The following is a 57671-nucleotide window of genomic DNA, read 5'->3' as shown; positions in this document are numbered from 1 at the left end:
GTTGTCGACCGGCCGGGACGCGGCGGCGCCGGTGGGCCGGGAGGCGGGCGCGGCGGTGGGGGCGGCAGCGGCGGATGCCGTCGTGACGCCGGTGGACGCCGCCGCGGCGATGGCCGCGGCGGCGGTCAGGACGGTGCGGCGCGAGGCGGGTCTGGTCATGGTCATGGACCCCCAGTGGGATGCGGATGCGCAAACAGGTGCACGACAGTGGGCCAACTATGGCCGGTCACGGCCGACTTCTGCCAGCATTCCGGACCGCGTCGCGCGACCAATATTGGTGTCGACCACTGGCGTGACCTGCGGGAGCACGTACGGCAGGGGTGGTCCTAGGGTGGGAGGGGTGGAACACCTCGATCAGCTCGCCGCCTCCCTGCGCGCCCTGCCGCCCTCCTGCGGCCCGGTGCGCCTGATCGCGGTCGACGGGCACGCGGGCTCGGGCAAGAGCACCTTCGCCGCCCGGCTGGCGGCGGCGCTCGGCGGCGCGCCCGTACTGCACCTGGACGATCTGGCCACCCACGAGGAGCTCTTCGCCTGGACGGGGCGGCTGCGCGAGCAGGTGACGGGGCCGCTCTCCCGGGGCGAGAGCGCGCGGTACGCGGCGTACGACTGGACGCTGCGCCGCTTCGGGCCCGCGCGGCCGCTGGGTCCCGCGCCCGTGGTGCTGGTCGAGGGGGTCGGGGCCGGGCGCGCCGCCGTACGTCCGGATCTCGCACAGCTGTTCTGGATGGATCTGGGCGCGCGGGAGTCGTGGGCGCGGGGGCGGCGCAGGGACGGGCCGGCGCAGGCGGAGTTCTGGGACGGCTGGACGGCGGCGGAGACACGCCATTTCGCCGCGGACCCTTCACGACCGTACGCGGATCTGCTGGTACGGCAGCGCCAGGAGGGCTACAAGTGGCGTCCAGGGCCTTCTGTGACAGCACGGCCGGACCATTTCGTCACGCTCCGCCATCGCCTGCCCCCACCCTCGGAAACGGCCTGAAAACCGCCCCCGCAAGTGCCTCAACTCCGCTTGACCCAGGGGGCGTACAGGTCTTACGTTCTCAATGTGCGGCTTTTCGAAGCCGTCGCAGACGCGAAGCCCCCGGTTGTTCCCCCGTGACCGGGGGCTTCGTTCTGCTCCCACCGCCCCTCCGGGGGCGCCGGGTGACGCGGTTCGATTACCCTCGGTAACCACCGCCCCCCCGGCCTGCGCCACCCTTAGGCCCGGGCCCCCCGCACAGGTACGATGCCCTTCGGTGCGGTCAAATCCCGTTCGCGACAAAGCGGTTCTTGAGACCTGCCGCCGGGCTCAGGCCCGGCGGCACATCACGGGGGGCACGGTTCGTGGGGGACGTGACGGAATTCGGCACACGGGGCGTGAACGCCCCGGCCGACCTCGCCTGGCTGCGTGGTGTCGACGCGTACACGGTGGGCGCGTACCCGCAGGCCGAAGAGGAGTTCAGGGCCGCCGTACGGATGGATCCCGGCATGGCCGACGGCTGGCTCGGGCTCCATGCGCTGCGCATCGACACCACCACCGCCCTGCTGCGCATGTACCGCCACCGCGAGCGCTTCGGCGAGCAGCGCGCCCGCCACCGGCGGACCCTCAACTCGTGGTACTGGCTGGGCTGGTGGGTCCAGCCCGTCCTGGAGAAACCGCGCGACCTGCTGCTCGCGCACGCCTCCCACTGGCTAGACGGCCGCCATGTGCCCGAGCTCGACCGGGCGCTGGCCGGGCTGCCGCCGGTGGACGCCGATCCGCAGGTGCGCTTCCTGCACGCCTGCCGGGCGTACCTGGTCAAGGACTGGGAGCAGCTCGTACGCCACACCGATCCGCTCGTCGACGATCCGCTGCTCGGCATCGAGACGGGGCTCTTCGGCGGCATGGCGCGGGTGCGCCTGGAGATGTACGGGCAGGCAGAGCCCATGCTGTCGGCCGCGCTGATGCGCTGCCGCAGCGAGCAGCCGCAGCGCAAGGAGCTGCGCTACTGGCTGGCCCGCGCGCACGAGGGCACCGGGCGCAGCGCGGCCGCGCTGCCGCTCTACCGGGCCGTGCACCGGGTGGATCCGGCCTTCATGGACACCTCGGCGCGGCTCGCGGCGATCGCCGAGGGGGACGGGTACGAGGACTCCGTCGGCTTCGCCTCCGTGTCGCTGACCGGGATCGGCCAGGACGCGGCGGGCGACTCGGAGAGCCTGCTCGGGCCGGAGGTCCTGGAGGGGCGCGATCCGCGGCCCGGTGACGGGGGCCAGCCGCCGCCCGGCGGCGCGGTGCCGGGCGGCGGGGACAGCGGCGTACGGGAGAAGGCGGGTGTGGTGCCGAGGCCGGCGCCCAAGGTCTTTCCGGCCGGCCCCCCGGATGCCGCGCTGCTCGCCGAGGCTCTGACCGAGCTGGAGCGCATGGTCGGCCTCGAACCGGTGAAGCGTCAGGTCAAAGCGTTGTCAGCGCAGCTGAACATGGCCAGACTGCGGGCCGGGCAGGGGCTTCCCGCCCAGCCGCCGAAGCGCCACTTCGTCTTCTCCGGCCCCTCCGGCACCGGCAAGACCACGGTCGCGCGGATCCTGGGGCGGGTCTTCTACGCGCTCGGGCTGCTCGGCGGCGACCATCTGGTGGAGGCTCAACGTGCCGACCTGGTGGGCGAGTTCCTCGGCCAGACCGCCGTCAAGGCGAACGAGCTGATCGACTCCGCGATCGGCGGGGTGCTCTTCGTCGACGAGGCGTACTCCCTCTCCAACTCCGGTTACAGCAAGGGCGACGCGTACGGCGACGAAGCCCTCCAGGTGCTGCTGAAGCGCGCCGAGGACAACCGTGACCACCTCGTCGTGATCCTGGCGGGCTACCCGGAGGGCATGGACCGCCTGCTCGCCGTCAATCCCGGGCTCTCCTCCCGCTTCACGACCCGGGTGGACTTCCCCAGCTACCGGCCGCCGGAGCTGGCGTCCATCGGTGAGGTGCTGGCCGCCGAGAACGGCGACGCGTGGGACGAGGAGGCGCTGGAGGAGCTGCGCAGCATCAGCGGGCACGTCGTCGACCAGGGGTGGATCGACGAGCTGGGCAACGGCCGCTTCCTGCGCACGCTGTACGAGAAGAGCTGTGCGTACCGCGACCTCCGGCTGTCCGGTTACGCCGCCGCCCCCACCCGCGACGACCTGGCGACGCTGCGGCTGCCGGACCTGATGCAGGCGTACGGCGAGGTCCTGTCGGGGCGCGGCCCGGCGGACCGGGGGCGGCAGGAACCGCCCGCGCCCTGAAACGCGCGCGGACGGTCCGCCCCTCACCCCACCAGGGCCGCAGGTTCGTCCGCCGCCGCCGTGCCCCGGGCCAGCTGGGAGACCACCACCCGGTGGGCCGGGTCGCGCACCTCGCCGACCAGCATCTCCAGTACGTCCTCCAGCGCGACCAGCCCGAGCACCCGCCCCGCCCCGTCCGCGACCTGCGCCAGATGCGTCGCGGCGCGGCGCATCACGGTCAGGGCGTCGTCCAGGGGGAGTTCGGCGCCGAGCGTCGCCATCGGGCGCCAGACCTGCTGCGGCACGGCCCGCTCCCGCTCCTCCAGGTCGAGTACGTCCTTGACGTGCACGTACCCCATGAAGGCCCCGCCGTCGGCGCACACCGGGAAACGCGAGTAGCCGGTCCGCACCGTCAGCTCCTCGATCTCGCGCGACGTGACCGAGGGGTCGACGGTGACCAGGGACGCCCGGTCGAGCAGGACGTCGGTGACCCGGAGGCTGCCCAGTTCCAGCGCGTCCTCCAGGCGCTCCTGCTCCCCCGGCTCCAGCAGCCCCGCCTGGCCCGAGTCCTCGACGAGCCGGTTGAGCTGCTCGCTGGTGAACACCGCCTCGACCTCGTCCCTGGCCTCGACCCCGAACAGCCGCAGCACCAGCCGCGCGCACGCGCCGAGCCCCGCGGTCACCGGACGGCACAGCCGTGCGAAACCGACCAGGCCGGGGCTCAGCCACAGCGCGGTCTTCTCGGGCGCCGCCATGGCGAGGTTCTTGGGGACCATCTCGCCGACGACCAGGTGCAGGAAGACCACCACGGCGAGCGCGATCACGTATCCCAGCGGATGGATCATCCCTTCGGGCAGGTGGACGGCGTGGAAGACCGGCTCCAGCAGGTGCGCGAGGGTCGGCTCCGCGACCGCGCCGAGCGTCAGCGAGCAGACGGTGATCCCGAACTGCGCCGCCGCCATCATCTGCGGCAGGTTCTCCAGCCCGTGCATCACCCGCCGGGCGCGCGCCGAGCCGCCGGCCGCGAGCGGTTCGATCTGGCTGCGGCGTACGGAGACGAGCGCGAACTCGGCGCCGACGAAGAAGCCGTTCGCCAACACCAGGAGCAGGGCGAACAGCAGTTGGACAGCGGTCATCGCACGGCCTCCGGGACCTGCTCGGCAGCGGCAGAGGCAGCAGCAGCCGTACGGACGAAGCGCACCCGCTCGGCGCGGTAGCGGCCCACCCGGCGCACGGAGAGCCGCCAGCCGGGCAGTTCGGCGCGGTCGCCGGGCGCCGGAATGCGCCCCAGCAGGTCCGCGACCAGACCGGCCACGGTCTCGTACGGTCCCTCGGGCACTTCGAGTCCTATGCGCCGCAGGGTGAGCACCCGGCAGCTGCCGTCCGCCTCCCAGGCCGGGCAGCCGTCCTCGGCGGGCGCCGCGGCCAGTTCCGGCCGCTCGGTGCCCTCGTCGTCGTGTTCGTCCCGGACCTCTCCGACGAGCTCCTCGACGATGTCCTCCAGGGTGACGACCCCGGCCGTACCGCCGTACTCGTCGACGACGACGGCGATCGGCTGCCCGCTGCGCAGCCGTTCCAGGAGCTGCTGCACGGGGAGGGTCTCCGGGACCATCAGCGGCGGTACGGCGACCTTGGCCACCGGGGTCCGCCGCCTTTCGTGCACGGGCACGGCGAGCGCGTCCTTCAGGTGGACCATGCCCACCACCTCGTCGATGCGCTCCCGGTAGACGGGGAAGCGCGAGAGGCCGGTGGCACGGGTGAGGTTGAGTACGTCCGCGGCGGTCGCGGAGGACTGAAGGGCGCTGACCTTCACGCGCGGCGTCATGACGTGCTGCGCGGTGAGTCCGCCGAGCGAGAGGGTCCGTACGAACAGATCGGCGGTGCCCTGTTCGAGGGCGCCGGCCCGCGCCGAGTGGCGGGCGAGCGAGACGAGCTCGCCCGGGGTGCGGGCGGACGCGAGCTCGTCGGTGGGCTCGACGCCCAGCGCGCGCACGAGGCGGTTGGCGACCGCGTTCAGGAGGGCGATCACGGGCCGGAAGACGGTCGAGAACAGGTGCTGCGGTCCGGCGACGAACCGGGCGACCTGCAACGGCCTGGAGACCGCCCAGTTCTTCGGGACGAGCTCGCCGATCACCATCTGCACGGCGGAGGCGAGCAGCATGCCGACCACGACGGCGACGCCGGGGACGACCCCTTCGGGCAGGCCGGCCGCGGTGAAGGGGCCGGACAGGAGCTGGGCCAGCGCGGGCTGGGCCAGCATGCCGACCACCAGGGAGGTGAGGGTGATGCCGAGCTGGGTGCCCGAGAGCTGGAAGGACAGCTCGCGCAGCGCCGCGACGACGGTACGGGCGCGCCGGTCGCCTTCGGCGGCGGCCCGTTCGGCGTCCTGTTTCTCGACGGTGACCAGGCCGAATTCGGCGGCCACGAAGAAGCCGTTGGCGAGGATCAGGAAGAATGCTGCGGCGAGCAGCAGGAGGGGGATGGTCATGCCGTCGCCTCGGAGGAAGGGGCGACGCGGATACTGCCGGACGATCCGTCCATTGCTGGAGGGAGTCACTCCTCGGGTCGCAGGTGCCCCGCGGGCCGGTGGAGGCCCTGACGTGCGGAGCGGGGCGCACTCGGCGCCGCCTTCCACAGAGTAAACGGGACCGGGCCGGGGCGGGCAGGGGCTCAGCCGGTGTGCGGGCCCGTGCCGCGGGATTCCACCAGGGCGCGCAGCGCGCGGGCGTCGCGGATGGCCTGCTGCTTGGCGACACCGGGCTGGATGCCGAGGGCGGGCAGGCTGGTGCCGTCGCTGAGGTCGAGGAAGACCCAGGCGTCACCGGGGCGCAGGTTGACCCGCAGGATCTCGGCCCACTCCAGCCGGCGCCTGGTGGTCAGGTTGATCACCGTGACACCGGCCTCGTCGGCGACGATCTTGGGGCGGCTCAGCAGCAGCAGGACGCCGAAGAGCAGCAGTGCGGTGAAGATGAAGGCGGCCCGCTCCCCGCCGCCGAGCGTGTCGAGGAGCAGGGCGACAGCGGTGATGACGGCGAACATCGCCGCCCCGACGGTCAGGAGGACGGCCCGGGTGCGGGTCGGCCGGAAGGTGACCGGCAGGGCGGGGAGCTCGGGCTGTGACACGGCGGTCGTGTTCCTTCGGAAGGCGCGGAGGGGCGCGGAGTGCGGGAGCGGGTCAGAGACGGCAGGCGTGGATGGCCGTGGTGAGGATGGCGCGGGCGCCGAGCTCGTACAGGTCGTCCATGACGCGCTGGGACTCCTTGGCCGGGACCATCGAACGGACCGCGACCCAGCCCTCGTTGTGCAGCGGCGAGATGGTCGGCGACTCCAGGCCCGGGGTGAGGGCGACGGCCGCTTCGAGGTGCTCGGCGCGGCAGTCGTAGTCCATCATCACGTAGCTGCGGGCGACCAGGACGCCCTGGAGGCGGCGCAGGAACTGCGACACCTTCGGGTCGACGGCCTCGTCGGCGGAGACGCCGGTACGGCGGATGACGACCGCTTCGGACTTCATGATCGGCTCGCCGATCACTTCGAGGCCCGCGTTGCGCAGGCTGGTGCCGGTCTCGACGACGTCGGCGATGACCTGCGCGACGCCCAGCTCGATGGCCGTCTCCACGGCGCCGTCCAGGTGCACGACGGCGGCGTCGATGCCCTCCTCGGCGAGGTGCTGGGCGACGATGCCCTCGTAGGAGGTGGCCACCGTCATGCCGCCGAAGTCCTTGACGCTCGTCGCGGTGCCGGGCTTGGTGGCGTAACGGAAGGTGGAGCGGGCGAAGCCGAGCTGGAGGATCTCCTCGGCTTCGGCGCCGGAGTCCAGGAGCAGGTCGCGCCCGGTGATGCCGATGTCGAGGCGGCCCGAGCTCACGTAGATCGCGATGTCGCGGGGGCGCAGGTAGAAGAACTCGACCTCGTTCCCGGGGTCGACGAGGCGGAGCTCTTTCGACTCCTTGCGCTGCTGGTAACCGGCCTCATGGAGCATCTCCGACGCAGGTCCGGAGAGGGAGCCCTTGTTGGGGATGGCGATGCGCAGCATGAGGTCTGGTTCCTTCTGTGCGGTGGGAGTCGTACGTGGGTACGGAAGTGAGGGGGCGGAGCTCAGAGGTGGGCGTAGACGTCGTCGAGCGAGATCCCGCGGGCGACCATCATCACCTGGACGTGGTACAGCAGCTGCGAGATCTCCTCGGCGGCGGCTTCCTTGCCCTCGTACTCGGCGGCCATCCAGACCTCGGCGGCCTCCTCGACGACCTTCTTGCCGATGGCATGCACGCCCTTGCCCACCAGCTCGGCGGTGCGGGAGGTGGAGGGGTCGCCGGTGGCGGCCTTGAGCTGGAGCTCGGTGAAGAGCTCTTCGAAGCTCTTGGGGGGTTTGTTCGCCATGATGGTCCTAAGAGTACGGGGTGGCCTGCGGACACTCAGCGCCAGGGTTCGGCGACCGTGCGCAGTGTGGTCGCGGTGGCGACGGCGGCGGTGACCGCCTCGTGGCCCTTGTCCTCGGTGGAGCCTTCGATTCCGGCCCGGTCCAGCGCCTGCTCCTCGGTGTCGCAGGTCAGTACGCCGAAGCCGACGGGGACACCGGTGTCGACGGAGACCTGGGTCAGGCCGTTGGTGACGCCCTGGCACACGTACTCGAAGTGCGGTGTTCCGCCACGGATGACGACGCCCAGCGCGACGATCGCGTCGTAACCGCGGCCGGCGAGGACCTTCGCGACGACGGGGAGCTCGAAGCTGCCGGGGACCCGCAGGAGGGTCGGCTCGTCGATGCCCAGCTCGTGGAGGGCGCGCAGGGCGCCGTCCACGAGGCCGTCCATGACCTTCTCGTGCCACTGGGCCGCGATCACCGCCACCCGGAGGTCGCCGCAGTTCTTGACACTCAGTTCGGGTGCGCCCTTGCCGCTCACTCGTCTCTCCTTCTTGACTGACGTGGTTACTGGTTGCCGCAGGTGGAGGCGGAGGCGCCGTCCAGCCACGGGAGGTCGTGTCCCATCCGGTCCCGCTTGGTCCGCAGGTAGCGGAGGTTGTGCTCGCCCGCCTTGACGGGCATCGGCTCGCGTTCGAGGACGGTCAGGCCGTGCCGTACGAGCGCGTCGGTCTTCTCGGGGTTGTTCGTCATCAGCCTCAGGCTGTGCACGCCGAGGTCTTCGAGGATCTGCGCGCCGGCCGCGTAGTCGCGGGCATCGGCGGGCAGGCCCAGTTCCAGGTTGGCGTCGAGGGTGTCGCGGCCGAGCTCCTGGAGTTCGTACGCGCGCAGCTTGGACAGCAGCCCGATGCCGCGTCCCTCGTGGCCGCGCAGGTAGACGACGACGCCGCGGCCGGCGTCCGTGATGCGCTGCATGGACGCTTCCAGCTGGGGGCCGCAGTCGCAGCGCTGCGAGTGGAAGATGTCGCCGGTCAGGCACTCGGAGTGGATCCGCACCAGGACGTCGTCGCCGTCGCCGATCTCGCCGTGGACGAGCGCGACGTGCTCGACGCCGTCGACGGTCGAGCGGTAGCCGTACGCCGTGAACTCCCCGAAGGACGTGGGGAGCTGGACGGTGGCCTCGCGGCGGACCTTGGGGTCCGAGGTGCGGCGGTAGGCGATCAGGTCCTCGATGGAGATGATCGTCAGTCCGTGCTTGCGGGCGAACGGGACCAGCTCGGGCAGCCGCAGCATCACACCGTCCTCGCCGGCGATCTCGACGATCGCGCCGGCCGGACGCAGGCCCGCGAGCCGGGCGAGATCCACGGCGGCCTCGGTGTGGCCGTTGCGGGCGAGTACGCCGCCGGGCTTGGCGCGCAGCGGGAAGATGTGGCCGGGGCGGACGAAGTCGCCGGCGGTGGAGCGGCCGCTCGCCAGGAGGCGCAGGGTCGCGGCACGGTCGGCGGCCGAGATTCCGGTGGTGACGCCGTGCGCGGCGGAGGCGTCGACGGAGACGGTGAAGGCCGTGCTCATCGACTCGGTGTTGTTCTCGACCATCTGCGGGAGTTCGAGGCGCTCCAGCTCGTCGCCCTCCATGGGCGCGCAGATCAGGCCGCGGCACTCGCTCATCATGAAGGCGACGATCTCGGGGGTCGCCATCTCGGCGGCGATGACGAGGTCGCCCTCGTTCTCGCGGTTCTCGTCGTCGACGACGACCACGGGGCGGCCGGCCGCGATGTCGCGGACGGCCTGCTCGACGGGGTCGAGGGCCAGGTCCCCGGCGTTGCCGGTGCCGTACCAAGTGGACAGGGCGGTGGCGGGTGACGGGTGGGCGCTCATGCTGCTGCTCCTTCCATGGCGGGCCGCACGCTCGTGCGCGAGCGCTGCCACCAGTCGTAGGCACCCCAGAGGACGAGGGCGAGGTAGACGACGTACACGAGGCCGGAGAAGGCCAGCCCGCTGCTGAAGGCGAGCGGTACGCCCACCAGGTCGACCAGCAGCCAGGCGAACCAGAACTCGACCAGGCCGCGGGCCTGGGCGACCATCGCGACGAGCGTGCCGACGAAGATGTACGCGTCGGCCCAGGGGCTCCAGGACAGCGACGGGTACAGGGTGAAGAGGCCGCCGACGGCCAGCGTGCCGACGACCGCGCCGCCGAGCAGCAGCGCGCGCTCGCGCCAGGTGGCGAAGCGGACGGCGATCGAGCCGTCCTGGGCCTGCTGCCTGCCGCGCTGCCACTGGCGCCAGCCCCACAGGGCGACGCCGATGACGAGCAGCTGCTTGCCGACGCCGCCGCTGAGGTGCGCGGAGGAGTACGCGGCGACGAGGACGACGCCGGAGAGGAACTGGGCGGGCCAGGTCCATATGGAGCGGCGCCAGCCGAGCGCGAGGGCGATCAGGCCGATGGTGTTGCCGATCATGTCGGACCACATGATGTGCTGGTCGAAGGCGGTGAAGGCCTCGCTGTTGAGCCAGGACACGGCGCTCACTTCACGGTCTCCTTCTGGCCGGGCCGGCCCGCGCCGAGCAGCCGCTCGACGTACTTGGCGAGTACGTCGACCTCCAGGTTGACCTGGTCCCCGGCCTGCTTGATGCCGAGGGTGGTGAGGGCGAGGGTGGTGGGGATGAGGCTGATGGTGAAGTAGTCGTCCCCGGCCTCGACGACGGTGAGGCTGACGCCGTCGACGGTGATGGAGCCCTTCTCGACGACGTACCGTGCGAGGTCCGCGGGGAGCGAGACCCTGACGATCTCCCAGTGCTCGGAGGGCTCGCGGCCGGTGATCGTGCCGGTGCCGTCCACGTGCCCCTGGACGAGGTGGCCGCCGAGGCGGCCGCCGAGCGCCATGGGGCGCTCCAGGTTGACGCGGGAGCCGACGGCGAGGGCGCCGAGGCTGGAGCGGGTCAGCGTCTCGGCCATCACGTCGGCGGTGAACTCACCGTCCCCGCAGTCCACGACGGTGAGGCAGACCCCGTTGACGGCGATGGAGTCGCCGTGCTTGGCGTCCTCGGTGACGAGCGGCCCGCGCAGGCGGAAACGGGAGGCGTCACCGAGGTTCTCGACGGCAGTGACCTCACCCAGCTCTTCGACGATTCCGGTGAACACTCAGTGCTCCTTCGATGCGGGGACGGCGGGGACGGCGGGAGTGGCGGGTACGGCGGTGATGCGCAGATCGGGGCCGATGCGGGCGGTCTCGGTCACGTCGAGTCGCAGCGCTTCGGCGATGGTGGTGATCCCGGCGTCGGCGAGGGCCGCGGGGCCCGCGCCGAGCAGGACGGGGGCGAGGTAGCCGGTGACCGTGTCGACCGCGCCGGCCGCGACGAAGGCGCCGGCGAGCGTCGGACCGCCTTCGAGGAGTACGGAGCGCACGCCGCGGGCGTGCAGGGCGGCGAGCAGCGCGTGGATGTCGAGGCCGGTGGCGGCGCGCGGCAGCCGTACGACCTCCGCTTCCGTTCCGGCCAGATGCGCGGCGTCGGCGTCCCGGGCGACCGCGATCAGTGTGGGCGCGGCGTCGTCGAGGACGCGGGCGCCGGGCCTGACGGCGGTGGCGTCGGTGTCGACGACCACGCGCAGGGGCTGGGTGACGCCCTCGGCGCCCGCCGCGCCGCGTACGGCGAGGTGCGGGTCGTCGGCGCGCACCGTGCCGGAGCCGACGATCACGGCGTCCGCCTCGGCGCGCAGCCGGTGGACGTCGGCGCGGGACTCGGGCGAGCTGATCCAGCGGCTGGTGGAGTCGGCTGCCGCGATACGGCCGTCGAGCGTCGCGGCGTACTTCCACCGGACGTGGGGGCGGCCGAGGCGTACGGAGGTCAGCCAGGCGGCGTTGCCCGCCTCCGCCTCGTCCGCGAGCAGGCCCCGCTCGACCTGGACGCCGGCCGCGCGCAGGGTGTCGGCGCCGCCGGTGGCCTGCGGGTTCGGGTCGGCGACGGCGTACACGACACGGGTGACCCCGGCGGCGATCAGGGCCTGGGCGCAGGGGCCGGTGCGACCGGTGTGGTTGCAGGGTTCGAGGGTGACGTACGCCGTACCGCCGCGCGCCCGCTCCCCCGCTTCCCGCAGGGCGTGCACCTCGGCGTGCGGGCCGCCGGCGCGCCGGTGGAATCCGGCGCCCGCCGGCTGTCCGCCGGCGTCGAGGACGACGCACCCGACGACCGGGTTGGGGCTGGTGGAACCGAGTCCGCGGGCGGCCAGCGCGACGGCCCGGCGCATGGCGTTCGCGTCGGTCGTGGCTGCTTCGGCTGCGGTGGCCACCGGGTCTCCTGCCTCTTCGGGCACGGACTCCGGGGCTGTCGATGACGACAGGGAGCGGGAACGCCGATGGGTGCGCACAGGACGCCGTAGCCGGAAAAGAGGGGTCGCCCCGGGAAGGACGAGCCGAGCACCGCCGACAGCGGCGTACCCATGGCCTGTGACGGCCCGCCGCGCACTGCCTCCCATCCGGACTTTCACCGTCGGTACAGGAATTTCACCTGTTCAACCGGTCACTGGAGGTGACCGGGTCGCGGACTGTAACCGCCGGTTCGGAATTACACCGACCCCGGAGTGCGCTGCTGCTGGTACACGGTCAGTGTGCCATGCCCGGCCTGACGCCATGCACACGATCTCTTGTGGCCCGGCTCACAGGAGATTGGTCCGTACCTATTGACGGTCTGGTCTAGTCCTCTTAACGTCTGCGCCACAAGACGATCACCCATCGTTCGTTGCGCCAGGCCGACCCTCCCCAGGAGGAACCGATCGTGCTGTCCCCCACCCGAGCGAGAACCTCCCTGCTCGCCGCCGGCGCCGCCGTCGCCGGGCTCCTGCTCAGTTCGCTCACCGCAGGCGTCTCGCACGCCGCCGACAACGAGTCCTGCCGTCCGGACGGGCTGTACAGGACCCCGGGCGTCGACGTCCCGTACTGCTCGGTCTACGACACCGAGGGCCGCGAGAAGATGGGCGCCGACCACCAGCGCCGCGTCATCGGCTACTTCACCGGCTGGCGTACGGGCAAGAACGGCGAACCCGCCTACCTCGCCTCCGACATCCCCTGGGACAAGGTCACCCACCTCAACTACGCCTTCGCGCACATCGGGAGCGACCACAGGATCTCGGTCGGCTCCGACAGCGAGAAGAACGCCGCGACCGGGATGACCTGGCCGGGCGTGGCCGGTGCGGAGATGGACCCGGCGTACGGCTACAAGGGTCACTTCAACCTGCTGAACAAATTCAAGAAGAAGCACCCCGACGTCAAGACGCTCGTCTCGGTGGGCGGTTGGGCCGAGACCGGTGGCTACTTCGCCGACAGCGGCGACCGGGTGAACTCCGGCGGCTTCTACTCGATGGCGACCCACGCGGACGGGTCGGTCAACCAGGCGGGCATCGACACGTTCGCCGACTCGACGGTCGCGTTCATCAAGAAATACGGCTTCAACGGCGTCGACATCGACTACGAGTACCCGACGACGATGAAGGACGCGGGCAATCCGCTGGACTTCTCGTTCTCGAACGCGCGCCGCGCCGGGCTGGTCAAGGGCTACGCCGCGCTGATGAAGTCGCTGCGCGAGAAGCTCGACCGGGCGGGCGCCGCCGACGGCAAGCACTACCTGCTGACCGTGGCCGCGCCTTCGTCGGGCTACCTGCTGCGCGGGATGGAGACGTTCCAGGTCCAGAAGTACCTGGATTACGTCAACATCATGTCGTACGACCTGCACGGCGCCTGGAACGAGTACGTCGGTCCCAACGCCTCGCTCTTCGACGACGGCAAGGACGCCGAACTGGCGGCCGCGGGCGTGTACTCCACCGCGCAGTACGGCGGCGTCGGCTATCTGAACACCGACTGGGCGTACCACTACTTCCGCGGCTCGATGCCGGCCGGCCGCATCAACATCGGTCTGCCCTACTACACCCGCGGGCACAAGAACGTCCAGGGCGGTACGGACGGGCTGTGGGGCAGGGCGCCCGCCACGAACTGTCCGGCCGGCGCGGGGCTGACCAAGTGCGGCGACGGCGCGGTCGGCATCGACAACCTGTGGCACGACAAGGACACGGCGGGCAAGGAGTCCCCGGCCGGTTCCAACCCGATGTGGCACGCGAAGAACCTGGAGAAGGGCGTCGTCGGGGACTACGTCACCCGGTACGGCTTCCCCGCCGACACCAAGCTGACGGGCACGTACGTCCGCAAGTACGACTCGACGCTCGTCGCGCCCTGGCTGTGGAACGCGCAGAAGAAGGTCTTCCTGTCGACGGAGGACGAGCAGTCGGTCAGGGCGAAGGCCGACTACGTGGTCGACAAGGGCATCGGCGGCACGATGGTCTGGGAGCTCGCGGGCGACTACGACTGGAACGCGACCAAGGGCCAGTACGAGATCGGTGACTCGCTGACGACGGCGATGTACGAGAAGTTCAAGTCGGCCTCGCCGTACGGCGCGAAGCGGTCCACGATCGACCTGCCGGCGAAGGCGCTCGACATCGGCGTGGACTTCGGGCAGTTCCCGCTCGGGGACTCGAACTATCCCATCAGCCCCAAGCTGAAGATCACGAACAACTCGAGGACGGCGCTGCCCGGCGGTACGGAGTTCCAGTTCGACTACGCGACCTCCGCGCCGGCCAACGCCAAGGACCAGTCCGGCTTCAACACGAAGATCGTGCGCAGCGACCACACCGCCGCCAACAACATCGGCGGCCTCAAGGGCGACTACAACCGCGTCTCGCTGAAGCTGCCGGCCTGGCAGACGCTGGCGCCGGGCGCCTCGGTCGAGCTGGACTTCGTCTACTACCTGCCGACGTCGACCCCGTCGAACTGGACGGTGACCTTCGGCGGCCGGTCCTACGCCCTGGCAGGGGACCTGGCACGCGGTACGACGGTGGTGGACCCGGGGACGGATCCCGGGCCGGGGCCGGGCCCCAGCCCGACGCCCAGCCCGGGCGGGCCGTGCGCCGCGCCCACGTGGAGCGCTTCGTCGGAGTACGGCAGCGGTACGACCGTGTCCCACAAGTCGCACCAGTGGAAGTCCAAGTGGTGGACCAAGGGCGAAGAGCCGGGTACCACCGGTGAGTGGGGAGTCTGGCAGGACCTCGGCGCCTGCTGAACCTGCTGAGCTCCGGCTGAACGCCCGGCGGCGGAGACCGGCCCTTCCCGCCGCCGGGTCCCCTCCCGGCCTCCGTGTTCGCGCCCCGGTCAGCCCCGGGGCGCGAACACGTCGTCCTGGACCGCGTCCCTCGCCGCGAGCAGCGCGCCCCGGAGCACCGCGCCGTCGCCCAGTTCCCCGGACCGCACTTCCGTGCGCAGCGGCGACATCGCGGCCAGCCGGCCGGCCACGCGCTCGGCGAGGGCCGCGCCCCCGGCGTGGCCGGTCTCGCCGCCCAGGAGGACACAGCCCGGGTCGAGGACCGCGGAGACGGCGGCCGCCCCGACGGCCAGGTGCCCGGCGAGGGCGTCGAGGAACGCCTCGCCGCGAGGGCCCGCGGCCAGGGCCGCCCGTACGCCGGCCGCGGCGGAAGCGGCCCCGGCCGTCCCGAGGCCGTGCCGCGCGGCGAGCGCGCCGATCGCGGCGCCGCCGGCCAGGGAGTGGAACCCGCCGCCGCAGTCCGTCGCCGACGGCAGGCCCACGGTGCCGGGCACCGGCAGGAAACCGACCTCGCCCGCGCCGCCGGAGACCCCGCGGCGGATCCTGCCGTCGAGCATGAGCGCCGCGCCCACGCCGCGGCCCAGCCAGAGCAGCACGAAGGTGTCGCGGTCGCGGGCCGCGCCGAGCCGGTGTTCCGCGACGGCGGCGAGGTTGGTCTCGTTCTCCACCAGCACCGTGGCGGGCAGGCGCTCCTGGAGGGCGGTCACCAGTCGGCGGTGCCAGGCGGGAAGGCCCGTGGTGGCGCGGAGTTCGCCGGTGGCCGGGTCGATCAGGCCCGGCGCGCCGATCCCGACGCTGTGCAGCCGCCGCACCCCCGCCTCGCGGGCGGTGCGTTCCAGCAGCGCCACCGCCTGTTCGACGGCGGGTTCCGTGCCGGTGACGTCGGCGTCGATCGGCAGGGTCGCCTCGGCGAGAGTGGCGCCGAGCAGGTCGGCGACGACGACGGAGAGGCCCTCGGTGCGCACGTCGAGCGCGGCCAGGTGCGCGCGGTCCGCGATGATCCCGTACAGCCTGGCATTGGGGCCCCGGCGCTGGGCACCCGCCTCCCCCACCACGGTGATCAGGCCCGCGCCCTGGAGCCGTTCGACCAGGTCGGCGACGGAGGGGCGGGAGAGCCCGGTCAGCGTTTTGAGCTGTGCCGCCGTCAACGGGCCCTCGTCCTGGAGCAGCTTGAGGGCGAACCGGTCGTTGATGGCCCGGGCGGTACTCGGTGATGCGGGCATGCCGGGGATCCTCTCAGATCTATTTATCAGGCAGGCTCCCTGATAGTTTACTTCGGCACGTTGGACGCGAGGGACGCACCGGGGAGGGCACCACGGATGCCGGACGACATGGTCTTCAGTCAGGAGCGGTTGAAGCGGGCGCGGTACGCCGTGGCCGCCGTCTTCTGTGTGCACGGCGCGGTCACCGGCAGTTTCGCCACCCGCATCCCCTGGATCGTGGACCACACCGGCGTCAGCGCGGGACAGCTGGGCCTCGCGCTGGCCTTCCCGGCGATCGGCGCCTCGGTGGCGATGCCGCTGGCCGGCGCGATCAGCCACCGGTTCGGAGCGCGCGGCGCGCTGCGTGGCCTGCTCGTGCTGTGGACGCTCTCGCTGACGCTGCCCGCGCTGGCACCGAACCTGCTCGCGCTGTGCGCCGCGCTCTTCGCGTACGGCGCGACGGCGGGCATGTCGGACGTGGCGATGAACGCCCTCGGGGTCGAGATCGAGAACCGGCTCGACAAGTCGATCATGTCGGGGCTGCACGGCATGTGGAGCGCGGGCGCGCTGATCGGCTCGGCCGCGGGAACGCTCGCCGCGCACCTCGGCAGTGACGCGAGGCTGCACCACGCGCTCGCCGCCGCCGTGCTGACCGCCCTCGGCCTCGTCGCCTGCCAGGGGGTGCTCGACCTGCGCAGCGCACCGGACGAGGAGGCTCCGCCGCGCTTCGCGCTGCCGCCGAGGTCGGCGCTGGTGATCGGCGCGGTCGGATTCTGCGCGGTCTTCGCCGAGGGCGCGAGCCTGGACTGGTCGGCGGTCTACCTGCGGGACGTGCTGGACACCTCACCGGGCCTGGCGGCCGCGTCGACGACCGCGTTCGCGCTGACGATGGCGGTGGCGCGGCTGGCCGGGGACCGGGTGGTCGACCGCTTCGGCCCGGTACGTACGGTCCGGGTGGGCGGCGTCGCGGCGACGGCCGGTGGCGCACTGGTCGTCGCGGCGCCCCACCCGGCGCTCGCGATGGCCGGGTTCGGGCTGTTGGGCCTGGGCGTCGCGGTGGTCGTACCGCTGGCCTTCGCCGCGGCGGGACGCAGCGGGCCGAATCCGAGTCAGGCCATCGCGGGCGTCGCGACCATCACGTACACGTCGGGGCTGATCGCCCCGTCGGCGATCGGCGCGGTCGCCGACGCGACGTCGCTGGTGGTCTCCTTCGGGGTGGTCACAGTGCTGGCGTTCGGCCTGGTGGTGGGGGCGGGGGTACTGCGCGGCGCGGGCCGCGTCCCGGCGGGCACCCGAAGCGATGCCGCCGCCCCGGCCACCACCGTCACGAAGGACTAGGCGGTACGTGTCGCACGGGGCCCCTTTTACCCTACCGGGGCCCCTTCCCTCACTGGGCCCCCTCACCGGGGCTCCTCGCTCACTGGTCACCGGAGTTCCTCTCCGGACGCCGGGCCTCGGGCCCCGGACCTCAAACGCCGGTCGGGCTGGAGGGGTGCCGCTCCGTAGGGCGAGTGCAGGTTGTTTTCGGCCTTAGCATGGCTTGGTCCATTTCTGACCGAATCTGTCTGTACAGGAGCCACGATGAAGCTCGGGGTGCGCTGGACCCTGCACGGCGACGGGCGGACCCCCGCTCCCGGAGCCGTCGTACGCCCCGACGAGCGCCTGTCGTGGCCCCGTACGGCCGGGCTCGGCGCCCAGCACGTGGTGGCCATGTTCGGGGCGTCGTTCGTCGCTCCGGTCCTCATGGGCCTGGACCCCAACCTGGCCATCATGATGTCCGGTGTCGCGACGGTCGTCTTCCTGCTGGCCACCCGCGGCAGGGTGCCCAGCTACCTCGGCTGCTCGCTCTCCTTCGTCGGGGTGGCCGCCGCCATCCGCGCCTCCGGCGGCGACAGCGCCACCGTCACCGGCGCGGTCCTGGTCGTCGGCCTGGCGCTCTTCCTCGCCGGCCTCGCCGTGCAGAGGTTCGGCGCCCGCATCATCCACGCGGCGATGCCTCCGGTCGTCACCGGCGCCGTCGTCATGCTGATCGGCTTCAACCTGGCCCCGGTCACGGCGTCGACGTACTGGCCGCAGGACCAGTGGACGGCCCTGCTGGTGATGGTCTTCACCGGACTGGCCGTGGTCTGCCTGCGCGGCTTCTTCTCCCGCGTCGCGATCTTCCTCGGCCTGCTCTTCGGGTACGGGATCTCCTGGCTCTTCGACCGGCTCTTCGGCAAGATCCACTCGCCCGCGGGCGGCACCGAGGCGGTGGACCACTGGCGGCTCGACCTCTCCGCGGTCGGCCAGGCCGACTGGATCGGCCTCCCCTCCTTCCACGCGCCGAGCTTCGAGTGGTCGGCGATCCTCGTCGCGCTGCCCGTCGTCATCGCGCTGATCGCCGAGAACGCCGGGCACGTCAAGGCCGTCGGCGAGATGACCGGCGACTCCCTCGACGACAAGCTCGGCACCGCCATCGCGGCCGACGGCGCCGCGTCCATGCTGTCCACCGCCGTGGGCGGGCCGCCCAACACGACGTACTCCGAGAACATCGGGGTCATGGCGGCCACCCGCGTCTACTCGACCGCCGCCTACTGGGCCGCCGCCGGTTTCGCGCTGCTCTTCGGCCTCTGCCCCAAGTTCGGCGCGGTCGTGGCGGCCATCCCCGGCGGTGTCCTCGGCGGCATCACCGTCATCCTGTACGGCATGATCGGCCTGCTCGGGGCGCAGATCTGGACCAATGCCCGGGTGGACCTGCGCAATCCGCTGAACCTGGTGCCGGCCGCGGCGGGCATCATCATCGGCGTCGGCGGTGTCAGCCTGAAGATCACCGACAACTTCGAACTGAGCGGCATCGCGCTCGGCACGATCGTCGTCATCACCGGCTACCACGTCCTGCGCGCCCTGGCCCCCGCCCACCTGAAGGAGCAGGAACCGCTGCTGGACGCGGGCACGTCGACGTACGACACGGAGACCGGAAGAACCGGTCCGTCCGGCCACTGAGGACGGGGCCGAGAGCCGGGGGCCGGGGTCCGTTCCAGGCCGTACGCCGTTTCGTCGACAGCCGCAGGGCGGGGAAGCCGGGCGGCGGGCCCTCAGGAGGTCCTCCTCCTCGAAAGCCGCGCTCGGGGGAAATCACGGCACCCAGCGACTGCGCACCGGGCCAGTGGTCCTGTCGGTCGCCCCGTGCCAGCCGACAGGCGCAGTCCGGGGCGACGATCGTCCCCGCCCCCCTGTACTCCCCCGCACGGCCGATCCTCCGGCACCCGCGGGCGGTCCGTTCCCCCGTTCTGGGGAAGACCCGGCCGACGGCGCCCGGCGAAAAGCCCAGGGCTGGGACGCTGCCCGTATGGCGAAGATCGAGCACTTCCCAGCTCAGGCGGACCGCACCCGTACCTCGGTCGACACGGTCGTGGCGCGGATGCGTTCCTTCCGCTGCGAGTGGCCGCCGTCGGACGGTCTCGCGGTCTTCAACCGGGTCTATCTGGCGGTCACCGAGGAGATCGACCGGCGCATCGACACCGGCCTGTTCCCCGACGCCCGCACCGCCGCCACCCTCGACGTCGTCTTCGCCGAGCGCTACCTGACGGCCGTCGACGCCTCGGCGGCGGGACGGCGTGCGCCCGCCTGCTGGCGGCCGCTGCTGCAGTACCGGCGCCACCCGGGCGTACGGCCGCTGCAGTTCGCGCTCGCGGGGATCAACGCGCACATCGGACACGATCTGGCGCTGGCCGTGGTCGACACCTGCCATGCGCTCGGCTGCCGGCCGGCCGACCTGGAGGGGGACTTCGACCGGGTGGGCGACACGCTCGCGGCGCTGGAGGAGCGTATCCGCGAGGAGCTGATGCCGGGCCCCGACCTGCTGGAAATCACCGATCCCCTGACGCACCTGCTCGGCTCGTGGAGCCTGGAACGGGCCCGCGACGCCGCCTGGTCGGGCGCCCGGCTGCTGTGGGGCCTGCGGGGACTGCCGGACCTGGCGGAGGACTTCAGGGAACGGCTGGACGCGGGGGTGGGGCTGGTCGGGCGGATGCTGCTGACGCCGCTGCCCGACTGCGACTGACTCCCCGTCCTCTGCCCCCGGCCCCCACTTCCCCATGAGACGCGTCACCGGGGGCTGCCCGGTTGATGACCGTCCGGTTGGTGGCCGCCGGTTGATGACCGCCCGGGGCCGACCGGATCACGGCCGGCCCCGGGGGCACGTTCTCGGTCACCGGACCCGGCGGCCCGGCCCGGTCCCCCGGCTCAGTCCTCCGGCAGCTCGACCGGGGCGATCTCGTCGTAGACGTCGCCGGGCCCCGGGTTCGCCGGGTCGGTCGTACCACCGAAGTGGTGCATGACGCCCCACACCGCGTTCAGCGCGGTCTGCACGGCGCCCTCGGCCCACCCGGCCGTCCAGGAGATGTCGTCGCCCGCGAGGAAGATGCCGCGCTTGTCCTCGGGGAGGCGGTCCTGCATGAAGTGGGTGAACAGACGGCGCTGGTAGCGGTAGTGGCCCGGCAGGTTCGCCTTGAAGGCGCCCATGAAGTACGGCTCGTTCTCCCACGACACCGTCACCGGGTTGCCGATGATGTGACGGCGGATGTCGACCTTCGGGTAGATCTCGCCGAGGGACTTCAGCATGACCTCCATCCGCTCGTGGGCGGTCAGCGGCAGCCACTTGAGGCTGTCGTCGCACCAGGTGTACGAGAGGCAGATGGTGGCCGGCTTGTCCGGCCCGTCGTCCAGCAGGTACGTACCGCGCGTCATCCGGTCGGTGAGCGTCATCGACATGACGTCACGGCCGGTCTCCTCGTCCTTGTCCAGCCAGAACGGCCGGTCGACGGGCACGAACAGCTTGGACGACTCCATGTAGTGGGTGCGCTCCATCGCCGTCCAGTGGTCGATGGGGAACAGCGAGTCGTCACAGGTGATCTTGGAGAGCAGCATCCAGGACTGCGCGGTGAAGATCGCCGCCTGGTACGTCCGGATGTCCCCGGAGGCGTCGGTGACGGTGATCCGGTTGCCGGCCGTACGGTGCAGGCGCGTCACGGCGGGCTTCGGCTCGCCCTCGTGGAGCGACTTCAGCGACGTACCGAGCGGCCAGTGCACGAGCTTGGCCGGCTCGCGCTCCCACAGCCGGACGGGGAGCTGCTGGCTGCCGCCGACGATGCCGCGGTGGTGGTCGTCCGCCTCGGTGTAGACGACGCGCAGGATCTCCAGGATGGAGTTCGGGAAGTCGGTGTCCCAGCCCCCCGTACCGAAACCGACCTGGCCGAAGATCTCGCGGTGGCGGAAGGACTTGAACGCCTCGGAGTCGCAGAGGAAGCCGTAGAAGGTCTGGTTGTCGAGCTTCTCGACGAGCTCGGCCCAGATCTCACGGATGCGCGGTACGTCGCGCTCCCGCATGGCCTGGTTCATGTCGGAGAAGTCGGCGCCCTCTTCGAGGCAGGCGTTCCAGGCGTTCATGACGTCGCGGTAGACCTGCGGCAGGTCGTCGACGGTCACGGCGTAGTGCGACTCGCCCTTGAGGTCGACGACGGTCGACGGGGTCTCGGGCGCCAGCGGGTTCGGGAACGCCTTGGTCTCCAGTCCCACCAGGTCGATGTAGTGCTGGAGCGCCGTGGAGGACGGCGGGAAGCGCATCGCGCCCATCTCGGCGGTCAGCGACTCGTCGCAGCCCTCGAAGCCGACGGTGCGCAGCCGGCCGCCGATCTGGTCGGCCTCGTAGACGACGGGCTTGAGGCCCATCTTCATCAGCTCGTACGCGGCGATGACGCCGGACAGGCCGCCGCCGATGACCGCGACCTCGGTGCCGTGCTCGGTCGCCGGTATCTGGCCGAGGCCCGCCGGGTGCGCGAGGAAGTCGTCGTACGCGTAGGGGAAGTCCGGACCGAACATGGTGATCGGCGGCTGCGCGTCGGTGTGCTGGACGGCGTTGGGCACCGTGGACGTCATGGGGTACGGACTCCTTGCGAAAAGCGGGAAAGAAGGCGGCGGGGCGGAGCGGGAGCGTCAGGCCAGGGACGCGTACAGACCGGGCCGGCGGTCGCGCAGGTACGGGTTGTTCTCGCGCGAGGCCCGCAGGAAGTCGGGGTCGGCGTCGCCGAACACCAGCTCCTCGCCGCGGCCGGCGCGGGCGCGGGAGGCGCCGTCGGGGCCGGCCAGGCAGCTGAGCCCGACGAACTCGAACTCGCCCTCGGGACCGGTCCGGTTCACGTAGGCCACGTACATCTGGTTCTCGAAGGCCCGCACGGGGACGACGGACTCCGCGACGAACTGGAACGGGTGCATCTGGGCGGTCGGCACCAGCAGCAGGTCGGTGCCCGCGAGCGCGTGGGCCCGGACGTTCTCCGGGAATTCCACGTCGTAACAGATCATGAGGCCGATGCGCAGGCCGCCGAGCTCCGCCTGGACGACCGTGTCGTCGCCGGGGGTGAACCACTCCTGCTCGAAGCAGCCGAAGAGGTGGGTCTTGCGGTAGTTCGCGAGGCGGGCGCCGTCGGGGCCGATCAGCTGGGCGGAGTTGTAGACGTGCTCGCCGTCGCGCTCCGGGTAGCCGTAGTGGACGGCGAGGCCGTGGCGCACGGCGATGTCGGCGACGGCGTCGGCCGACTCCCCGTCGGCGGGCTCGGCCAGCCGGTGCACGTCCGCGCCGATGGCGTAGCCGGTCAGGAACATCTCCGGGCAGACCAGCAGTCCGGCGCCGGCCGCTGCCGCACGGCCCGCGGCCTCGTCGAGGACCTTGAGGTTCGCTTCGACGGAGCCGGGACGGCCGGAGCTCTGGAGCAGTGCGGTGCGGAGCGGCGGCATGGCAGACCTCGGGCAGATGGGGGACGCGCGGGAGACGTTAAGACGGTACGGGCCGCGCTCGTCCCCGGACAAGGCGCGACCGTTGCGGACCGACCGTCGATCCGTTGCGCAATCACGGCGCACGGCGGCGATTCGTTGCGTGCCTGCCGGTGGGACTGGGGTCGTACGGTCCGTCCACCCCGGGGCGGACCGTACGGGCCGGGCTCCCGCCGCCCGGCGGACGGCGGCGCGTGCTCCGGCACGATGTGCGCGGGGCGGGCCGGCGGAAGAGTGCGGGACGTCCGGACAACAGCCGGACCACCCGGCCGAGGAGCTGTCATGAACCGTTCGATCCGCCGCCTGCGAAGATCGCCGCGTTCGGCGCCGCACCGCTGGTCACCGCCGGGGCCGCCGGCACCGCTCTCGCCTCCGGGGACGAGGTCGCGCGTGGCGAGGAGCGCGAGGCGGCGGCGCCGGCGGGCGCGGCGAAGCCCCACCGGCCGGCCGGGGACGACATCACGTTCACCTTCCACGCGCGTTCGGCGGCGGAGGACACCATGGGGCCGGAGAAGGCGTACGGCACCTTCCGCTTCGAGCACGTCTTCCCGGACGGCGCCTCGGGCCGGGCCCGGGGAAAGGTCGACTGTCTCGTGACGGGCGGCAAGGCCGCCGCGGTCACCGGCGTCATCACCGGCACCGACCGGCCGGACAAGGGCGAGCGGGTCGGGATCCCGGTCCACGACCGGGGGAGGACCGACCGTCCGGGCCACAGCTGGATCGGCCGTGACGCGGAGAAGCAGGAACCGCCCATGTGCGTGAGTTCCGCCCCGTTCGAGAAGACACGGGCGGGTTCGGGCGGCTTCAAGCCGCTGCCCTGGCAGCCGCGGTACGAGCAGGCCCCCGCGAAGGGCTAGGCGGGAGAGCCCGAAGAGAAGCGCCTGAGCAGCGGGGACAGCACGAGCACCGACTTGGTGCGCTCCACGAACGGCTCCCCCGCGATCCGCTCCAGCACCCGCTCGAAGTGGCGCATGTCGGAGGCGAAGATCTGGACGACGGCGTCCGCGTCGCCGGTGACGGTCGACGCGGACACCACCTCCGGGTAGCGCGACAGGCCACGACGGATGTCCTCGGGGGACGTGTTGTGGCGGCAGTACATCTCGATGAAGCCTTCGGTCTCCCAGCCGAGGGCGGCCGGGTCCACCCGTACGGTGAACCCGGTGATCGCTCCCTCGGCGCGCAGCCGGTCCACCCGCCGTTTGACGGCGGGAGCGGAGAGACCGACCTCGGAGCCGATGTCCGCGTAACTGCGGCGGGCATCCTCGGCGAGGGCGTGCACGATGCGTTCGTCGAGATCGTTCAGTCGCACTACGGGTGGATCACTTCTCTGCGGTGGCCAGACTGGAGCGGCGAAGGCCGTAGAAGAAGTAGAACACGAGCCCGGCGACCATCCAGCCACCGAAGTAGGCCCAGGTCTTGCCGGGCAGGCTGTACATCATGTACGCGCAGAAGGCGAAGCCCAGGATCGGCGTCACCGGGAACAGTGCCACCCGGAAGGTGCGCGGCATCTCCGGCCGCTTGTACCGCAGGATGACCACGGCGACATTCACCAGTGCGAAGGCGAAGAGGGTGCCGATGCTGGTGGCGTTGGCCAGTTCGCCGAGCGGGATGAACGCCGCGAGGACGCCGCAGAAGAGCGACACGATGACCACGTTCGCCTTCGGCGTGCCGGTGCGCGCGTCGACCTTGGCGAAGACCTTGGGGACCAGGCCGTCGCGCGACATCGCGAAGAGGATGCGGGTCTGGCCGTACAGCACGGCGAAGACGACGCTCGCGATGGCCACGACCGCGCCGGCGGCGAGGACCACGCCCCAGAAGCTGTGACCCGTGACGTCCTTCATGATCTGCGCGAGCGCCGCCTCGGTGCCCTCGAAGTCCTGCCACGGCATGGCGCCGACGGCGACCAGGGCGACCAGGCAGTAGAGGACGGTGACGATCAGCAGCGACAGCATGATCGCGCGCGGCAGGTCCTTCTTGGGGTTCTTGGCCTCCTCACCGGCGGTGGAGGCGGCGTCGAAGCCGATGTACGAGAAGAAGAGGGTGGCCGCGGCGGCGCTGATCCCGGTCACGCCGAGCGGGGCCAGGGGGGCGTAGTTGCCCGCCTTGATGCCCATGAAGCCGATCACGCAGAAGAGCACCAGCGTGGCGATCTTGATGAGAACCATGATCGTGTTGACGCGGGCGCTCTCCTTGGCGCCGCCCATCAGGAAGACCATGGCGAGCAGGATGACGACGAGCGCCGGCAGGTTGATGAAGCCGCCCTCGCCGAGCGGGGCGGACACGCTCTCGGGGATGGTGACGCCGATCGTGCCGTCGAGCAGCTCGTTGAGGTACTCGCCCCAGCCGACGGCGACGGCCGCGACGGAGACGCCGTACTCGAGCACCAGGCACCAGCCGCAGATCCACGCGACGACTTCGCCCATGGTCGCGTACGAGTAGGAGTACGAGGAACCGGACACCGGTATGGAGCCGGCCAGCTCCGCGTAGGAGAGCGCCGAGAAGAGGGCGGTGAGTCCGGCGATGACGAACGAGATCGCGACGGCGGGTCCGGCCAGGGGGGTGGCCTCGCCGAGGACGACGAAGATTCCGGTGCCGAGCGTGGCACCGATGCTGATCATCGTCAGCTGCCACATGGTGAGCGAGCGGCGGAGCGAGCCGCCTTCACCCTGGCCGCCCTCGGCGACGAGCTGCTCGACGGGCTTGCGCCGCATCAGCCGGCTGCCAAGCTGCGGACGCTTGGATTCCGGTTGGGGAGTGACGGGTGGCGCTGCGTCCAACACTGGGGTGGCTCCTTATCGCTGCCGATCGGGAAGGCGGCGACCGCGGCGGTCCGCTCGGGGCGTGAGAACAGCCCGGAGCTCGGGAACCGCCGAGCAGGCGGTCCCCGCCACTCCACGTACAGCGCGAAGCCTACGAGGAGTGTGTTCCCGTCCGTAATGCAGCAACCTTGCGTATCGGCGGACGATCATTGCGCACAACCGCGACAGATGGCTCTTTGTTGCGCCTCACCTTTCGATTTCCGTTTTGTCCGGTACGGCGCACGCTCCGTACCCACCTCTTGCACACCCCCTTCCGCACCCCCGCACACGACGACCGGAGGCGAACGATGACGACAACGGACCGGACAGACCATGCGGACCGGACAGGCCCCGTGGACCGGGCAGACGCGGCGGAGTGGCTGGATCCCACCCCCTTCCTGCGTGGCGTCGCCTGGCGCGACGGCCTGCGCGCCGTGCGCGCCGACCCCGCCGACCTGGGCCGGCTGCCGTGGGACACCGTGGAGCGCTCCGCCGTCCCCGTCGGCGTACGGCTGGAGTTCACGGCGCACGGCGCCACCGCCGTGGACATCCGCTACCGCGCGGCCCTGCCCGGTCCCGGCAGCGCCCTGCGCGACCTCGCGCACACCTTCGCGCTGTGGCACGGCGACGCTCTCGTGGCGGAGGTCACCGAGGCTCCGGCGCGGGAGGCGGTCGTACGGATCGGGCTGCCGGACCGCCCGGGCCGGTTCACGGTCCACCCGCCGGAGAGCCAGTGCCCGGAGATCCTCGGCCTGCGTCCGGCCGGGGGCTCCATAGCCCCTGCGCCGCCCCAGCCCCGCTGGCTGGTGCACGGCGACTCCATCACCGAGGGCTGGTGGTCCACCCGCCCCGCCCACGCCTGGCCCGCCGCGGCCGGCCGTACGCTCGGCCTGGACACCGTGAACCTCGGCCACGCCGGCGCGGGCCGCGGCGAACTCGCCGTCGCCCAGCAGCTCGCGGGCCTGCCCGCCGATCTTCTGACCCTCGCCTTCGGCACCAACTGCTGGTCCCGCACCCCCTTCTCGGCGCCCCTGCTGCACGAGACGGTGCGGGCCTTCGTCGGCCTCGTACGCCAGGGGCACCCGGACACCCCGCTCCTGGTCCTCTCCCCCGTCCTGCGCCCCGAGGCGGAACGGACCCCCAACGCCCTGGGCGCCACCCTCGCCGACCTGCGCACCGCCCTGGAGGAGGCCGTCCTGACCGACGTCGCCGCGGGCGACGACCGGCTGGCCCTGCTTCCCGGCCTCGGCGTCCTCGGCCCCGGACACCTCGCGGACGGCCTGCACCCGAACGACGCGGGCCACGCCCTCATGGCCGACGCGGTCGCCTCCGCCCTGCGCGAGGCGCGCTTCGTCGGGCCGTCGGACCGCAGGACCCTCTGAGGCGCCGCACCGCGTTCGCCCACGGCGTGAGAATCAGGGAGGTCAGAGGGTCATGGGATCGCGAAGACCGGGTAAGTGAGCCCGTGATGACTGAGGAGCCGCCCATGGTTGTCCTGGATTCACCGCAGGAGAACAGCGCGACAGCCCGGGAGGCCGCCGCCGATTACCTGACCCAGCACTGCCCCTGGGCCGACCTCGACGCCGTGCTGCTCGTGGTCAGCGAACTGGTGACCAACGCCGTCCGGCACACCTCCGGCTGGTGGCGCCTCACCCTCTTCGCGGGCCCGGAGGAGCTGGTGGTCGAGATGGACGACTCCAGCGACCAGCCTCCCGTGGCCCGCGAACCGGACTTCTCCGGCGGCGGCGGGTTCGGCTGGCACATGGTGCACCGGCTCGCGGGGCGGGTGGAGGTCAGGCCGCTCCCCGAAGGCAAGCGAGTACGGGCGGTCTGGCCACGCCCGGCGCAGGCGTACTAGGCGTACGGCCCCAGGAGGGCGGCGCATGCCCCGAGAGGGCGGCGCACCCGGCGGACCGCCCGGAAAACCCGGGCCGGCCCGGCCGGGATTGCCGTCGTGACGGCCTTCGGCGAGGGTGTGGGCGCGCTGGGGCGTCACCTGCGGACCCCGGCTTGCCCCCACCCTCCTCCGAGCCCTTCATGCAGCCGGTCACGCATTCCCTGCATACCGTCCGACCTGGGGTTTTTCTTCATCCGGGCCTAAAATTTCCCGATGGGGAAAGGGGACCGGATGGACCGGAACATACGTACGGTGGACGACGTCCTGAGGCTTCTGGACGGCCTGTTCGCGCCGGAGACGGACCGCTGGACGGCCGACGGGGCTTCCTGGTGGGACGGTTTCTACGCGGACCGCTCGAAGCCGGTGCCGTTCTTCGTGGCGAAGCCGGACGAGAACCTGGTCTCGTACGTCGACCGCGGCCTGGTCGCCGGGGGCCGCGCCCTCGACCTGGGCTGCGGCCCGGGCCGCAACGCGCTCCACCTCGCCTCGCTGGGCTTCGAGGTGGACGCGGTCGACCTCTCCCCGACAGCCGTCGCCTGGGCCGAGGACCGCGCCCGCGAGGCGGGGGCCGACGTACGGTTCCACTGCGGCGACGCCTTCGCCCTCACCGGCACCGGCACCGAGCTGGGCGGTCCGTACGACCTGATCTACGATTCCGGCTGCTTCCACCACCTGCCGCCGCACCGCCGCGTCAGCTACCTCGCCCTTCTCGACCGGGCCCTCGCGCCCGGCGGGCATTTCGCCCTGACCGGCTTCGCGGCCGGCGCGATGGGGTCCGAACTCCCCGACTGCGACTTCTACCGCCAGTCCGGCCTCCAAGGCGGCCTCGCCTACACGCCGGAGTCCCTGCGCTGGATCTTCTCCGACCTGACGGAGATCGAACTGCGCCGCATGCGCGACGAGCCGCCCGAGTCCCCGTCCTTCGGCGAACCCTTCCTCTGGACGGCTCTGTTCCGCCGGGACGCCCGGCCACTCGATCCGCCGCGGTCGTAGGTTCCGGCCGCCGGCCGCGGGCGCCGGGCCGGGGGCCGGGCGTGGGGGTCGAATCGGCGGGTGGACCTGCCCTCCCGTGAGATCGACGCCCCTCTCCGCGAACGCGTCGAGGCCCTGCGGGGCCTCGACGCGTTCGCGGTTTCCCTCGGCCGCCCCGGCTCGCTTCAGACGTCGGGAACCGCGGACGAGCACACGGCCGGCACGTTCTTCACCGACCGGCGGGCCGGTTCTCCGGCGGCTGGAGGGTGCCGCGCACGACGGCGGTGCGCGGCCGGTGGACAGCCCCGCCCGGTCCGGCCTGCCGCTCCGGGGCACCGCGCCGCGGCCGGTTTCCGCGCCCCGACGACACGGAACCCGAGCCGCCGTTGCATGACCATGCGGATTTATGCATACTCTTCCTATGTCTAAGGTCCTCACCTCCCTTCCCGCCGGCGAGCGCGTCGGCATCGCCTTCTCGGGCGGCCTCGATACCTCGGTCGCGGTCGCGTGGATGCGCGACAAGGGCGCCGTCCCGTGCACCTACACCGCCGACATCGGCCAGTACGACGAGCCCGACATCGCCTCGGTGCCCGGTCGCGCGAAGACCTACGGCGCCGAGATCGCCCGCCTGGTCGACTGCCGCGCGGCTCTGGTCGAGGAGGGCCTGGCCGCGCTCACCTGCGGGGCGTTCCACATCCGCTCGGGCGGGCGCGCCTACTTCAACACCACGCCGCTCGGCCGCGCCGTCACGGGCACCCTCCTGGTCCGGGCGATGCTCGAGGACGACGTACAGATCTGGGGCGACGGCTCGACCTTCAAGGGCAACGACATCGAGCGGTTCTACCGGTACGGACTGCTCGCCAACCCCCACCTGCGGATCTACAAGCCCTGGCTGGACGCGGACTTCGTGACCGAGCTCGGCGGCCGCAAGGAAATGTCGGAGTGGCTGCTCGCCCACGACCTGCCCTACCGGGACAGCACGGAGAAGGCGTACTCCACCGACGCCAACATCTGGGGCGCCACCCACGAGGCCAAGACCCTGGAGCACCTGGACACCGGCGTGGAGACCGTGGAGCCCATCATGGGCGTGCGGTTCTGGGACCCGTCGGTCGAGATCCCCACCGAGGACGTGACCATCGGCTTCGACCAGGGCCGCCCGGTGTCCGTCAACGGCAAGGAGTTCACCTCGCCGGTCGACCTGGTGATGGAGGCGAACGCCATCGGCGGCCGTCACGGCATGGGCATGTCCGACCAGATCGAGAACCGGATCATCGAGGCCAAGAGCCGCGGCATCTACGAGGCGCCCGGCATGGCCCTGCTGCACGCGGCGTACGAGCGCCTGGTCAACGCGATCCACAACGAGGACACCCTCGCCCAGTACTACAACGAGGGGCGGCGTCTCGGCCGGCTGATGTACGAGGGCCGCTGGCTGGACCCGCAGGCGCTGATGGTGCGCGAGTCGCTGCAGCGCTGGGTCGGCACGGCCGTCACCGGCGAGGTGACGCTGCGGCTGCGGCGCGGTGAGGACTACTCGATCCTCGACACCACGGGCCCGGCGTTCAGCTACCACCCGGACAAACTGTCCATGGAGCGCACCGAGGACTCGGCGTTCGGCCCGGTGGACCGGATCGGCCAGCTCACCATGCGCAACCTCGACATCGCCGACTCGCGCGCCAAGCTGGAGCAGTACGCCGGGCTCGGCCTGATCGGCACCGCCAATCCCGCCATCGGCGCCGCCCAGGCGGCCGCGACCGGACTGATCGGCACCATGCCGGAGGGCGGCGCCGAGGCCATCGCCTCCCGTGGCGAGGTCTCCGGTGACGACGAGATGCTGGACCGCGCCGCGATGGAGTTCGGTACGGACTGACCAGCCCCCGTCGAACGGAAGACCCGGCGTCCCCGGAGGGACGCACCACCGGAAAGGCCGGCCCGGCGCCGACGGCGCCGGGCCGGCCTTTCCCGTTGTCCGGGGGGCCGGCCGGGGACTCGCTTCCCCCCGTTCGCCGGGCGGTCGCGGTTGCCGGCCGCCCTCCAGGTCTGCCCCACGGCCGCGACGGGTTCCTTCCCGGCGCGGCCCTTGTCGGCGGGCCGGACGGCCGGCGCCCGCATGGAGGACGCGCGGACGGGCGAGGCCGAGTGGGGCGAGTGCGCGGTGAACACGGCCCCGGCCGCCCCGGTCCGGACGCGGACCCGGCCGGGGCCGGGGGCCGGGAGACGTCGGTGCTCGCCTCGTAGGAAGCCTCGGCGGCGCCGAAGCGGTTCGATGTGCTGCACGGCCCGGTTCAGCCCCTCCAGCACCGCGGCCGGTCCCCGCGGAAGCGGGAACCGGCCGGGAGCGGGTACGGGCGCGGAGCGTCAGCTCCAGCTGGCGTGCAGCGGCTTGCCCTCGGCGTAACCGGCGGCGCTCTGCACACCGACGATCGCCTTCTCGGCGAACTCCTCCAGCGAGGCGGCACCGGCGTACGTGCACGAGGAGCGGACACCCGCGATGATCGAGTCGATCAGGTCCTCGACGCCCGGACGGGTCGGGTCGAGGAACATGCGCGAGGTGGAGATGCCCTCCTCGAACAGCGCCTTGCGGGCGCGGTCGTACGCCGACTCCTCGCTCGTACGGTTGCGCACGGCGCGGGCGGAGGCCATGCCGAAGGACTCCTTGTACGCCCGGCCGTCGGCCGAGTGCTGGAGGTCGCCGGGCGACTCGTACGTACCGGCGAACCAGGAGCCGACCATGACGTTGGACGCGCCTGCGGCGAGCGCCATCGCGACGTCGCGCGGGTGGCGGATGCCGCCGTCGGCCCAGACGTGCTTGCCGAACTTCTTCGCCTCGGCGGCGCACTCCATGACGGCGGAGAACTGCGGCCGGCCCACGCCGGTCATCATGCGGGTGGTGCACATGGCGCCGGGGCCCACACCGACCTTGATGATGTCCGCGCCGGCCTCGACGAGGTCGCGCACGCCCTCGGCGGCGACGATGTTGCCCGCGACGATCGGGACCTGCGGGTCGAGCCCGCGCACGGCCTTGACCGCGGCGATCATCGACTCCTGGTGGCCGTGCGCGGTGTCCACGACGAGCGTGTCCACGCCGGCGTCGAGGAGCTGCTTGGCCTTGCCCGCGACGTCGCCGTTGATGCCGACGGCGGCCGCGATGCGCAGCTTGCCGGCCGCGTCCGTGGCGGGCGTGTAGAGGGTCGCGCGCAGAGCGCCCTTGCGGGTCAGGACACCGACGAGACGGCCGTCCCCGTCCACGGCGGGCGCGTACTTGCGGTTGGCGTGGTCGAGCCGGTTGAAGGCCTCGCGCGGGTCGATTCCGGCGTCCAGCAGGACCAGGTCGCGGGACATGACCTCGGACAGCTGCGTGAAGCGGTCGACGCCGGTCAGGTCGTGGTCGGTGACGACACCGACGGGGCGGCGCTCCGCGTCCACCACGACGCCCGCGCCGTGCGCCCGCTTGGGGAGCAGCGACAGCGCGTCGGCGACGGTCTGCGAGGGGGCCAGGACGATCGGGGTGTCGAGCACCAGGTGGCGCGTCTTCACCCAGGAGACGACCTCGGTGACGACCTCGATCGGAATGTCCTGCGGGATGACGACGAGCCCGCCGCGGCGGGCCACGGTCTCGGCCATCCGGCGGCCGGCGATCGCGGTCATGTTGGCCACGACCAGCGGGATGGTGGTGCCGGTGCCGTCGGGCGACGTGAGGTCCACGCCCTGGCGGGAGCCGACGGCCGAACGGCTCGGCACCATGAATACGTCGTCGTACGTGAGGTCGTACGGCGGCTTCAGATCGTTGAGGAAACGCACGTGCTGAACATCCCAGTCGTTCGGAGTTGGCCCCCGGGCATTTCAGCCGGGGAAAAACGCACGTACTTCAGTGTCCCACGAGCACACCTGCACACCCTCCGGGCTGAACATCCAGGCCGCGGAGGGCGCACTTGTCGGATCCTCCGAACGGAACCGTCCCCGGCTCGGCCGGCTCAGCCGTCAGGGTCCGCCCGGTCCAGCGCGGGCCGCGGCGCCGTGCCCGTCTCGTTCAGCAGGTAGTCCGCCGCGGCGGTGTCCGTGACGAGGCTGGTGACCAGGCCCGAGCGCAGTACGGCGTCGATGGCGGCCGCCTTGCGCAGCCCGCCCGCGATGGCCACCACCTCGGGGACCCGCCGCAGCCGGTCGGCCTCGACGGTGATGCACCGCTCGCCCAGGTCGCGCCCGACCCGGCGGCCCTCGGCGTCGAAGAGGTGCGCGGACATCTCGGCCGCGACGCCCAGCGAGGCGTAGTGGGCGCGCTCCTCGTCGGAGAGCATGTCGTGGACGGTGGAGATGCCCGGCTCCCAGGAGCCGATGGAGACGGCCGCGACGGTCACCTTGTCGAAGTACTCGAAGGCGCGGGCGATGCCGGTCTGGCTGCGCAGCGCCGCCGCGGTCGCCGGGTCGGGCAGCAGCATCGGCGCGTAGATGGGGTGGGCCTCTCCGCCGGACACCTGGGCGGCGCGGCGCACGGCTTCGACGGAGCCGCGCTCCGCCGTGCCGGCGTCGTACACACCGGTCAGCTGGACGACCGTGCACGGCGGCAGCTGGTGCAGGGCCGCCGCCATGTGGATGGTGGACCGGCCCCAGGCCAGGCCGAGCACGTCGCCCTCGGTCACCAGTTCGCCGAGCAGGTCGGCCGCGACCTCGCCCAGGTTCTCCGGGTCGGTGGGCGCGCTCCCCGCGAAACCAGGAGATCCCGGGAGGGCGTCCTCGGTGGCGTCCGCCGGGGACTCGACGACGACCGCGTGCCGCAGGCCGTAGCGGGCCCGCAGCGCGTCGGAGCGCTCCGCGTCCAGCTCGGCGGGCACCCTGATCTCGATCCGTACGAGATCGCGTTCGAGGGCGGTCTCCAGGACCCTGGCCACCTTGAAGCGGCTGACGCCGAACTCCTCGGCGATCTGGATCTTGGACTTGCCCTCCAGGTAGAAGCGGCGGGCCATGGCCGCCGCCTGGACCAGCTCTGCGGGTCCCATCCGCAGGGCTGACCGGCCCGCCGACATTGCAGACACCGCGTTCTCCTCACTGCTGTTCACACACGGGGCTCGCTGTTCATCCTGTCAGATGACCGAGACCTTGATCAGCCCCGAAGGGCGGCGTTCACCGAGCTGTGGCTCAGTGGTTGCATGCCCAGGCCGCGGTGGCCGTGGCTTCGGTCGCCTGACTGCGCAGCATGCGCACCGCGGCGGCCGGGTCGTCCGTCCCGTACACGGCGGAACCGGCGACGAAGACGTCCGCCCCCGCCTCGGCGCACCGCTCGATCGTCGACGCCGATACGCCGCCGTCGACCTGGAGCCACATCTCCAGGCCGTGCTTGGAGATCAGCTCACGGGTACGGCGGATCTTCGGCAGCATGATGTCGAGGAACGCCTGGCCGCCGAAGCCCGGTTCCACGGTCATGATCAGCAGCATGTCGAGTTCGGGGAGCAGGTCCTCGTACGGCTCGATGGGCGTGGCCGGCTTCAGCGCCATCGAGGCACGGGCGCCCTTGGCGCGGATCTCGCGCGCCGTCCGTACGGGCGCGGCGGCGGCCTCGGCGTGGAAGGTGACCGATCCGGCGCCCGCCTCGACGTACTGCGGGGCCCAGCGGTCGGCGTCCTCGATCATCAGGTGGCAGTCGAGCGGGATGTCCGTCGCCCGGCTGAGGGCTTCCACGACCGGGACGCCCAGCGTCAGGTTGGGCACGAAGTGGTTGTCCATCACGTCGACATGGAGCCAGTCCGCGCCCTCGACGGCCCTGGCCTCCTCGGCGAGCCGGGAGAAGTCTGCGGACAGGATGCTGGGATTGATCTGCGCGGCCATGCCCCAAGCCTGCCATGTCCCGGGGCGGTTCCCCTCCCCGGTACGGACCAAAGCTTCCGGGATCTCGGCTCCCGGTGGCGGTGGCACGCTCCGGGGAGCGGCCTGCCGGCCGTCCGGGACGGGCAGAACCGCCCAAGTCCCGCACAGCGCGGTGGAGTCCACCGGCCGGCCCCGCCGCCGCCGGACGGCTACGCGGTCCGGCGCAGCAGTGCCAGGTACATCGCGTCCGTACCGTGCATGTGCGGCCACAGCTGTACGTCGGGCCCGTCGCCCAGCGCCGGTACGCCCGGCATCAGCGGCCTGGCGTCGATCCACTCGACCGCGGCCGGCTGGTGTCCGCCGCGTCCCTTGATCACGTCGTCGACGACGACCCGGGTCTCGGCGAGGTGCGGCGAGCAGGTCGCGTACCCCACGACGCCGCCCACGCGCACCGCGTTCAACGCCTCGCGCAGCAGCCCGCGCTGGAGCGGGGCGAAGCCCTCCAGGTCCTCGGCACGGCGCCGCCAGCGCGCTTCCGGGCGGCGCCGCAGCGCGCCGAGCCCGGAGCACGGGACGTCCACCAGGACGCGGTCGAAGGTGCCCGGGAGCCACGGCGGGTTCAGACCGTCGGCGGCGACGACCTGGTACGGGCCGGGATTGCCCTCCAGGGCCCGCTCGACGAGGCGGGCACGGTGCGGCTGCTTCTCGGCGGCCAGCAGCGCCGCCCCGCGCCGGGCGGCGAGACCGGCCAGCATGGCGGCCTTGCCGCCGGGCCCGGCGCAGCCGTCGAGCCAGCGCTGGTCGCGCCCCTCGACGGGCGCGTCGGCGAGCGCGAGGGCGACCAGCTGGCTGCCCTCGTCCTGGACTCCGGCGCGGCCCTCGTGGACGGCCGCGATGGCGCCCGGCTCGCCGCCCTCGGCCAGCCGCACGGCGTACGGCGACCAGCGGCCCGGCAGCCCGGACTCCTCGCCCAGTACGTCCAGCAGCTCGTCGGCGGTGGAGCGCCCCGGGCGGGCGACGAGCGTCACCTCGGGCCGTTCGTTGTCGGCTTCGAGGAGATCCTCGATGCCGGCCCGGCCGCCGCCCAGGGCGTCCCAGAGCGCGGAGACGATCCAGCGCGGGTGGGAGTGGACGACGGACAGGTGCGCCTCGGCGTCGTCGTCGTACGGCGGGGCGACCTGCTCCACCCAGGCGTCGAGGTCCTGCTGGGAGATCTTCCGCAGGACCGCGTTGACGAACTTCGCGCGTCCCTCGCCGAGCACCACGCGCGCCAGCTCCACGCTCGCGGAGACCGCGGCGTGCGTCGGGATGCGGGTGCCGAGCAACTGGTGCGCGCCGAGCGCCAGCACGTCGAGGACCGGCGGGTCCACCTCGCGCAGCGGCCGGTCGATGCACGCCGCGATGACGGCGTCGTACGTGCCCTGGCGGCGCAGCGTCCCGTACACCAGCTCGGTCGCGAGCGCCGCGTCGCGCTCGTCGAAGTTGCCCTTGGCGCGGGCCTTCTTGAGCAGCGGCGGCAGGACGAGGTTCGCGTACGCGTCGCGCTCGTCGACGGCGCGCAGCGCCTCGAAGGCGAGGAAGCGGACCGGGTCCTTCTGGGGGCGCCGGTGCGGCTTGGCCGGACGCTTGGCCGGTCGCTTGGCCGGTCGCTTGGCGGGACTGCTGCTTGGCTGGTCACTCACGAAAAAGGTGCTCCGCTGGAGAGGGGGACGATCCCTCTCAGCGTACGTCGGACGCGCCCAGGTGTTCGCCCGGGGCGATCCGCACGCCGCGCGCCCAGTCGGCCGCGAGCATCGGCTTCTTGCCCTGCGGCTGCACCCAGAGGAGCTCGACGGGGTGCGATCCGGTCCCGGCCCAGACGTTCTTCTTCGTCACGGACAGCTCGCCGGGGGCCAGGTCCAGGTCCGCGCGGTCCGGCAGCGGCTTCACGGAGACCAGCTTGAGCCGCTCGCCGCGCAGCAGCGTCCAGGCACCGGGTGCGGGCGTGCAGCCGCGCACGACGCGGTCGACGCGCAGCGCGGGCGCCGTCCAGTCGACCTGTGCGTCCTCGACGGTGATCTTGGGTGCGAGCGTGACGCCCTCGGCGGGCTGCGGCACGGCGTGGAGCGTGCCGTCCTCGATGCCGTCCATGGTGGCGACCAGCAGTCCCGAACCGGCGAAGGCGAGCCGGGTGAGCAGGTCGCCGCTGGTGTCGGTGGGCCGTACCTGCTCGGTGAGCACGCCGTACACCGGCCCGGAGTCGAGGCCCTCCTCGATCAGGAACGTCGAGGCGCCCGTGACCTCGTCGCCCGCGAGGATCGCGTGCTGCACGGGGGCGGCGCCGCGCCAGGCCGGCAGCAGCGAGAAGTGCAGGTTCACCCAGCCGCGGGCGGGGATGCCGAGGGCGGCCCCGGGCAGCAGCGCGCCGTACGCGACGACGGGGCAGCAGTCCGGCGCGATCTCGCGCAGCCGCGCGAGGAAGTCCTCGTCGCGCGGCTTGACCGGCTTGAGCACCTCGATCCCGGCCTCCTCCGCGCGCGCGGCGACGGGACTGGCGACGAGCTTGCGGCCGCGTCCGGCAGGGGCGTCGGGCCGGGTGACGACGGCGGCGACCTCGTGCCGGCCGGAGGCGATCAGGGCGTCCAGGGCGGGTACGGCGACCTCGGGGGTGCCTGCGAAGACGAGCTTCATCGGTGGCGCGGGCCTCTCGGGCAGGAAGGCGGAACAGGGTGCGGCGTCAAGAGGCGCACCAGTCTATGGGCCCTGGCGCCAGGGGGCGTACGCACCTCCGCGCGCCCCGGGCACATACGCATACGCCCCCAGGAGCGTGACCCCGGCGCCGGGTGACGCGTTGGTCAAGAGAGATTGACCCAAAGGGCTCGCACCTGCGGTCCCTGCCCACCCTTCCGACCCTTCTGCCTTCTCCTTCTTCTCCCCTTCTTTCACGCCGGTTCGAGAGGCTTGTTCATGGCCGACCACGCAACCCACGACGCCCAAGCACGGGCCAGCCTGCATCTGTTGGTACGGGACATCGAGCGGGTGCGGCGGCAGGTGGACGCGTTGCGCACCCTCACCGCCCAGCTCGGCAACGTCTACCGCCCACGCCGCTCCGGCCCTTCCACGGGCTTCGTCGTCTACGGCAGGGCCCCGGCACCGACCGTCCGCCTCGCGCAGGAACTGCGGGACAGCGTCGAGACACTGGTGACCGCCGCCGTGGACTTCGACCGTTCGCTCGGCTTCTCCTGGGACGCGGTCGGCTCGGCGCTCGGAGTGACCAAGCAGGCGGTGCACCGCCGTTACGGCGCGCGGCGGGCCGCGACGCAGACCGCCGCGCCCACCGAGGGCGAGCTCGCCGTCGAGACGGCGAGCGCGACCGCTACGCGCACCCTCGCCGCGCCACCGTCCCTGCCGTCCGTACCGGCCGCCCGCTCCATGCCGCCCCAGCCCACGGCAGCCGGCCACGCGCTGGGCGAGGAGATCCGCCCGAGCGCCCTCCCCGGCCCCCGCAACGGCTGACCCCTCCCCTTCCCGGCGGGGCGCAAGCGCCCCCGCCCCCGGACGCCCCGCGGGCGTGTCCTCAATCGCCGGACGGGCTTGATTCTCCGGTCCGAGCCGGAGACTTCGGCCCGTCCGGCGATTGAGGACCGGGGTCCGGGGCGGATTCCAAGCCGGGGAACAGCCACGCCTGCCCTGTCACCCGATGTCCAGCGGATCGATCCTGATCCGCACCGGATCGCCACCCCCCCGGGCCAGCCGCGCCGCCTGCGCCGCCTTCAGCGCCGCGGCAAGCGGCGCCCCACTGCCCGGCGGCACCCTGAGCAGCGCCCGCTCCCACGCCTCGCCCACCGGCGGATCACCGGGCCTGCGGGGCCGTCCGGGCTCCTGGACGGGCAGCGGCACAGGCCCCAGCACCTCGGCATCGCGCGGCAGTTCGGCAGCCGCCAGAAACGCGGCGATCGCCTCGGGGCGGCCACTCACCGCGGCCATCCGCGACACCGGCGGGAAGCCCAGTTCGGCCCGCTCCGCGAGCTCGCGCTGCGCGTGCCCCACCGGGTCCCACCGCACCAGCGCCTGCACGGGCCGCAGTGTCGGCTCGGCGACGACGACCACCGTGCCGCCCTCGCCCTGCCCCCTGACCAGCGCCGCGGCACTGGTCCAGCGCCGCAGGGCCTCCTCCCCGGCGCGCAGGTCCGGCCGCCCGAGCATCGCCCAGCCGTCGAGCAGCAGCGCCGCGGCGTAACCGCCCTCGGCGACCGGCTCGGCCCCCGGCGTACTGACGACGAGGGCGGGTGCCCCCGGCACGGTCTCCAGCACGTGATCGCGCCCGGACGTACGCACCGGCACCGCCGGAAACGCCCGTCCCAGCTCCTCCGCCGTACGCCGCGCCCCGACGACCTGGGCCCGCAGCCGCATGCTCCCGCACTCGCCGCACCGCCGCCCGGCCGCGTCCCGGCCGCACCACCCGCAGTGCAGCTCCTGCTGGTCGGCCGCTTCGAGCGGCCCGGCGCAGTGCCCGCACCTGGCGGGCGTACGGCACCGCTCGCAGGTCAGGCTCGGTACGTATCCGCGCCGGGGCACCTGCACCAGCACCGGGCCGGTCCTGAGCCCGTCCCGCACGGTCTGCCACGCCAGACTGGGCAGCCGCGCGGCCCGCGCCGCCCCGTCCCGCGCCAGTTCCCCGTCGCCGACGGTACGGACCAGCGGCGCCGCGGCCCGCACCTGCTCGCGCCCGGCGCGCAGCGGCGCCGCCCACTTGCTCTCCACCAGCTGAGCCGCCTCCACCGTGCAGCCGACGGATCCCAGCAGAAACGCGCACTTGCTGTGCTGTGCCCGCAGCTCCAGCACTTCCCGCACGTGCGGAAACGGCGCGTGGTCGTCGCTGTGACTCGAATCCCCGTCGTCCCACACGGCGACGAGCCCCAGGTCCGTCACGGGGGCGAACATCGCGGCCCGCGTCCCGATCACGGCCCGCACCGACCCCCGCCGCGCGGCCAGCCACTGCCGGTACCGCTTCTGGGGCCCGGCATCGGCGGTCAGCAGCGTGTGGTGCCCCTTCCCCACCAGCGCGGTGAGCGCCGCGTCCAGCCGGGCCACGCTCCGCCCGTCCGGCAGCACGACCAGCGCGCCCCGCCCGGAGGCGAGCGTCGCGGCCACCGCACGGGCCAGCTCGTCCGGCCAGTGCGGTCCCGGCAGCGCGTTCCACACGGCCCGCGGCGCCCCGCCGCCCGCCAACTCCCGCAAGAACGCCGGCCCGTGGGCATACCGCTCCCAGGTCTCCGCCGCGGGCGCACCGGGCGGCGGCAACGGCTCGGGCGACGGCTTGGCCTCGGCCGGCCCGTTACGGGGCGGGACGGCCAGCTGCAGTACGTCGGCGAGGCTCCCCGCGTAACGGTCGGCGATCGCCCGCGACAGCGCGAGCAGCTCGGGACTGAGCACCGGCTCCGGGGACACCACGTAGGCGAGCGCCGCCAGCGGCCCGGCGTAGTCCGACTCTGCCCGCCGTTCGACGAGATACCCGTCGATCATCCCCCCGCCCTCACGACGGCCGTCCCGGACGTTGTGCGCCCCGGCCCCGAACCGCACCCGGACCCGGACCCCCGGCTGCGCGACGGCGTCCAGCTCCTCGGTCACGGCATAGTCGAAGAACTGGTCGAGGTGCAGCACCCCCTTGTTGACCAGGACCCGGGCGACGGGCAGCTCCTTCGCCAGCGGCGCCCCCCGCCACGTCCGCGGCTTGGCCTTCGGGACCTTCGCCTTCCGCACGCTCTCCCGAATGAGCGCAAGCTGCTCCGGCGCCCCGCCCCCGGGCTCTTCGGACCCCGCATCGTTCCTGCTCACAGCCAAATTCCTACCAGACCCCACTGACAGTGCGGCACGGCAGCACGGCACGCGCGAAGGCCCCGGACCGATGCGGTCCGGGGCCGTCGCGGCCGAGCGGTGCCGGCTGCCTACAGGCCGGCGGCCTTGCGCAGGGCGTCGACGCGGTCGGTGCGCTCCCACGTGAAGTCGGGAAGCTCGCGGCCGAAGTGGCCGTACGCCGCGGTCTGGGCGTAGATCGGACGCAGCAGGTCGAGGTCACGGATGATCGCGGCCGGACGGAGGTCGAAGACCTCGCCGATGGCGTTCTCGATCTTCTCGGTCTCGACCGTGGCGGTGCCGAAGGTCTCGACGAAGAGACCGACCGGCTCGGCCTTGCCGATCGCGTACGCGACCTGGACCTCGCAGCGCGCGGCGAGACCCGCGGCCACCACGTTCTTGGCGACCCAGCGCATCGCGTACGCGGCCGAGCGGTCGACCTTGGACGGGTCCTTGCCGGAGAAGGCACCGCCGCCGTGGCGGGCCATGCCGCCGTACGTGTCGATGATGATCTTGCGACCGGTGAGGCCGGCGTCACCCATCGGGCCGCCGATCTCGAAGCGCCCGGTCGGGTTGACCAGCAGCCGGTAGCCCTCGGTGTCCAGCTTGATGCCGTCCTCGACGAGGCCGTTCAGTACGTGCTCGACGACGAACTCACGGATGTCGGGAGCGAGCAGCGAGTCCAGGTCGATGTCGGACGCGTGCTGCGAGGAGACGACGACCGTGTCGAGGCGGACGGCCTTGTCGCCGTCGTACTCGATGGTGACCTGGGTCTTGCCGTCGGGACGCAGGTACGGGATCGTCCCGTTCTTGCGGACCTCGGACAGACGGCGGGACAGACGGTGCGCGAGATGGATCGGGAGCGGCATGAGCTCCGGGGTCTCGTCGCACGCGTATCCGAACATCAGGCCCTGGTCGCCCGCGCCCTGCTGGTCGAGCTCGTCCCCCTCGTCACCTGCGGCGGACCCCTCCACCCGGGCCTCGTACGCCGTGTCGACACCTTGCGCGATGTCCGGGGACTGCGCGCCGATGGACACCGAAACGCCGCACGAGGCGCCGTCGAAGCCCTTCTTCGAGGAGTCGTAGCCGATCTCGAGGATCTTGTTGCGTACGAGCGTGGGGATGTCTGCGTAGGCCTTGGTGGTCACCTCGCCGGCGACGTGCACCAGGCCGGTGGTGATCAAGGTCTCCACGGCGACCCGGGAGGCCGGGTCCTCCCGCAGGAGCGCGTCGAGGATCGTGTCGCTGATCTGGTCAGCGATCTTGTCGGGGTGGCCCTCGGTCACGGACTCCGAGGTGAACAGGCGGCGGGACACATCGCTCCCTGGGGTTGCAGCGGCTGCTGGCTGAGCATTGATGGAACGGTCCGGGAGCTGCGCCCGGCGTCGGTCCGCGACCAGTTTATCGGTCGCTTCCGGTCGGCGGACCACGTATCTCGCTTCGTGGGAGCCCTGTGACCAGCGGCACTACGCCGCGCGGTACGGTCGCCACCCTCCATCACAGGGCAAAATACCGGACACGCAAGGACACTTGCGGCCATTTGGGATGCCTGGCGGAACAGGCCAAGAATTAGCCGAGTCGACTTGTCACCAAGTCCCAGACGGTGTCGGCGAGGGCTTCCTTGGGGCCGTACGGCACCGGGGTCTCGCCGCCGTCGATGTCGAGCACCACGGCTTCGTTCTCCTCGGAGCCGAACGTCTTGCGCTCCCCCACCTCATTGACGACCAGCAGGTCACAGCCCTTGCGGCGCAGCTTCTCCCGGCCGTTGGCGAGGACGTCGTCGGTCTCGGCGGCGAAACCGACGACCAGCTGTCCCGGCTTTCCGCGCTCCGCCGCGATCTCCGCGAGGACGTCGGGATTGCGGACCAGCTCGACGGCGGCGGGCTCCTGGCCGTCCTTCTTCTTGATCTTTCCCGTGGCGTACGCCGCCGGACGGAAGTCGGCCACGGCGGCCGCCATCACCACCACGTCGGCGTCCGCCGCCGCCTTCAGCACGGCCTCGCGCAGCTGCACCGCCGTCCCGACGCGGACGACATCGGCGCCCGCCGGATCCGGCAGGCCGGTGTTGGCCTCGACGAGCGTGACCCGCGCGCCGCGCGCGACGGCGGTACGGGCCAGGGCGTACCCCTGCTTCCCGGAGGAACGGTTCCCCAGGTAGCGGACCGGGTCGAGCGGCTCGCGCGTACCGCCCGCGCTGATCACGACGTGGCGACCGGCGAGGTCGGGCGCGGTCGCGCCGCGCGCCAGCACCCGGCGGCAGACCTCGAAGATCTCGTCCGGGTCGGGCAGCCGGCCCTTGCCCGTGTCGACGCCGGTCAGCCGGCCCACCGCGGGCTCGATGACGACCGCGCCGCGCCGGCGCAGCGTCGCGACGTTCTCCCGGGTGGCCGGGTGCTCCCACATCTCCGTGTGCATCGCGGGCGCGAAGACCACCGGACACCGGGCGGTGAGGAGGGTGTTCGTGAGGAGGTCGTCGGCGAGCCCGTGGGCCGCCTTGGCCAGCATGTCGGCGGTGGCGGGGGCGACCACGACCAGATCGGCGGACTGCCCGATCCGTACGTGCGGCACCTCGTGCACCGACTCCCAGACCTCGGCCGAGACCGGGTTGCCGGAGAGCGCCGACCAGGTGGCGGCGCCGACGAAGTGGAGGGACGCGTCGGTCGGCACGACCCGCACGTCGTGGCCGGATTCGGTCAGCCGCCGCAACAGTTCGCACGCCTTGTACGCGGCGATGCCTCCACTGACTCCCAGCACGACCTTCGGCCCGGTGGCCCTGCCGTCCGCCTTGTCCACTGCGTCTCCCCGCTCGCTCCGGAATTTACGTCCCTATGACACACCACAGGCCCGGCAGTCGCGCTGCCGGGCCTGTGACGAAAAAGATTCCTGCGCCTGCTGACTACTGCGCCGGGCCCTCAATGGCCTCGGAGGTCAGCAGACCCGCGTTGATCTCGCGCAGGGCGATCGAGAGCGGCTTCTCGTGGACGTGAGTGTCCACCAGAGGACCGACGTACTCGAGCAGACCCTCACCGAGCTGCGAGTAGTACGCGTTGATCTGACGCGCGCGCTTCGCCGCGTAGATCACGAGGCTGTACTTCGAGTCAGTAGCCTCGAGCAGCTCGTCGATCGGCGGGTTGATGATGCCCTCGGGCGTGGAAATGGAAGAGGACACGCTCTACCTTCCGAAAAAGTGGACAGAGATCAAGCAACTTCCATCAAGGCTAGCAGCTCACGCGCTACATCCTCGACGGAGGTGTTGACAAGGGTGGTGTCGAACTCCGCCTCCGCGGCGAGTTCGATCTTTGCGGCCTCGAGGCGGCGCTCGATGACATCGGGCGCCTCCGTGCCGCGGCCGGTCAGCCTGCGGACCAGCTCGTCCCAGCTGGGCGGGGCCAGGAAGACCAGTTGGGCCTCCGGCATCGACTCGCGGACCAGCCGCGCGCCCTGGAGATCGATCTCCAGGAGCACGGGCTCGCCCGCTTCGAGCCGCTCGGACACGGCACGCCGGGGCGTGCCGTAGCGATTGCCGGCGAACTCGGCCCATTCCAGCAGCTCACCGTTGGCGACGAGCTTGTCGAACTCCTCGTCGCCAACGAAGAAGTACTGGATGCCGTGGCGCTCGCCGGGTCGCGGCTTGCGTGTGGTGGCCGACACCGAGAGCCATACCTCGGGGTGGACCTTGCGCATATGGGCGACGACCGTGCTCTTGCCGACCCCGGAGGGGCCGGAGAGCACGGTCAGCCGCGGACGTACGTCCGGGGGCACGGGGGTCGTCCCCCGGGATGTTGCAGCCATGGATGCGATTATCCAGGTTCTCGGGGGTGCCCGAGAACGTCAGGCGGCGCCGCCGCCGAACTCGCGCTCCAAAGAGGCGATCTGGTTGGAGCCGAGACCGCGCACACGACGGCTCTCGGAAATGCCGAGCCGCTCCATGATCTGCTTGGCGCGGACCTTGCCCACGCCCGGCAGAGACTCGAGAAGGGCGGAGACCTTCATCTTGCCGACGACGTCATTCTCCTGTCCCTGCTTGATGACCTCGTGGAGCGAGGCGCCGGAGTGCTTGAGTCGATTCTTGACCTCGGCCCGCTCCCGGCGAGCCGCGGCGGCCTTTTCGAGCGCGGCTGCGCGCTGTTCAGGGGTAAGGGGCGGAAGAGCCACGCCTACGTCACCTCGGATGTCGAACTGTCGGATACGGACCGGTGAGGAAGCTGGTCGCTCCACACCAGGCGAGCAGCGAACAGCGGGTCGCGAACGACAAGCTGCACGTTTGCTCTCGACGGAGACTAGCGGCCTGGGCCGCTCCAGTCAGCGAGTAGCGACGAAAAGTCCTGGTCAGCCTCGGTCGAGTGCGACATAACAGACATAACACCCTGGTTTTGGGTCAGGATTCCGTCAACATGGAGTCTCCACGGGACGGAAGCCGTCGCGCGGACGGGGTGCCCGCACCCTGCGGACATCCCGTCACGCCCCCGAGACCGCCGCCCTGACCTCGTCGGCGAAGCGAGAAGCGGACTCCCGCAGTCCGGAAACATCCGGACCGAAGCGGAGCACACCACGGCTCACGCTCGGTACGACGTTGCCGACGGACGCCCCGAAGACGCCCGGCAGGTCCGCCGGCGTCGCGCCCTGCGCGCCGATGCCCGGAGCCAGCAGCGGACCGTTGATGGCGAGATCCGCTCCCGCGTCGCCGAGCGTCGCGCCGACCACCGCGCCGACCGACCCGAGCGGCTCGGCGCCCTCGTTCTCGGCCGCCATGTGGTCGAGCATCAACTGCGCGAGCGACCGGCCGTCGGCGGTGGTGGCCCGCTGGACCTCGGCGCCCTCCGGGTTCGACGTCAGGGCGAGCACGAACACGCCCGCCCCGCCGGCCCTGGCCGCGTCCAGCGCCGAACGCAGCGATCCGAAGCCGAGGTACGGCGAGACCGTGACGGCGTCCGAGAAGAGCGGCGAGTCCTTGTCCAGGTACGTCGCGGCGTACGCGCCCATGGTCGAACCGATGTCGCCGCGCTTGGCGTCCATCAGCACCAGCGCGCCGGCCGCCCTGGCCTCCTCGACCGCCTTCTCCAGTACGGCGATGCCGCGCGAGCCGAAGCGCTCGAAGAACGCCGACTGCGGCTTCAGTACGGCGACCCGGTCGGCCAGGGCCTCGACGACCGTGCGGGTGAAGGTCTCCAGGCCGCGGATGTCGTCGTTCAGGCCCCAGGAGCTCAGCAGCGAGGCGTGCGGGTCGATGCCGACGCAGAGCGGACCGCGGGTGTCCATGGCGTGGCGCAGACGGGCGCCGAAGGGGGCGAGGGTCACTTGGCGGTCTCCCGGGTCTCGGCGCCGACGGCGTCGGCGAGCGTGGCGTACGGGCTGGCGGCGAGGCGGGCCGCCAGGCCCCGGTGGATCGCGCGGCCCCAGAACGGGCCCTCGTAGATGAACGCGCTGTAGCCCTGCACGAGCGTGGCGCCCGCGAGGATGCGCTCCCAGGCGTCGTCGGCGTTCTGGATGCCTCCGACGCCGACCAGGGTGATCCGGTCGCCCACGCGCGTGTACAGACGGCGCAGGACCTCCAGGGAGCGGGCCTTGACGGGCGCTCCGGACAGTCCGCCGGTCTCCTTGACGAGGGCCGGGCCGGACTTCAGGCCGAGGCCCTCGCGGGCGATGGTGGTGTTGGTGGCGATGATGCCGTCCAGGCCGAGCTCCAGCGCCAGGTCGGCGACGGCGTCGACGTCCTCGTCGGCCAGGTCGGGCGCGATCTTGACGAGGAGGGGGACGCGGCGGCCGGTGACCGTACGGTCGGCCGCCTCGCGCACGGCGGTCAGCAGCGGGCGCAGCGACTCGGTGGCCTGGAGGTTGCGCAGCCCCGGGGTGTTCGGGGAGGAGACGTTCACCACCAGGTAGTCGGCGTGGGCGGCGAGGCGCTCGGTGGAGGTGACGTAGTCGGCGACGGCCTCCTCCTCCGGCACGATCTTGGTCTTGCCGATGTTGACGCCGACGACCGTCCTGAAGACGGGGTTGCGGGCCGCCAGGCGGGCCGCCACGGCTTCGGAGCCCTCGTTGTTGAATCCCATGCGGTTGATGAGCGCACGGTCCTCCACGAGGCGGAAGAGGCGCTTCTTGGGGTTGCCGGGCTGCGGCTGGGCGGTGACCGTGCCGATCTCGATGTGGTCGAAGCCGAGCATCGACATGCCGTCGATCGCGACGGCGTTCTTGTCGAAGCCGGCGGCGAGGCCGAACGGGCCGTGCATGCGCAGGCCGAGCGCCTCGGTGCGCAGGGCGGTGTGGCGCGGCGCGAGGACGGCGGCGACGAAGGTGCGCAGGACCGGTACGCGGGCCGCGAGGCGGATCCAGCGGAAGGCCGTGCAGTGGGCCCGCTCGGGGTCCATGCGCTTGAAGACGAGGTCGAAGAAGAGTTTGTACATGGGTGCTTTCCTCGGGACGGCCGGGAGGGCTGGGCTCATGAAGAGGGGGACACCGCATCCGGTGTCCCCCTCCTGTGCCGACTGCTAGACCTCGCGGGCCGCGGTCAGGTGCTGCGCGTGTTCCTGGAGGGAACGCACGCCCACGTCGCCGTGGGTCAGCGCATCGATGCCCTGGACGGCGGCCGCGAGGGCCTGGACCGTCGTGAGGCACGGAACGCTGCGGGCCACGGCGGCCGTACGGATCTCGTAGCCGTCGAGGCGGCCGCCGGTGCCGTACGGCGTGTTGACGATGAGGTCGACCTCGCCGTCGTGGATGAGCTGGACGATCGTCCGCTCGCCCTGCGGGCCCTGGCCCTCGCTCTGCTTGCGCACGACGGTGGCGTTGATGCCGTTGCGCTTGAGGACCTCGGCCGTGCCGGAGGTGGCGAGCAGCTCGAAGCCGTGGGCGACCAGTTCGCGCGCCGGGAAGATCATCGAGCGCTTGTCGCGGTTGGCGACCGAGATGAACGCGCGGCCCTTCGTCGGCAGCGGACCGTACGCGCCGGCCTGCGACTTGGCGTACGCCGTGCCGAAGACCGAGTCGATGCCCATGACCTCGCCGGTGGAGCGCATCTCCGGGCCGAGGACGGTGTCCACGCCGCGGCCCTGGATGTCGCGGAAGCGGCTCCACGGCATCACGGCCTCCTTGACGGAGATCGGCGCGTCGAGCGGCAGCGTGCCGCCGTCGCCGGTCCTCGGCAGCATGCCCTCCGCGCGCAGCTCCGCGACGGTCGCGCCCAGCGAGATGCGGGCGGCGGCCTTCGCGAGCGGCACCGCGGTCGCCTTGGAGGTGAAGGGGACGGTGCGCGAGGCGCGCGGGTTGGCTTCGAGGACGTACAGGATGTCCCCGGCCATCGCGAACTGGATGTTGATCAGTCCGCGTACGCCGACGCCCTTGGCGATGGCCTCGGTGGAGGTCCGCAGCCGCTTGATGTCGAAGCCGCCGAGGGTGATCGGGGGCAGCGCGCAGGCGGAGTCGCCGGAGTGGATGCCGGCTTCCTCGATGTGCTCCATGACGCCGCCGAGGTAGAGCTCGGTGCCGTCGTAGAGGGCGTCGACGTCGATCTCGATCGCGTCGTCGAGGAAGCGGTCGACCAGGACCGGCCGGGTGGGGCTGATCTCGGTGGACTCGGCGATGTACGAGGCCAGGCGGGTCTCGTCGTACACGATCTCCATGCCGCGGCCGCCGAGCACGTACGACGGGCGTACGAGGACGGGGTAACCGATCTCGTCGGCGATGGCCTTGGCCTCGTCGAAGGTCGTCGCGGTGCCGTGCTTGGGGGCGGGCAGGCCGGCCTCGGCGAGGACGCGGCCGAAGGCGCCGCGGTCCTCGGCGGCGTGGATGGCCTCCGGCGGGGTGCCGACGACCGGTACGCCGTTGTCCTTGAGCGCCTGGGCGAGGCCCAGCGGGGTCTGGCCGCCGAGCTGGACGACGACGCCCGCGACCGGGCCCGCGAGGGTCTCGGCGTGGACGATCTCCAGCACGTCCTCGAGCGTCAGCGGCTCGAAGTACAGGCGGTCGGAGGTGTCGTAGTCGGTGGAGACGGTCTCCGGGTTGCAGTTGACCATCACGGTCTCGTAGCCCGCGTCGCTGAGCGCGAAGGAGGCGTGGACGCAGGAGTAGTCGAACTCGATGCCCTGGCCGATGCGGTTCGGGCCGGAGCCGAGGATGATCACCGCGGGCTTCTCGCGCGGCGCGACCTCGGACTCCTCGTCGTACGAGGAGTAGAAGTACGGCGTCTTCGCGGCGAACTCGGCGGCGCAGGTGTCGACCGTCTTGTAGACCGGGCGCACGCCCAGCGCGTGCCGGACCTCGCGCACGACGTCCTCGCGCAGCCCGCGGATCCCGGCGATCTGCACGTCCGAGAAACCGTGGCGCTTGGCTTCCGCGAGCAGCTCCGGGTCGAGCTTGTCGGCGGCGGCGAGCTCGTCCGCGTACTCCTTGATGAGGAACATCTGGTCGACGAACCACGGGTCGATCTTCGTGGCGTCGAAGACCTCCTCGGGGGTGGCACCGGCCCGGATGGCCTGCATGACGGTGTTGATGCGGCCGTCGGTGGGGACCTTGGCGATCTCCAGGAGGTCGGCCTTGTCGCCCGGGTCGCCGGTGAAGGCGAACTGGCTGCCCTTCTTCTCCAGCGAGCGCAGGGCCTTCTGGAGCGCCTCGGTGAAGTTGCGGCCGATGGCCATGGCCTCGCCCACCGACTTCATGGTGGTGGTGAGGGTGGCGTCGGCGAGCGGGAACTTCTCGAAGGCGAAGCGGGGCACCTTGACGACGACGTAGTCGAGCGTGGGCTCGAAGGACGCCGGGGTCTTCTCGGTGATGTCGTTCGGGATCTCGTCCAGCGTGTAGCCGACGGCGAGCCGGGCGGCGATCTTGGCGATCGGGAAGCCGGTCGCCTTGGAGGCGAGCGCCGAGGAGCGCGAGACGCGCGGGTTCATCTCGATGACGATGATGCGGCCGTCGTCGGGGTTGACGGCGAACTGGATGTTGCAGCCGCCGGTGTCCACGCCGACCTCGCGGATGATCGCGATGCCGACGTCGCGCAGCCGCTGGTACTCGCGGTCGGTCAGCGTCATCGCCGGGGCGACGGTGATCGAGTCGCCGGTGTGCACGCCCATCGGGTCGAAGTTCTCGATGGAGCAGACGACCACGACGTTGTCGTTCTTGTCGCGCATCAGCTCCAGCTCGTACTCCTTCCAGCCGAGGATGGACTCCTCCAGGAGCACCTCGGTGGTCGGCGAGAGGGTGAGGCCCTGTCCGGCGATGCGGCGCAGCTCGTCCTCGTTGTGCGCGAAGCCGGAGCCGGCGCCGCCCATGGTGAAGGAGGGGCGTACGACGACGGGGTAGCCGCCGAGGGTGTCGACGCCCGCGAGGACGTCGTCCATGGAGTGGCAGATGACCGAGCGGGCGGACTCGCCGTAACCGATCTTGGCCTTGACGGCCTCGACGACGCCCTTGAAGAGGTCGCGGTCCTCGCCCTTGTGGATGGCCTCGACGTTGGCGCCGATCAGCTCGACGCCGTACTTCTCCAGCACACCCTGCTCGTGCATGGAGATCGCGGTGTTGAGCGCGGTCTGGCCGCCCAGGGTCGGCAGCAGCGCGTCGGGACGCTCCTTGGCGATGATCTTCTCGACGAACTCCGGGGTGATCGGCTCGACGTACGTGGCGTCGGCGATCTCCGGGTCGGTCATGATCGTCGCCGGGTTGGAGTTCACCAGGATGACGCGCAGGCCCTCGGCCTTGAGGACGCGGCAGGCCTGCGTGCCGGAGTAGTCGAACTCCGCGGCCTGGCCGATGACGATCGGACCGGAGCCGATGACCAGGACGGACTGGATATCGGTGCGCTTAGGCACGCTGGCCCTCCATGAGCTGTACGAAGCGGTCGAACAGGTACGCGGCGTCGTGCGGGCCTGCGGCTGCTTCGGGGTGGTACTGGACGCTGAAGGCCGGCTGGTCGAGCAGCTGGAGGCCCTCGACCACGTCGTCGTTCAGGCAGACGTGGGACACCTCGGCGCGCCCGTACGGGGTCTCGGAGACCTTGTCGAGCGGGGCGTCGACGGCGAAGCCGTGGTTGTGCGCGGTGACCTCGACCTTGCCGGTCGTGCGGTCCTGCACGGGCTGGTTGATGCCGCGGTGGCCGTACTTCAGCTTGTACGTGCCGAAGCCGAGCGCGCGGCCCAGGATCTGGTTGCCGAAGCAGATGCCGAAGAGCGGCGTCTTGCGCGCGAGGACGTCCTTGATGACGGTGAGGTCGACCGTGGACGGGTCACCGGGGCCGTTGGAGAGGAACACCCCGTCGGGGGCGACGGCGTACACGTCCTCGGCCGTGGCGGTGGCCGGCAGGACGTGCACCTCGATGCCGCGCTCGGCCATGCGGTGCGGGGTCATGCCCTTGATGCCGAGGTCGATCGCGGCGACGGTGAACTTCTTCTCACCGATCGCGGGGACGACGTACGGCTCTTCGGTGGCGACCTCGGCGGCGAGCGCGGCGCCCACCATCTGGGGTGCTTCCTTCACGCGGGCCAGCAGCGTCTCCTCGTCGGCGAGGGCGTCGCCGGAGAAGATCCCGACGCGCATCGCGCCGCGCTCGCGCAGGTGGCGGGTGAGCGCGCGGGTGTCGATGGAGCTGATGCCCACGATGCCCTGGTCGACGAGCTGCTCGTCGAGGGAACGGCTGGAGCGCCAGTTGGAGGGGACCCGGGCGGGGTCGCGCACGACGTACCCGGCGACCCAGATCTTCTTGGATTCGTCGTCCTCGTCGTTCACGCCGGTGTTGCCGACGTGCGGGGCCGTCATCACGACGACCTGACGGTGGTACGACGGGTCGGTGAGGGTCTCCTGGTAGCCGGTCATGCCGGTGTTGAACACCGCCTCGCCGAAGGTCTCCCCCACGGCCCCGTAGGCACGGCCGCGGAACGTGCGGCCGTCCTCCAGGACGAGTACGGCGGGAGCCTTGGCGGCTCCCCGGGTGGAGAGGGTCATCGTGCGGTGCCTTCCGTCGAAATGCGTGTCATGGAGTTGATGGCCTCGACCCAGGCCGCGTGCTCGGCCGCGCGGTCGGAGCGGAAGCCGGAGTCGATCTGCTTCTCGCCGTGTTGCCAGGTGACGACCAGCAGGCCGCCCTCGGCGAGGACCTTGCCTGCGATGCCCTTGTCGAGCCTGGCCCCGCGCAGCGCCGCCGCGGGGACGAAGAAGTCGGCCGCCCCGGGGCGTACGACCTCCAGGCCCGCGTCGGTGAGCGTCAGCTCGGCCCTGCTGCGCGTACCGAGACCGTGGGCCACGATCCGGTCGAGCCACTGCCCGGCGGTCGTCGAGCCGTGGTAGCGGCCGCTCATGCTCAGCTTCGCCTCACCCGGCGTCTCGGGCGCGACGGGCAGCTCGGGCAGGTCCGACTGGAGGACGGCGCGCCACTTCCAGCCCTGGCGCATCAGCCAGTACATGAGCACGACGAAGAGCAGCAGCCCGACGACCCAGCCGATGCGGGCGGCCACATCGGTGACTTCGGCGGACTTCCGCTCCGCGGCGGCGGCCTCGGCGGCCAGATGGATGAAAGGTGTCACGCCAGATTCCCGTCGACGACCGTTGCGCGGCCCCGCAGCCAGGTGTGGGTGACGCGTCCCGGCAGCTCACGGCCCTCGTAGGGGGTGTTGCGGCTGCGGGAGGCGAAGCCCGAGGGGTCCACTGCTCCACGGTAAGCCGGATCGACCAGCGTGAGGTTGGCGGGCTCGCCTGCCGAGACGGGACGGCCATGGCCTTCCAGCCGGCCGATGGCCGCCGGGCGGAAGGACATGCGGTCCGCGACGCCCGCCCAGTCCAGCAGGCCGGTGTCGACCATCGTCTGCTGGACGACGGACAGGGCGGTCTCCAGACCGACCATGCCCATGGCCGCCGCGGCCCACTCGCAGTCCTTGTCCTCGTGCGGGTGCGGGGCGTGGTCGGTGGCGACGCAGTCGATGGTGCCGTCGGCGAGCGCCTCGCGCAGGGCCATGACGTCGGCCTCGGTACGCAGTGGCGGGTTCACCTTGTAGACGGGGTTGTACGTACGGACCAGCTCGTCCGTGAGCAGCAGGTGGTGCGGGGTGACCTCGGCGGTGACGTTCCAGCCCTTGGACTTGGCCCAGCGGACGATCTCCACCGAGCCGGCCGTGGACAGATGGCAGATGTGCACGCGCGAGCCGACGTGGGCGGCGAGGAGGACGTCGCGGGCGATGATCGACTCCTCGGCGACGGCCGGCCAGCCGCCGAGTCCCAGCTCGGAGGAGACGATGCCCTCGTTCATCTGGGCGCCCTCGGTGAGGCGGGGCTCCTGGGCGTGCTGGGCGACGACGCCGTCGAACGCCTTCACGTACTCCAGCGCGCGGCGCATGATCACGGCGTCGTCGACGCACTTGCCGTCGTCGGAGAAGACCTTCACGCCCGCGGCGGAGTCGTGCATGGCGCCGAGCTCGGCGAGCTGCTTGCCCTCCAGACCGACGGTGACGGCGCCGACGGGCTGCACGTCGCAGTAGCCGGACTCCTTGCCGAGGCGCCAGACCTGCTCGACGACGCCGGCGGTGTCGGCGACCGGGAAGGTGTTCGCCATGGCGTGGACGGCGGTGAAGCCGCCGACGGCGGCGGCCTTCGTACCGGTCAGGACGGTCTCGGAGTCCTCGCGGCCGGGCTCGCGCAGGTGGGTGTGCAGGTCGACGAGGCCGGGCAGCAGGATCTTGCCCTCGGCCTCGACGACGGTCGCGCCCTCGGCGCTCAGGCCGGTGCCGACCGCCTCGATGGTCTCGCCGTCGATCAGGACGTCCTGCGGCTCGCCGCCCAGGACCTTCGCACCGCGGAGCAGAATCTTCGTCGTCTCACTCATGGTCACTTGCTCTCCTCGGTGCGTGCGGGGGTGGGGCTGATGGCGGACTCGTTGCCGCCCAGAAGCAGGTACAGGACGGCCATCCGGGTCGAGACGCCGTTGGCGACCTGCTCGACGGCCGTGCAGCGGTCGGAGTCCGCGACCTGCGCGGTGATCTCCATGCCCCGGTTCATCGGGCCGGGGTGCATGACGATGGCGTGCTCGGGCATCCGGGCCATCCGGTCGCCGTCCAGGCCGTAGCGGCGCGAGTACTCGCGCTCGGTCGGGAAGAAGGCGGCGTTCATCCGCTCGCGCTGCACCCGCAGCATCATCACCGCGTCGGACTTCGGCAGCACGTGGTCGAGGTCGTACGAGACCTCGCAGGGCCACTGCTCGACGCCGATCGGGACCAGCGTGGGCGGCGCGACGAGCGTCACCTCGGCGCCGAGGGTGTGCAGCAGGTGGACGTTGGAACGGGCGACCCGGCTGTGCAGTACGTCGCCGACGATCGTGATCCGGCGGCCGTCGAGGTCACGCCCGATGCCGGCGTCGGCCCCGACGAGCCTGCGGCGCATCGTGAAGGCGTCGAGCAGCGCCTGGGTGGGGTGCTCGTGCGTGCCGTCGCCCGCGTTGACGACCGCGCCGTCGATCCAGCCGGAGGTCGCGAGGCGGTAGGGGGCCCCGGAGGCGCCGTGCCGGATGACGACGGCGTCGGCGCCCATCGCCTCCAGGGTGAGCGCGGTGTCCTTGAGCGACTCGCCCTTGGAGACGGACGAGCCCTTCGCGGAGAAGTTGATGACGTCGGCGGAGAGGCGCTTGGCGGCGGCCTCGAAGGAGATGCGGGTGCGGGTCGAGTCCTCGAAGAAGAGGTTGACGACCGTACGTCCGCGCAGGGTCGGCAGCTTCTTGATCGGCCGGTCCGCGACGCGGGCCATCTCCTCGGCGGTGTCGAGGATCAGTACGGCGTCGTCGCGGGTGAGGTCGGCGGCCGAGATGAGGTGACGCTTCATCTGGTGCTCCGTGGTTCGTGAGGGGCGCGTGTGTGGAGGCGGGCAGGAGGGCAGGCCGGCGTGCGGACCCGGTGCCCGGGTCCGCACGGGTGGGCGCTACTGCTCGCCGGCCGGAGCGGTCCGGCGCAGACCGAGCAGCACGGCGTCGCGGCCGTCCTCCTCGGAGAGCTGGACCTTGACCGCCTCCCGCAACGACGTGGGGAGGTTCTTGCCGACGTAGTCGGCGCGGATCGGCAGTTCGCGGTGGCCGCGGTCGACGAGGACCGCGAGCTGCACGGCGCGCGGGCGGCCGATGTCGCCCAGGGCGTCGAGCGCGGCCCGGATCGTACGCCCGGAGAACAGCACGTCGTCGACGAGGACGACGAGCCGGTCCTCGATGCCGTCACCGGGGATCTCCGTACGCGCGAGGGCACGCGCGGGGCGCATGCGCAGGTCGTCGCGGTACATGGTGATGTCGAGGGAGCCGACCGGGATCGTGCGGCCGGTGATCTGTTCGAGCCTGGCGGCCAGCCTGCGGGCCAGGAAGACGCCGCGGGTGGGAATGCCGAGGAGCACCACGTCGTCGGCGCCCTTGGCGCGCTCGACGATCTCGTGGGCGATGCGGGTCAGTACCCGCTCGATGTCAGGGCCCTCGAGTACGGGGCGCGGAACATCGGAATTCACCGTGTCCATTGGAAACGGACCTCCTTCTCCGCCTCACGGGACGGACCTTAAAGGACGTCGGAATTGCGCCACCCACGGTACCAGCAGTATTCGACCGGCCTTGCAGGACCCCCCGCGTAGGCGGTCTGGACCCATTCGGCTTGACGCACCCAAGTAACGCTGCGTAACCTCACAGTGAGTTACCAAGTAAGACCAGCCGCGCGGCGGAGCCGCACGTCGTCACAGCGTCCGGGGAGCCATATGTCCAGCGAATACGCAAAACAGCTCGGGGCCAAGCTCCGCGCCATCCGCACCCAGCAGGGCCTTTCCCTCCACGGTGTCGAGGAGAAGTCCCAGGGCCGCTGGAAGGCCGTCGTGGTCGGATCGTACGAGCGCGGCGACCGCGCCGTGACCGTGCAGCGCCTCGCCGAGCTGGCGGACTTCTACGGCGTCCCGGTGCAGGAGCTCCTGCCCGGTACGACGCCCGGCGGCGCCGCCGAGCCGCCGCCGAAACTCCGCCTGGACCTGGAGCGCCTCGCCCACGTCCCGGCCGAGAAGGCCGGCCCGCTCCAGCGCTACGCCGCGACGATCCAGTCGCAGCGCGGCGACTACAACGGCAAGGTCCTGTCGATCCGCCAGGACGACCTGCGCACCCTGGCCGTCATCTACGACCAGTCGCCCTCGGTCCTGACCGAGCAGCTGATCAGCTGGGGCGTGCTCGACGCGGACGCGCGCCGGGCGGTCGCCCACGAGGACGCCTGAGGCCGGGCAGCGCCAGCAGAAACGTAACGCCGGGACCGGCGGAAACTTTCAGGTTTCCGCCGGTCCCGGCGTTTTCCCACATTCCGAGCTTCGACCGCGCCGAAAGGGCCCGCAGCACGCCCAAAAGCGCGCTGCGGGCCCTTTCGACCGTCGAATACATCCCGGCCCGGGAGGCCGAGCCTATCCGCGGCGCAGATTCGGCTTGAGGTCCTTGAAGCGGCCGAGAAGGCCGTTCACGAAGGACGGGGACTCGTCCGTGGAGAACTCCTTGGCGAGTTGCACCGCCTCGTCGATCACCACCGCGTCGGGCGTCTCGTCCATCCACACCAGCTCGTACGTGCCGAGCCGCAGGATGTTCCGGTCGACGACCGGCATCCTGTCGATCTCCCAGTCCACCGCGTACGTCGCGATGAGGTCCTCGATGCGGTCCGCGTATACGGCGTACCCCTCGACGAGCTGCATCGTGTACTCGCTGACCGGCGGCTGGCGGGTGTCGGTCCTGGCGTGCCGCATCCAGTCCGCGAGGACCGTCTGCACGGGCTCGCCGCGCTGGTCGGCCTCGAAGAGGATCTGGAAGGCGCGCTTGCGCGCCGTGTTCCGGGCAGCCACGGTTAGCTGTTCACCCGGCCGAGGTAATCGCTCGTGCGGGTGTCGACCTTGATCTTCTCACCGGTGGTGATGAAGAGCGGGACCTGGATCTCGTGGCCGGTCTCCAGCTTCGCCGGCTTGGTGCCGCCGGTGGAGCGGTCGCCCTGGACGCCCGGGTCGGTGTGCTCGATGGTGAGCTCGACCGCGGCCGGGAGCTCGACGTAGAGCACCTCGCCCTCGTGCTGGGCGACGGAGGCGGTGAAGCCCTCGATCAGGAAGTTGGCGGCGTCGCCGACGGACTTGCGGTCGACCATGAGCTGGTCGTACGTGTCCATGTCCATGAAGACGAAGTACTCGCCGTCCATGTACGAGAACTGCATGTCACGGCGGTCAATGGTGGCCGTCTCGACCTTGACGCCGGCGTTGAAGGTCTTGTCGACGACCTTGCCGGACAGCACGTTCTTGAGCTTGGTGCGCACGAAGGCAGGGCCCTTGCCGGGCTTGACGTGCTGGAACTCGACGACGGACCAGAGCTGGCCCCCGTCGAGCTTGAGCACCATGCCGTTCTTGAGGTCGTTCGTGGAAGCCACGGTTGCGGAATCTCCTGGACTGAAGGCTGGTGGGGCTGCGGTGACCTCGGGGGTCGCGCTGCGGCTCACGGCTACAGCGCGAGCAGCTCCTTGGTCGTGATGGTGAGTAGCTCGGGTCCGCCGTCCGCCTCGGGGCGCACGACGAGCGTGTCATCGATCCGGACACCGCCCCGGCCCGGGAGGTGGACCCCCGGTTCGACGGTGACCGGCACACAAGCGTCCAGTTTACCCATGGTCCCGGGTGCCAGCTGCGGGTCCTCCTCCATTTCGAGCCCGACACCGTGCCCGGTCCGCGGTGCGAGGCCCTCTCCGTGGCCCGCCGCGGCCAGTACCTGGCGTGCCGCACGGTCGACTTCGCGGTACTCGGCGCCGGGCACGAGGGCCTCCCGGCCGGCTCGCTGAGCGGCGAATACGACGTCGTACAGCTCGATCTGCCAGTCGGCGGGCGTCGTGCCGATGACGAAGGTACGGCCGATCTCGCAGCGGTAGCCGCGGTAGTTGGCGCCGAGGCGGACGGAGAGGAAATCACCTTCCTCGACCCGCCGGTCCGACGGCCGGTGCCTGCGCAGGCCCGAGTTCGGCCCGGTGGCCACCGAGGTGGGGAAGGCGGCCCCGTCCGCGCCGTGGTCGACCAGGCGGCGTTCGAGCTCCAGCGCGAGGTGCCGTTCCGTGCGGCCGACCAGGATCGATTCGAGCAGCTCGCCCAGGGCCTGGTCGGTGATCTCGGCCGCGATCCGCAGGCACGCGATCTCCTCCTCGTCCTTGACGATCCGCAGCTGCTCGACGGCGCCGGCGAGGTCGCCCAGGCGCAGTCGCGGCGCGACCGAGCCGAGTGCCCGGTGCCTGGCGACGGTCAGGTGGTGCTCCTCGACGGCGAGGGACTCCGCGCCGGCCGCCGCGGCCATCCCAGCCGCCGCGACGACGGTGTCGCCGTCCGGCTCCGGCAGGGCCGTGGTCCGCAGCTGCTCGTCGGGGCGGCCGTCCGCGGGGTCGGCGACCGGCGTACGGGGGCAGACCAGCACGTCCTCGTCCGGCCCGAGCAGCAGCACGGCGCCGGGCGGCGCCCCGCCCGCGAGGTAGCGGACATTGGCGGGGCGGGAGACCAGGGCGGCGGCGCTGCCGGCAGCGGCGCACCGGTCGCGCAGCCGTCCGCGGCGGACCGCATACAGCTCTGACATGTCTCGAGCGTACGAGCGGAGCGGCCGTCCGGCCGCTCCAGCGCGTCCGACCGGGCGGCGCGGCGCGACCGGGCGGCGCGGCGCGACCGGGCCGCGCGGCGCG

Annotated in this window: 51 protein-coding genes and 1 riboswitch (1 of these 52 running past the window's edge); of the genes, 13 read left to right on the top strand and 38 right to left on the bottom strand. The window is 71.8% G+C overall.

Going from position 1 to position 57671, the window contains the following annotated elements:
• On the bottom strand, positions 1-159 hold the start of the coding sequence (locus ABD374_RS02560; RefSeq protein ID WP_344490021.1) for a peptidase C39 family protein. It extends 1215 nt beyond the left edge of the window; only the first 159 of its 1374 coding nucleotides appear in the window; the start codon lies at positions 157-159; its stop codon lies off the left edge, out of view.
• Positions 160-340: 181 nt separating this feature from the next.
• Between ABD374_RS02560 and ABD374_RS02555 the strand changes: the two genes are divergently transcribed.
• Both ABD374_RS02555 and ABD374_RS02550 read left to right on the top strand, forming a co-directional pair.
• Entirely contained in the window at positions 341-979 is a 639-nt protein-coding gene (locus ABD374_RS02555; protein ID WP_344489886.1) for a uridine kinase family protein, read from the top strand.
• A 344-nt stretch (positions 980-1323) separates the two neighbouring features.
• Positions 1324-3231, top strand: a complete 1908-nt coding sequence (locus ABD374_RS02550; protein WP_344489883.1) for an AAA family ATPase — start codon at positions 1324-1326, stop codon at positions 3229-3231.
• A gap of 23 nt (positions 3232-3254) precedes the next feature.
• Here the strand turns inward: ABD374_RS02550 and ABD374_RS02545 are convergent, their stop codons facing one another.
• The 10 genes from ABD374_RS02545 to ribD form a co-directional block, all read right to left on the bottom strand.
• Positions 3255-4346: a hemolysin family protein gene (locus ABD374_RS02545; RefSeq protein ID WP_344489880.1), complete on the bottom strand. Its 1092-nt coding sequence runs from the start codon at positions 4344-4346 to the stop codon at positions 3255-3257.
• On the bottom strand, positions 4343-5698 hold the full coding sequence (locus ABD374_RS02540; RefSeq protein ID WP_344489877.1) for a hemolysin family protein: 1356 nt from the start codon (positions 5696-5698) through the stop codon (positions 4343-4345). The genes ABD374_RS02545 and ABD374_RS02540 overlap by 4 nt, the downstream gene beginning before the upstream one ends.
• Positions 5699-5880: 182 nt before the next feature.
• Positions 5881-6333 carry a PH domain-containing protein gene (locus ABD374_RS02535; RefSeq protein WP_344489874.1) on the bottom strand — a complete coding sequence of 151 codons (453 nt, stop codon included), beginning with the start codon at positions 6331-6333 and terminating at the stop codon, positions 5881-5883.
• Positions 6334-6385: 52 nt separating this feature from the next.
• Complete coding sequence (hisG, locus tag ABD374_RS02530) at positions 6386-7243, bottom strand: ATP phosphoribosyltransferase (RefSeq protein ID WP_344489871.1); 858 nt, start codon at positions 7241-7243, stop codon at positions 6386-6388.
• A 62-nt stretch (positions 7244-7305) separates the two neighbouring features.
• Positions 7306-7587: a phosphoribosyl-ATP diphosphatase gene (locus tag ABD374_RS02525; RefSeq protein WP_093801904.1), complete on the bottom strand. Its 282-nt coding sequence runs from the start codon at positions 7585-7587 to the stop codon at positions 7306-7308.
• A 35-nt stretch (positions 7588-7622) separates the two neighbouring features.
• Complete coding sequence (ribH, locus tag ABD374_RS02520; RefSeq protein WP_093801903.1) at positions 7623-8108, bottom strand: 6,7-dimethyl-8-ribityllumazine synthase; 486 nt, start codon at positions 8106-8108, stop codon at positions 7623-7625.
• Between the two features lie 26 nt (positions 8109-8134).
• Positions 8135-9445 (bottom strand): bifunctional 3,4-dihydroxy-2-butanone-4-phosphate synthase/GTP cyclohydrolase II, encoded by a 1311-nt coding sequence (locus tag ABD374_RS02515; RefSeq protein WP_344489864.1) that lies wholly within the window; start codon positions 9443-9445, stop codon positions 8135-8137.
• Positions 9442-10095, bottom strand: a complete 654-nt coding sequence (locus tag ABD374_RS02510; protein ID WP_344489862.1) for a nicotinamide mononucleotide transporter family protein — start codon at positions 10093-10095, stop codon at positions 9442-9444. Before ABD374_RS02510 ends, ABD374_RS02515 begins: the two co-directional genes overlap by 4 nt.
• Positions 10092-10709, bottom strand: coding sequence for a riboflavin synthase (locus tag ABD374_RS02505; protein WP_344489859.1), 618 nt, complete (start codon positions 10707-10709; stop codon positions 10092-10094). Before ABD374_RS02505 ends, ABD374_RS02510 begins: the two co-directional genes overlap by 4 nt.
• Complete coding sequence (ribD, locus tag ABD374_RS02500) at positions 10710-11813, bottom strand: bifunctional diaminohydroxyphosphoribosylaminopyrimidine deaminase/5-amino-6-(5-phosphoribosylamino)uracil reductase RibD (protein ID WP_425577115.1); 1104 nt, start codon at positions 11811-11813, stop codon at positions 10710-10712. It lies immediately after the preceding gene.
• Between the two features lie 210 nt (positions 11814-12023).
• Positions 12024-12154: riboswitch (FMN riboswitch) on the bottom strand.
• 186 nt (positions 12155-12340) lie between these two features.
• Between ribD and ABD374_RS02495 the strand changes: the two genes are divergently transcribed.
• Positions 12341-14671, top strand: coding sequence for a chitinase C-terminal domain-containing protein (locus tag ABD374_RS02495; RefSeq protein ID WP_344489853.1), 2331 nt, complete (start codon positions 12341-12343; stop codon positions 14669-14671).
• 89 nt (positions 14672-14760) lie between these two features.
• On the opposite strand, the gene ABD374_RS02490 is transcribed toward ABD374_RS02495, so the two are convergent.
• Positions 14761-15933 (bottom strand): ROK family transcriptional regulator, encoded by a 1173-nt coding sequence (locus ABD374_RS02490; RefSeq protein WP_344489850.1) that lies wholly within the window; start codon positions 15931-15933, stop codon positions 14761-14763.
• 96 nt (positions 15934-16029) lie between these two features.
• Here ABD374_RS02490 and ABD374_RS02485 point away from each other — a divergent pair, with 96 nt between their 5' ends.
• From ABD374_RS02485 to ABD374_RS02475, 3 genes are all read left to right on the top strand, one after another.
• On the top strand, positions 16030-17250 hold the full coding sequence (locus tag ABD374_RS02485) for an MFS transporter (RefSeq protein WP_344489847.1): 1221 nt from the start codon (positions 16030-16032) through the stop codon (positions 17248-17250).
• A gap of 243 nt (positions 17251-17493) precedes the next feature.
• Positions 17494-18894 carry a uracil-xanthine permease family protein gene (locus ABD374_RS02480; protein WP_344489844.1) on the top strand — a complete coding sequence of 467 codons (1401 nt, stop codon included), beginning with the start codon at positions 17494-17496 and terminating at the stop codon, positions 18892-18894.
• A 346-nt stretch (positions 18895-19240) separates the two neighbouring features.
• On the top strand, positions 19241-19954 hold the full coding sequence (locus ABD374_RS02475; protein WP_344489841.1) for a DUF5995 family protein: 714 nt from the start codon (positions 19241-19243) through the stop codon (positions 19952-19954).
• A 182-nt stretch (positions 19955-20136) separates the two neighbouring features.
• Here ABD374_RS02475 and ABD374_RS02470 read toward each other — a convergent pair whose 3' ends face one another.
• Positions 20137-21828 (bottom strand): flavin monoamine oxidase family protein, encoded by a 1692-nt coding sequence (locus ABD374_RS02470; protein ID WP_344489838.1) that lies wholly within the window; start codon positions 21826-21828, stop codon positions 20137-20139.
• Positions 21829-21885: 57 nt separating this feature from the next.
• Positions 21886-22683 carry a carbon-nitrogen hydrolase family protein gene (locus ABD374_RS02465; protein ID WP_344489835.1) on the bottom strand — a complete coding sequence of 266 codons (798 nt, stop codon included), beginning with the start codon at positions 22681-22683 and terminating at the stop codon, positions 21886-21888.
• 230 nt (positions 22684-22913) lie between these two features.
• Between ABD374_RS02465 and ABD374_RS02460 the strand changes: the two genes are divergently transcribed.
• A complete protein-coding gene (locus tag ABD374_RS02460; protein WP_344489832.1) occupies positions 22914-23576 on the top strand; it encodes a Repetin in 663 nt (220 codons plus the stop codon).
• Here ABD374_RS02460 and ABD374_RS02455 read toward each other — a convergent pair.
• Positions 23573-24028 carry an Lrp/AsnC family transcriptional regulator gene (locus tag ABD374_RS02455; protein WP_069929730.1) on the bottom strand — a complete coding sequence of 152 codons (456 nt, stop codon included), beginning with the start codon at positions 24026-24028 and terminating at the stop codon, positions 23573-23575. The genes ABD374_RS02460 and ABD374_RS02455 overlap by 4 nt on opposite strands.
• Before the next feature lie 10 nt (positions 24029-24038).
• Positions 24039-25499, bottom strand: a complete 1461-nt coding sequence (locus tag ABD374_RS02450) for an amino acid permease (protein WP_344489828.1) — start codon at positions 25497-25499, stop codon at positions 24039-24041.
• Positions 25500-25870: 371 nt separating this feature from the next.
• Between ABD374_RS02450 and ABD374_RS02445 the strand changes: the two genes are divergently transcribed.
• The 4 genes from ABD374_RS02445 (at position 25871) to argG (ending at position 30253) form a co-directional block, all read left to right on the top strand.
• Entirely contained in the window at positions 25871-26899 is a 1029-nt protein-coding gene (locus tag ABD374_RS02445; RefSeq protein ID WP_344489825.1) for a GDSL-type esterase/lipase family protein, read from the top strand.
• Positions 26900-27003: 104 nt separating this feature from the next.
• On the top strand, positions 27004-27375 hold the full coding sequence (locus ABD374_RS02440; RefSeq protein WP_344489823.1) for an ATP-binding protein: 372 nt from the start codon (positions 27004-27006) through the stop codon (positions 27373-27375).
• 270 nt (positions 27376-27645) lie between these two features.
• Positions 27646-28407, top strand: a complete 762-nt coding sequence (locus ABD374_RS02435) for a class I SAM-dependent methyltransferase (protein WP_344489820.1) — start codon at positions 27646-27648, stop codon at positions 28405-28407.
• Between the two features lie 400 nt (positions 28408-28807).
• Positions 28808-30253: an argininosuccinate synthase gene (argG, locus tag ABD374_RS02430; RefSeq protein WP_344489817.1), complete on the top strand. Its 1446-nt coding sequence runs from the start codon at positions 28808-28810 to the stop codon at positions 30251-30253.
• 488 nt (positions 30254-30741) lie between these two features.
• Here the strand turns inward: argG and ABD374_RS02425 are convergent, their stop codons facing one another.
• From ABD374_RS02425 to fmt, 5 genes are all read right to left on the bottom strand, one after another.
• A complete protein-coding gene (locus tag ABD374_RS02425) occupies positions 30742-32184 on the bottom strand; it encodes a GuaB1 family IMP dehydrogenase-related protein (protein ID WP_344489814.1) in 1443 nt (480 codons plus the stop codon).
• A 173-nt stretch (positions 32185-32357) separates the two neighbouring features.
• Positions 32358-33440: a sugar-binding transcriptional regulator gene (locus ABD374_RS02420; protein ID WP_344489811.1), complete on the bottom strand. Its 1083-nt coding sequence runs from the start codon at positions 33438-33440 to the stop codon at positions 32358-32360.
• A 79-nt stretch (positions 33441-33519) separates the two neighbouring features.
• On the bottom strand, positions 33520-34206 hold the full coding sequence (gene rpe, locus ABD374_RS02415; RefSeq protein ID WP_344489808.1) for a ribulose-phosphate 3-epimerase: 687 nt from the start codon (positions 34204-34206) through the stop codon (positions 33520-33522).
• Positions 34207-34394: 188 nt separating this feature from the next.
• The gene (locus ABD374_RS02410) at positions 34395-35867 is read right to left on the bottom strand and encodes an RsmB/NOP family class I SAM-dependent RNA methyltransferase (protein ID WP_344489805.1); all 1473 of its coding nucleotides are present in this window, start codon (positions 35865-35867) and stop codon (positions 34395-34397) included.
• 37 nt (positions 35868-35904) lie between these two features.
• Positions 35905-36855, bottom strand: a complete 951-nt coding sequence (gene fmt, locus ABD374_RS02405) for a methionyl-tRNA formyltransferase (RefSeq protein WP_344489801.1) — start codon at positions 36853-36855, stop codon at positions 35905-35907.
• A 276-nt stretch (positions 36856-37131) separates the two neighbouring features.
• On the opposite strand from fmt, the gene ABD374_RS02400 reads away from it, so the two are divergent.
• Entirely contained in the window at positions 37132-37680 is a 549-nt protein-coding gene (locus ABD374_RS02400) for a hypothetical protein (protein WP_344489798.1), read from the top strand.
• Between the two features lie 177 nt (positions 37681-37857).
• Here the strand turns inward: ABD374_RS02400 and ABD374_RS02395 are convergent, their stop codons facing one another.
• The 14 genes from ABD374_RS02395 to pyrR form a co-directional block, all read right to left on the bottom strand.
• Positions 37858-40002, bottom strand: a complete 2145-nt coding sequence (locus ABD374_RS02395; RefSeq protein ID WP_344489795.1) for a primosomal protein N' — start codon at positions 40000-40002, stop codon at positions 37858-37860.
• A 110-nt stretch (positions 40003-40112) separates the two neighbouring features.
• Positions 40113-41336 (bottom strand): methionine adenosyltransferase, encoded by a 1224-nt coding sequence (gene metK, locus ABD374_RS02390; RefSeq protein ID WP_344489792.1) that lies wholly within the window; start codon positions 41334-41336, stop codon positions 40113-40115.
• 253 nt (positions 41337-41589) lie between these two features.
• The gene (coaBC, locus tag ABD374_RS02385; protein ID WP_344489790.1) at positions 41590-42813 is read right to left on the bottom strand and encodes a bifunctional phosphopantothenoylcysteine decarboxylase/phosphopantothenate--cysteine ligase CoaBC; all 1224 of its coding nucleotides are present in this window, start codon (positions 42811-42813) and stop codon (positions 41590-41592) included.
• A 103-nt stretch (positions 42814-42916) separates the two neighbouring features.
• Entirely contained in the window at positions 42917-43189 is a 273-nt protein-coding gene (rpoZ, locus tag ABD374_RS02380; RefSeq protein WP_028814064.1) for a DNA-directed RNA polymerase subunit omega, read from the bottom strand.
• A 29-nt stretch (positions 43190-43218) separates the two neighbouring features.
• Positions 43219-43812 (bottom strand): guanylate kinase, encoded by a 594-nt coding sequence (gene gmk / locus ABD374_RS02375; protein ID WP_344489788.1) that lies wholly within the window; start codon positions 43810-43812, stop codon positions 43219-43221.
• Positions 43813-43851: 39 nt separating this feature from the next.
• Complete coding sequence (locus tag ABD374_RS02370) at positions 43852-44175, bottom strand: integration host factor (RefSeq protein WP_028814066.1); 324 nt, start codon at positions 44173-44175, stop codon at positions 43852-43854.
• Between the two features lie 303 nt (positions 44176-44478).
• Positions 44479-45318, bottom strand: coding sequence for an orotidine-5'-phosphate decarboxylase (pyrF, locus tag ABD374_RS02365; RefSeq protein ID WP_344489785.1), 840 nt, complete (start codon positions 45316-45318; stop codon positions 44479-44481).
• Positions 45315-46424, bottom strand: a complete 1110-nt coding sequence (locus ABD374_RS02360) for a quinone-dependent dihydroorotate dehydrogenase (protein ID WP_344489782.1) — start codon at positions 46422-46424, stop codon at positions 45315-45317. The genes pyrF and ABD374_RS02360 overlap by 4 nt, the downstream gene beginning before the upstream one ends.
• An 84-nt stretch (positions 46425-46508) precedes the next feature.
• Positions 46509-49820: a carbamoyl-phosphate synthase large subunit gene (gene carB / locus ABD374_RS02355; protein WP_344489780.1), complete on the bottom strand. Its 3312-nt coding sequence runs from the start codon at positions 49818-49820 to the stop codon at positions 46509-46511.
• Positions 49813-50949 (bottom strand): glutamine-hydrolyzing carbamoyl-phosphate synthase small subunit, encoded by a 1137-nt coding sequence (carA, locus tag ABD374_RS02350; RefSeq protein ID WP_344489777.1) that lies wholly within the window; start codon positions 50947-50949, stop codon positions 49813-49815. The genes carB and carA overlap by 8 nt, the downstream gene beginning before the upstream one ends.
• A complete protein-coding gene (locus ABD374_RS02345; protein ID WP_344489774.1) occupies positions 50946-51527 on the bottom strand; it encodes a PH-like domain-containing protein in 582 nt (193 codons plus the stop codon). The genes carA and ABD374_RS02345 overlap by 4 nt, the downstream gene beginning before the upstream one ends.
• Positions 51524-52819, bottom strand: coding sequence for a dihydroorotase (locus tag ABD374_RS02340; protein ID WP_344489771.1), 1296 nt, complete (start codon positions 52817-52819; stop codon positions 51524-51526). The genes ABD374_RS02345 and ABD374_RS02340 overlap by 4 nt, the downstream gene beginning before the upstream one ends.
• 2 nt (positions 52820-52821) lie before the next feature.
• Complete coding sequence (locus ABD374_RS02335; protein ID WP_344489768.1) at positions 52822-53808, bottom strand: aspartate carbamoyltransferase catalytic subunit; 987 nt, start codon at positions 53806-53808, stop codon at positions 52822-52824.
• A 96-nt stretch (positions 53809-53904) separates the two neighbouring features.
• Positions 53905-54480 carry a bifunctional pyr operon transcriptional regulator/uracil phosphoribosyltransferase PyrR gene (pyrR, locus tag ABD374_RS02330; protein WP_344489765.1) on the bottom strand — a complete coding sequence of 192 codons (576 nt, stop codon included), beginning with the start codon at positions 54478-54480 and terminating at the stop codon, positions 53905-53907.
• 231 nt (positions 54481-54711) lie between these two features.
• On the opposite strand from pyrR, the gene bldD reads away from it, so the two are divergent.
• Positions 54712-55212 carry a transcriptional regulator BldD gene (gene bldD / locus ABD374_RS02325; protein WP_093801867.1) on the top strand — a complete coding sequence of 167 codons (501 nt, stop codon included), beginning with the start codon at positions 54712-54714 and terminating at the stop codon, positions 55210-55212.
• 180 nt (positions 55213-55392) lie between these two features.
• Here bldD and nusB read toward each other — a convergent pair whose 3' ends face one another.
• From nusB to ABD374_RS02310, 3 genes are all read right to left on the bottom strand, one after another.
• On the bottom strand, positions 55393-55821 hold the full coding sequence (gene nusB, locus ABD374_RS02320; RefSeq protein WP_344489758.1) for a transcription antitermination factor NusB: 429 nt from the start codon (positions 55819-55821) through the stop codon (positions 55393-55395).
• Positions 55822-55823: 2 nt separating this feature from the next.
• Entirely contained in the window at positions 55824-56390 is a 567-nt protein-coding gene (gene efp / locus ABD374_RS02315) for an elongation factor P (RefSeq protein ID WP_344489755.1), read from the bottom strand.
• A 71-nt stretch (positions 56391-56461) separates the two neighbouring features.
• A complete protein-coding gene (locus ABD374_RS02310; RefSeq protein ID WP_344489752.1) occupies positions 56462-57568 on the bottom strand; it encodes an aminopeptidase P family protein in 1107 nt (368 codons plus the stop codon).
• Positions 57569-57671 lie beyond the last annotated feature (103 nt).

This window comes from Streptomyces enissocaesilis (genome assembly GCF_039533765.1).
Lineage (GTDB): Bacteria > Actinomycetota > Actinomycetes > Streptomycetales > Streptomycetaceae > Streptomyces > Streptomyces enissocaesilis.
Note: the sequence above shows the minus strand (reverse complement) of the source record. Positions and strands in the feature narration are given on the sequence as shown.

Coding starts and splice junctions, on each gene's coding strand:
- ABD374_RS02545 (WP_344489880.1), bottom strand. CDS start 4,346: ATGACCGCTGTCCAACTGCTGTTCGCCCTGCTCCTGGTGTTGGCGAAC.
- ABD374_RS02540 (WP_344489877.1), bottom strand. CDS start 5,698: ATGACCATCCCCCTCCTGCTGCTCGCCGCAGCATTCTTCCTGATCCTC.
- hisG (WP_344489871.1), bottom strand. CDS start 7,243: ATGCTGCGCATCGCCATCCCCAACAAGGGCTCCCTCTCCGGACCTGCG.
- ABD374_RS02525 (WP_093801904.1), bottom strand. CDS start 7,587: ATGGCGAACAAACCCCCCAAGAGCTTCGAAGAGCTCTTCACCGAGCTC.
- ABD374_RS02515 (WP_344489864.1), bottom strand. CDS start 9,445: ATGAGCGCCCACCCGTCACCCGCCACCGCCCTGTCCACTTGGTACGGC.
- ribD (WP_425577115.1), bottom strand. CDS start 11,813: ATGCGCCGGGCCGTCGCGCTGGCCGCCCGCGGACTCGGTTCCACCAGC.
- ABD374_RS02490 (WP_344489850.1), bottom strand. CDS start 15,933: ATGCCCGCATCACCGAGTACCGCCCGGGCCATCAACGACCGGTTCGCC.
- ABD374_RS02485 (WP_344489847.1), top strand. CDS start 16,030: ATGCCGGACGACATGGTCTTCAGTCAGGAGCGGTTGAAGCGGGCGCGG.
- ABD374_RS02480 (WP_344489844.1), top strand. CDS start 17,494: ATGAAGCTCGGGGTGCGCTGGACCCTGCACGGCGACGGGCGGACCCCC.
- ABD374_RS02475 (WP_344489841.1), top strand. CDS start 19,241: ATGGCGAAGATCGAGCACTTCCCAGCTCAGGCGGACCGCACCCGTACC.
- ABD374_RS02470 (WP_344489838.1), bottom strand. CDS start 21,828: ATGACGTCCACGGTGCCCAACGCCGTCCAGCACACCGACGCGCAGCCG.
- ABD374_RS02465 (WP_344489835.1), bottom strand. CDS start 22,683: ATGCCGCCGCTCCGCACCGCACTGCTCCAGAGCTCCGGCCGTCCCGGC.
- ABD374_RS02440 (WP_344489823.1), top strand. CDS start 27,004: ATGGTTGTCCTGGATTCACCGCAGGAGAACAGCGCGACAGCCCGGGAG.
- ABD374_RS02435 (WP_344489820.1), top strand. CDS start 27,646: ATGGACCGGAACATACGTACGGTGGACGACGTCCTGAGGCTTCTGGAC.
- argG (WP_344489817.1), top strand. CDS start 28,808: ATGTCTAAGGTCCTCACCTCCCTTCCCGCCGGCGAGCGCGTCGGCATC.
- rpe (WP_344489808.1), bottom strand. CDS start 34,206: ATGGCCGCGCAGATCAATCCCAGCATCCTGTCCGCAGACTTCTCCCGG.
- fmt (WP_344489801.1), bottom strand. CDS start 36,855: ATGAAGCTCGTCTTCGCAGGCACCCCCGAGGTCGCCGTACCCGCCCTG.
- ABD374_RS02400 (WP_344489798.1), top strand. CDS start 37,132: ATGGCCGACCACGCAACCCACGACGCCCAAGCACGGGCCAGCCTGCAT.
- gmk (WP_344489788.1), bottom strand. CDS start 43,812: ATGGCTGCAACATCCCGGGGGACGACCCCCGTGCCCCCGGACGTACGT.
- ABD374_RS02360 (WP_344489782.1), bottom strand. CDS start 46,424: ATGTACAAACTCTTCTTCGACCTCGTCTTCAAGCGCATGGACCCCGAG.
- carA (WP_344489777.1), bottom strand. CDS start 50,949: ATGACCCTCTCCACCCGGGGAGCCGCCAAGGCTCCCGCCGTACTCGTC.
- ABD374_RS02340 (WP_344489771.1), bottom strand. CDS start 52,819: ATGAGTGAGACGACGAAGATTCTGCTCCGCGGTGCGAAGGTCCTGGGC.
- ABD374_RS02335 (WP_344489768.1), bottom strand. CDS start 53,808: ATGAAGCGTCACCTCATCTCGGCCGCCGACCTCACCCGCGACGACGCC.
- pyrR (WP_344489765.1), bottom strand. CDS start 54,480: ATGGACACGGTGAATTCCGATGTTCCGCGCCCCGTACTCGAGGGCCCT.
- bldD (WP_093801867.1), top strand. CDS start 54,712: ATGTCCAGCGAATACGCAAAACAGCTCGGGGCCAAGCTCCGCGCCATC.
- ABD374_RS02310 (WP_344489752.1), bottom strand. CDS start 57,568: ATGTCAGAGCTGTATGCGGTCCGCCGCGGACGGCTGCGCGACCGGTGC.